Origin of the sequence: Janthinobacterium sp. (genome assembly GCF_031995485.1) — a bacterium.
GTDB lineage: Bacteria > Pseudomonadota > Gammaproteobacteria > Burkholderiales > Burkholderiaceae_D > Janthinobacterium.
On sequence record NZ_DAMAGB010000043.1, the window covers coordinates 1 to 57,671 of the forward strand.

The window sequence follows — 57,671 nt, forward strand, 5'->3', positions numbered from 1 at the left end:
TGATGGCGGCGTTGGCGGCGGCGGCATCGTCGGCCAGCGCGCTGTTCAGGGCGGCGATGGCGTTGTTGGCGATGGTGGCGGCGCTGGCGGCGGCCGTGTCGGCGGCGCGCGCCGCATTGGCGGCAGCCAGCGAGGCCGCTGCCGTGGTGGCGGCCACGGCGGCGGCGACATCGTCGGCCACGGCGGCGGCCGTGGCGGCATTGGCCAGCACGGCGTTGGCGGCGGTCGATGCGGCAGCGGCATCGGCCGCCAGTGCGGCGTTCAGTGCGGACAGCGCATTGGCGGCGGTGGCGGCCGTCGCTGTCGCGGCGGCGTCTGCCGCCTGCGCCGCCTGGGTGGCGGCCAGCGAGGTGGCCGCCACGGTGGCGGCAGCGGCGGCGGCCGCATCGTCGGCCAGCGCGTTTTGCGCCGCCAGTTGCGAGATGGCGGCCTGGGCGGCGGCAGCGGTGGCGGCGTTATCGGCCGCAATCGCCTGGTTCAGCAGGGCCAGCGAGGCATTTGACCTGGCGACAGCGGCAGCGGCATCGTTGTCGGCGGCAATCGCGCCATCGGCGGCGGCGCGCGACAGCGTGGCGGCAGTGGCGGTGGTGGTGGCGGCCAGCGCCGCGACCAGGTCGAGCGGATGCGCGGCCGCGTAGGCGGCAGCGGCGGCGGCGTCGCTGTTGGCGGTGACGGTCAGCGCGGCGGCGTCGGTCAATGCCGCCACGGTGGTGGCCAGCAGCGCGCCGGTGGCGTCGAGCGTATGCGCCAGCCCCAGCACCACCGCGTCAAGCACCGAAGCCAGCACATTGGTGGTGGTGACGGCGGCGGCATCGGCGGTGGCCGCCAGTTGCAGCGCCACGGCATCGGTCAGGTTGGCCGTGTTTTGCAGGGTGGCGGCGGTGGCGGCGTCGACCGTCGATACCAGGCCCAGTGCCACGGCGTCGGTCAGGCTGGCGGTGGCCGCCGCCGCATTGGCAGCCTGCGTGGCGGCGGTCGAGACCGTGCCCAGCGCCACGGCGTCGGTCAGGTTGGCCGTGGCCTGGGCGGCGGCGGCGGCCGTGTTGGCGGCGGTCGATACCAGTTGCAGCGCCACGGCGTCGGTCAGGTTGGCGGTGGCCTGGGCGGTGGCGGCCAGCGCCGCATCGGCATTGGCGACCAGTCCCAGCGCGGTGGCGTCGGTCAGGTTGGCGGTGGCCTGCGCGGCGTTGGCGGCGGCCGTGGCGGCAGTCGACGCCGTGCCCAGCACCACGGCGTCGGTCAGGTTGGCCAGGTTGGCGGCGGTGGTGGCGGCGGTCGCGGCGGCGGTGGAGATGGCGCCCAGCGCCACGGCGTCGGTCAGGTTGGCAGTCGCCTGCAGGGCGCTGGCAGCCGTGGCGTCGGCGGTCGAGATCAGGCCCAGCGCGGTGGCGTCGGTCAGGCTGGCGATGGTCGCCAGCGCGCCGGCGGTGGCGGCATTGGCGGTCGATACCAGGCCCAGCGCAACAGCGTCGGTGGCGTCGGCGGTGGCTTGGGCGGCAGTGGCGGCGGCTGCCGCTGCGGTATAAGCCGTGCCCAGCGCCACAGCATCGGTCAGGTCGGCAGTGGCTTGCGCGGCGGTCGCGGCGGCGTTGGCGGCGCTCGACAGCACGCCCAGTGGCGTGGCATCGGTTTGCGACGCCAGCAGCTGGGCGGCAGCGGCAGCGACGGCGTCGGCGGTGGAGATAACGCCGAGGGCATCGGCATCGGTCAGGGCGGCGGTGGCGGCGGCGGCGGCCGATGCGGCGGCGGCAGTGGCGGCGGCGGTCACGGCGCTCACGTCCACGCCACCGAGCAGGGCGGCACTTTCGGCAGCGCTGACCGCAGCGGCAGCGGTGGCGGCCAGGCCGGCGGCGTCGGTCAGGTCCGCCGTTGCCTGCAGCGCTTGCGCGGCAATGGCGTCGGCCGTCGAGACCAGGCCCAGCGCGTCGGCGTCGGTGGCGGCGGCCAGCAGGTCGGCCGCATCGCTGGCCACCTGCAGGTTGTTGACGATGGCGGTCAGGTCGAGCACGTTGGCCTGGTTGGCCGTCAGGTTGGCGGCCACGGCCAGCAGGGAGCTGGCGTCGGCCGCGCTGATCAGCGCATTGAGGTTGATGCCGGCGGCATTCGCATTGGCGGTGGCGGCGTTGGCGGCCGCCGTATCGTAGGCCGCTTGCAGCGCGGCCACATCGGTCAGGTCGGCCACCGTCTGCGCATTGGCGGCAACCGAAGCGGCCGTGTTCGACGCGCCGCGCAGTGCGTTGGCGTCGGTGGCGTCGGCCAGCGTTTGCGCCGCCAGTGCGGCGGCGGCGTCGCCGTTCGAGATCACCGCCAGCGCGGCGGCATCGGTCAGCGCGGCCTGCGCGGCCGCGCCTTGCGCCACGGTTTGCGCGGCGTCGGAGGTGATTTGCAGGGCCGCCGCATCGGTGGCGTCGGCCAGCGTCTGTGCGGCGATGGCTGCGTTGTCGGCGGTCGCGGCGGCTGCGCCCAGCACTGCGGCATCGGTGGCGTCGGCCACGGTCTGGGCGGCAGCGGCAGCCGTGGCGGCGGCGTCCGAGACCAGCGCCAGCGCGGCCGCGTCGGTCAGTCCGGCCTGGGTGTTGGCGGCATCGGCCGCCGCCTGGGCCGCGTCGGCGGCCAGGCCGAGTGCGGTGGCGTCGGTGGCGCCGGCCAGCGTGGCGGCATTGGCGGCCGTTTGCGCGGCAGCGGCAGCAGCCGTGGCCAGCAGGCCGGCATCGGTGGCGTTGGCCAGCGTGACGGCGCCGGCGGCCAGCGCATTGGCGGCGTCGGCTGCCTGCGACAGGGCGGTGGCGTCGGTGTTGTTGGCCTGGGTGGCGGCCGCGGCCGCTGCGGCTTGCGCCGTGTCGGAGACGAACTGCAGCGCTGCCGCGTCGGTGGCATTGGCCAGCGTGACGGCGTCGGCCGCCAGCTGGGCATCGGCGTTTGCAATGCCGGTCAGCACGGCGGCATCGGTGGCGTTGGCCAGCGTGGCGGCGGCCAGCGCGGCAGCGGCGGCGGCGTCCGAGGCCTGGCCCAGCGCGGTGGCGTCGCTGGCGGCAGCTTGCGCAGCGGCGGCGGCAGCGCCAGCTTGCGCCGCGTCGGAGGCGATCTGCAGGACTGCGGCATCGGTCTGGCTGGCGATGGCGGCGGCGTCATTGGCTGCCTGGGTGGCGGCGGCGGATGCGGCGCCCAGCACGGCGGCATCGGTCTGGTTGGCCAGCGTGGCGGCGGCCAGCGCTGCAGCGGCGGCCGCATCGGCGGCCTGGGCCAGGGCGGTGGCGTCGGTGGCGGCTGCTTGCGCGGCGGCTGTTGCTGCGGCAGCTTGCGCCGCATCGGCGGCGATTTGCAGCGCGGCGGCATCGGTCTGGCCGGCCACGGCGGCGGCGTCACTGGCTGCCTGCGCGGCGGCAGCGGAGACGGCGCCCAGCGCGGCGGCGTCGGTCTGGCTGGCCAGCGTGGCGGCGGCATCGGCAGCGGCCTGGGCAGCGACAGCTGCCTGCGCCAATGCGGTCGCATCGCTGGCGTCAGCCTGGGCGGCAGCGGCGTCGGACGCGGCCTGGGCGGCATTGGCAGCCGATTGCAGCGCGGCCGCGTCGGTCTGGCTGGCCAGCGCATTGGCGGCTGCAGCATTGGCGGCAGCGGCGTCGGCGGCGGCGGTCAGTGCGGCGGCGTCGGTTTGCGCGGCCACATTGGCGGCGGCAGTGGCGTTGTTGGCGGCAATATTGGCCGCGATGGTCAGGGCATCGGCATCGCTGGCGTCCGCTTGAGCCTGGGCGGCGGCGGCTTGTGCGGCGGCGGCATCGGAGGCCTGGCCCAAGGCGGCGGCGTCGGTCTGGTCGGCCGTGGCGGTGGCGCTGGCGGCGTTTTGCGCGGCGGCGTTGGCGGCGGCATTCAGTGCCGCGGCGTCAGTCTGGTCGGCCCGGGTGGCGGCGGCCTGGGAAGCGGCCTGGGCATCGCTGGCAGCCTGCGCCAGCGCGCCAGCATCGGTGGCGTCGGCTTGCGCCTGGGCGGCCACTGCTTGCGCACTGGCGCTGTCGGCTGCCGCACCCAGTGCGGCGGCATCGGTCTGGTCGGCAATCGCGGCCGCATTGGTGGCCTGGGCGGCGGCTGCGGCGGCTGCGGTTGCCAGTGCATTGGCGTCGGTGGCATCGGCCAGGGCAGCGGCATTGGCGGCATTGGTGGCGTCAGTGGCGGCGCTGGCGCCCAGCGATGGTGCGTCGCTCAGGTCGGCCTGCTGGTTGGCGGCGGCGGCCACGGCGGCGGCATCGTTGGCCACCACCTGCAGTGCCTGGGCATCGGTCAGCTCGGCCTGTGCGCTGGCGGCGGCCTGGGCCGCGGCCGCATCGAGCACGGCTTGCGGCGCGGCGGCGGCGGCCGCGTCATCGGCCTGGGCGGCGCTGGCGGCGGCGGCGGAGGCGGCGGCCGTGGCGTTGGCGGCGGCGGCGGCATTGTCAGCCGCGACGGCATCTTGTGCCGCCGCCTGCGAAGCGGCAGCCGTGGCGGCGGCCACTGGCGCGGCGGCGTCGGCGGCAGCGGCCGCCGCGGCTGCGGCTTGGGCCTGGGCGGCCACAGCCTGGGCTTGCGCCACCTGCTGGTCGGCCAGGACGGCCGCATCGGCGATTGCCCGCGTGGCGGCGGCATTGCTGGTGGCGGTGGCGGCAGCGGCGTCATCGGCCTGTGCAGCATTGGCGGCCGCTGCGGCGGCAGTGGCGGCCGCGATGGCGGCGCCGGTGATCAGGAAGGTGGAGCTGCCATCGCCCTGGCCACCGGTGTTGCCGCCAGTATTGCCGCCGGTATTTCCTCCAGTGTTGCCACCGGTATTGCCGCCGGTGTTGCCACCCGTTCCGCCGGTACCGCCCGTGCCGCCGACCGGAGCGGCCGCAGCGCTGCTGCCGCCGGTTGCTGCGGCGGCGATCAGGCCGATGCCGCCCAGCGCGCCCAATGCGCTCAGGCCGCTGATGCCGCCAAAGGCGCCCGTGCCGGCACCGGTTGCCGCGCTGCTGCCCGCGACATCGACCACGTTGCCGCTGGGAATAGCTGCGGCGCCACCAGCATTCCCGGTGGCCGAGCCAGTGCCGCCTTGCTCGCCGCCAGCACCCGCGGCGTCACCTGCGGAACCGGCGCTGCCCGCCACGCCGGCCGTGGCCAGAGCCGCCGCCGTGCCTGCCGCTGCGGTACCGCCGACGCCGGTGGCAGCCTGGCCGACCACGTCGACCACGTTTTCAGGCGGCATGGACTGACCCGTCTCCACGCCTTTTTCCAGCTCGTCTTCATCGAGCAGCTTGCGATTATTGTTTTGCGCCCTGGCGGCGGTTTGAGCAGGCGGCACCGTTGCTCGATCGCCTGCTTGAGCCAGGATAATACGGTCTGCGCCGGTAGCGCTGGCAGGAACTTGGGCTGGATACTGGGTGGTGGCCATTTGAAGATCTCCGAATAAGTTATGAGTATTGCTTGCTGCTCAATTCAGTAGTGGATGAGCTTGTTTTCATCCGTGTTTTTCTCCGGCGTGGCTTGGGCCGTGTTATATGGTGCTGCTTCCCTGCTATGGATGGTGCAAGTAAAACATATTTATTTAATGGTTGCTGAGTGTAAAGAACCTGCGGAACACCCTGGTAATGAAGACAAATTCCTTTGTTTGTTCATATGCCGTTCCGGCCCGCGGACTCAGGCATTTTCGAGGGCTGGTCCTGGGTGAGCGGCAGTATTTACATCAATGAAATTGCTGATCTCCCTATGAGCTTAGTTTCAATATCGAAACTTTCAATTTCATTCTATTCACAATCGATGACTATATTCTGGCAAAGTTCTTTTAGGGAAATAATCACCAATACTCACGAAATGGACAGTCAAACAGTAGTTTGGTATCTGATCCGGCTGTTTTTACCGCATGGATCGAAAAAATATCCGACTATCGAAAATGTAGTTGTCGCTTTTCAGTCCTGTTATTGCTTAAATTAATTGCAGTGATTATGCGATAGTAATAATTATTTATATTTTTAACATGCGAATCAGGGTACTGATTCAATAGCCTGTTTTTTTGGCGGGAGGCGAGATAATAACTACCGTTAAAATAGTTATTCGGAGAAGATGTAATGAATGCCAATAAAAACGCCCCGTCAGGCGGGGCGTGGAAGCGATTGCAGGCAAATGGCAGGCAGTACGTCAGCCTTCTTCGCGCCAGCGGCGCACACCGATCGCCACCCGGATCATGGCGGCGCCGGCCACCGCGCCGAGCCAGGCGGCAGGCAGGCGCAGGCTGGACCAGGAGCTGGCCAGCAGGTCGGGCTGAACCAGATGCGACTCGTGGCCTATTGCGCTGACCTGGGGCATGATTCCCGGTTCGAAGATGTACCAGCTGCCTGGCAGCGTGCCGAGCAGGGCGCGCGCGATGACATTGATTTGCAGCCAGTCGAGATTGGCCTGTTCCTGCGTCAGCTTGTCGATCCAGACCACCAAGATGGCCAGCAGCAGCGGCACGCCGACGGCCCAGATAAACACCTTGCCGCGCGCCCAGCTCGATACCATCAGCAGCCATCCCACGGTCGGCAAGGCCCACAGACAATACACGGGCAGCAGGCCGAACAGGCGCAACGGTCCCAGGTACAGGCCCGGCAGGGCGGCCAGCTCGCCCAGTACATGGATGCCGTTTGCCGCCAGTACGCCGGACAGGGCCAGCAGCAGCGCCAGCGCGGTCAGGCTGGCCGTGGCCAGCACGATCAGCGGCGCCACCAGCAGCGCGATGATCACTTTCGACAGCACGGTCTGCGTGTCCGATACGGGCAGCGACTTCCAGAACAGCACGCTGCGGTCGCGGCGGTCATCGTACAGGGCGCCCAGGCAATAGAAAAACACCAGGAAGCCCAGCGCCAGGAACAGCGGCGCGGCCACGTTGGTGTAATGGTTGGCCACCGTTTCCAGGATCTGCTTGCGGTGCGGCGCAAACGACATGGTGTTGAAGATGGCACTCCACGAGACCGGCTCGCCGTTGACGGTCAGCGCCGTTTTCAGCTTGGTATTGGCAACGGTGGCGGCCGTCAGCAGGGTGCCCAGCAGCGTCATCACGATGCCGATCAGCACGGGCGTCCACAGCAGCATGCCCTTGTGTTCCCACAGCTCGCGCCGGACCAGCCAGCTCATCTTGTTGGTAACAGTGGTGCTCATGGGTACGATCCTTTCATGGTGGCGACAAACAGGTCGGCCAGGCTGGGCGCATGCAGTTCTCCCAGCGGCGCCAGTTGCTCGCGCGATACGCCGTCAAACAGCATCACCGATTTGCCGAACACGCTGCGTTCGCCGAGCGGCTGCAAGGCGCGCGCCGCATTGAGCTGCTGCGGGCCGACCATCACCTCGGTGTAGCGCTCGCCCACTTCTTCCATCGAGGCGGCCAGCACGATCCTGCCGTCGCGGATGAACATCAGGTCGCTGAGAATATGCTCGACCTCCTCGATCTGGTGGGTGGTGATGACGATGGTCTTGTTTTCGTCAAAATAGTCTTCCAGCAGGTTCTGGTAAAACTGCTTGCGGTACAGGATATCGAGGCCCAGGGTCGGCTCGTCGAGCACCAGCAGTTTCGCGTCGATCGCCATCACCAGCGCCAGGTGCAGCTGCACCACCATCCCCTTGGACATGGACCTTACCTTCATTTTCGGCGACAGTTTGGTCAGCGCCAGATAGCGTTCGGCCTTGCTGCGGTCAAAGCGCGGATGCACGCCGGCCACGAAATCGACCGCATCGCCCACCTTCAGCCAGCCCGGCAGGATTGCCACATCGGCGATAAAGCACACGTCTTCCATCAGTGCGTCGCGCTGCAGGCGCGGGTCGCGGCCCAGCACCGACAGCTCGCCCTCAAAACCCGTCAGTCCCAGGATGGCCTTCAGGGTGGTGGTCTTGCCCGAGCCGTTCGGGCCGATCAGGCCGACGATGCGCCCGGGCGCGATATCGAAGCTGACGCCATCGAGCGCGGCGTGCTTGCCGTACTGCTTGCGCAGGGCGCGCGCGCTGATCACGCTGTGTTTGTCGAGTTCCGTATTCATGCGCCGCCTCCTTTGCTGGACAGCAGCAGCTGTTCCACATCCAGGCCCAGGCGCGCGATGCGTTCAAGCATCGCCGGCCACTCTTCGCGCATGAAGCGTTCGCGTTCGCTGGCCAGCAGTTTGTCGCGGGCGCCTTCCAGTACATACATGCCAAGTCCTCTGCGTTTTTCCACCAGCGCCTCGTCCACCAGTTCCTGGTAGGCGCGCGACACGGTGATGGGGTTGAGTTGATAGTCGGCCGCCACCTGGCGCACCGAGGGCAGGGCGTCGCCGGACTGCAGCGCGCCGTCCAGCATCATGCCGATCACCTTGGCCTTCAACTGGCGGTAGATCGGGCTATTGTCGTGCCAGGAGGCGCTCATGGGATGCGCTCCGGCAAGGGTAGGGAGGAAAACATCGCGGCTCCTTGAGATGACTTACTGGTTATTTGGTGTTGTAGTTAACTATAACAGTAAAAATATAAGTGTCAATAATAGATGGCTTTTAAGTATTGAGAAAATGTAAAATATTTCTTTTGGAAAATTTATCTCATCTGTCGACACAGAGGACATGCCATGAAAGCTGCGATGTCAAAAAAATTATTCACCGTCAGAACTTCATTTGCCCGCGCGACCTGTGCGTCTGCGCTGGCTATCAGCCTGGCCGCATGCGGCGGCGGTTCCGGCGGCAGCATTGACAATGGCAGTGGCGTAACGCCGCCAGTGCCAACGCCGGTGCCCGAGGCAGCTCGCTACACGCTTGGCGGCACAGTCAGCGGCATGACCTCCGGCGCCACGGTTGTGCTGGCCAACGGCGCGGAGAAGGTAACCCTGGCAGCGAATGGCGCTTTCACATTCCCCGGCAAGCTGTTGGCGGACACTGCTTTCGAGGTCCGGCTGGAGCAAGCGTCCGCAGGACTTGCCTGCAGCGTGTCGAACGGCGCGGCGAAGGTGGGCAGCAGTGATGTCACCGCGGTTGCCGTGCGCTGCTTGCCGGTAGTGCTGGCTGGCGTGCAGGAGCCCATCCAGCAGGTAGCCGGCCTAGTGCGCGATGCAAGCGGCAATATCTATATTGCCGATTCGGCCAATCAGGTCATCCACAAGCTGACGCCGGACGGCGGCATCAGCCGCCTGGCCGGTGTGCCAGGAAAGCGCGGATCCGATGACGGCAATGCGGCCAGCGCCACATTCACCTTTGTCGCGGGTTCGCGCCTGGCGATTGACCGTCAAGGCAATATTTTTGTCAGCGATTTCTGCAGCGCATTGCTACGCAAGGTCTCCCCTGCCGGCGTGGTCAGCACGGTGGCCGGACAGCGCCGTGCCGGCTGCGATCAGTATGGCCTGGAGCTGCAGCGTCCGGTAGTGGATGGCACTGGCACCCAGGCCAGCTTCGGCACGCTGGGTACCATCGCTAGCGATACGAATGGCGATATGCTGGTGGCCGATACCCAGACCAATGCGATACGCCGCGTCAGTGCGGCCGGCGTAGTGAGCACGCTGCAATGGACATTCGCCGCCATGGCCGACATTCCGACCGACTATCGACGCATTGCCCGCATCGCCGTCAGTCCGCAGGGCGATATCTATTTCACCGAAAATAATGGCCGCTATCTGTTCCGTATCCAGAATGGCATTGCTACGGCGATCGCTGGCGATCACCTTGTGCCACAGCGGTTTGATGGCATTGGCAGGCGGGCCACGTTTGTCCGCTTGCGCGGCATCGACTTTGACCAGGCTGGAAATGTGCTGCTTGCCGACGGCAGCACCATTCGCAAAATGCAAGCGGACGGCACGGTCACGACAGTGCTGGTGCAAGGTAGCCAGGAAGCCGATGGCCAGTACGTCAGCGCAAGACAGTTCAATCAACTGATGGTTAATGCAGACGGAGCGGTGATCGCGTATGACGAAGGCAACCATGTCCTCAACAAGCTCGATCAGAATGGGAAATTGTCGGTCTTGCCGCAATTGAGCGGACACATGGGACTGACTGATGGCGCAGGCGCGTCGGCGCGGCTGACGATCGGAGCGGCGCGCGCGATGGTGACGGACGCCGCAGGCAACGTCTACGTGGCTGACGACATCAACAAGATCATTCGCCGCATCGCGCCGGACGGCACCGTCAGCACATATGCCGGCGTAGCCGGCAGCCAGGGCACCTTCGATGGCCCGCGTGCCACCGCCAACCTGCGCGGGCCGGTGGCACTGGCGTTCGACAAGGATGGCGTCCTGTATTTTGCAGACCAGTCCGAGCAGCGCCTCAGTCCGGTTTTGCGCAAGATCGACCAGCAGGGCATCGTTACCACCGTCGGCATCCTGCCAGGGTCGAGCGGCACGCGCTTTGCCCTGGCGATCGACAAGGACAACAACTTCGTCTGGGCCAGCAACGCCAGCGTCGGTATCTATCGGCGCGTCCCCGGAGGCGAGTTCACCCTGTTTGTCGACTTCCAGCAGGTGATGAGTGTGTTGGGCGGAAAATCCGTCGAGGCCGGCGTGGTGCCGACAGCCAAAATGGTCTTCGACCGCCAGGGCGCGCTGTTTTTCGAAGACGTGTATAACCGCGTCATCTACAAGGTCACGCGCGCCGGCGCCGTGTCGCTGTTTGCCGGCATTCCATCGCAAAGCGAGAACAAGGACGGTGCGCCCGGTACCGGCAGCTTGCCTTATTCCGATGTCTTCCCGCTGGCGATCGATGCCGCCGATAATCTGTACCTGGGCGGCCAGGGCAGGGTGCGCAAGATCGATCCGGCCGGCGTGATTTCAACGCCGCAACTGGGCTGGGGGTATCCGGCCGTCAGCGCACTGGCCTTTGCCAATGGCACCTTGTATGGCTACACGGCGCAGGCTATCGTCCAGACGCCGCTGCCTTGAGCCTCGCCCGCAGGTCCAGCGCGTTCGGCAGCGCGGCGCCGGACGCCGTATTGTCGAAGATGCACCAGCTGCCAGCCGCCGCTTGCGTCTGCAGTTCAAGCGCCAGCGCATCGAGAAATTCGGCCGGATAGTCCGAGTAATAGATCTTCGGGCTGCCATGCAGGCGGATATAGGCCACCTCGGTGGTCGGCTCGTGCGGCCCGGGCTGGCCGGCGGGCGGATCGGCGCGCACGCGCGTGATCTGCCGTTCGCGCAGCAGGGCCGTGGCGGCTTCGCCGAACCAGCTGGCGTGGCGCGCCTCGAATGCCAGCATGCCAGTGAAATACCCGCGCAAGTCGCTGAAAAAAGTGCCGGCCACGGCCGCATCGAATCGCAGGCTGGGCGGCAGTTGCACCAGCACGCAGCCCAGCTTGTCTCCGAGGTGCGCCACTTCGCCGGCAAAGCGTTCCAGTTGCGCCGCATAATTTTTCAGACGCAATTCATGCGTGATGGTGCGCGGCAGCTTGACGCTGAAGCGAAAGTGTCCGGGCACGCTGTCGGCCCAGCGCGCATAGGTCGTTGGCTGGTGCGGGCGGTAGAACGAGGTATTGATTTCGGCGCAGTTGAGCACCTGCCCGTAGCGCTGCAGATGGCTGCCGTCGCCGGGGAAACTGTTTGCGGCCGCGCTGGAGATGCCCCAGCCGGCGGTGCCGATATGGTGATTGGACATGCCGCCATTACAGCAGAGCCACCGTGACGCTCGTGTCAGACAGCTTCCCGTGCCGGCGTCGGCGCCAGGCTAGTCGATAATCTCGCCGTCCAGGCCATGGCGTGTAATCTCGCCACGCTGATCGACGGCGATCCAGCCGCCGCGCGTTGGTTCAGCATCGCATTCCCAGTCCGGCAACACATAGCGCAAGGTGCCGTCCACCGCATGCAGGGCCGGGCGGTGCGTATGGCCGTGGATCATCACGGTACTGGCGTGTTCGGCAAAGACCTGGGCCACGGCGCCTGGCGTGACATCCATGATCTCCATCGACTTTTCGCCGTTGTGCTCGCGGCTGTTCTTGCGCATGCCGTCGATAATGGCCTTGCGCTGCGCCAGCGGCATCGATAAGAATTGTTGTTGCCACGCCGGCTGGCGCACCATCGCGCGAAATTCCATGTAGGTCACGTCGTTCGTGCATTCGGCGTCGCCATGCACCAGCACGATGCGCCGGCCGGCGATGGTGGCCACATGCGGCTCGCTGAGCAGGGTGGCGCCGGCGGCGGCGGCAAAGCCGGAGCCGACCAGGAAATCGCGGTTGCCGGCGATCCAGTAGACATGCACGCCAGCATCGCTGACGGCGCGGATCGCTGCCGTCATGCGCGCATTGAAAGGATCTTCCAGGTCATCGTCGCCGGCCCAGTATTCGAACAGGTCGCCCAGCAGATACAGCGCGCGCGCGTATTGCGCATGGTGTTCAAGGAACGACAGAAAGGCGGCGCTGGTGCGCGGATGCGAGCTCTGCAGATGCAGGTCGGAAATGAAGAGTGCGGCAGGCATTGTCATCGTTCAACGCTCCCCTGATCGATAGTTTGCATGGAAGGAAGAACGCGGCAATGCCTGTGATTCATGATGCTGCTTGCTTCAATTATGCTGCTTCGACTTTTTCGATGATGACATCGGTGGTCGGTACATCGGCGAACATGCCGGCGCGCGTGGTTTTCACGGCGCGGATGGCGTCGACCACTTCCTTGCCTTCGGTAACTTTACCGAACACGGCGTAGCCCCAGCCGTCCTGGCCTGGATAGTCGAGGAAGCTGTTGTTCTTGATGTTGATGAAGAACTGGGCCGATGCCGAGTGCGGGTCCGAGGTACGGGCCATGGCCAGCGTGTAGGTATCGTTTTTCAGGCCGTTCTTGGCTTCGTTTTCGACCGTGGTGTCGGCCGGTTTCTGTTTCATGCCTGGCTCGAAGCCGCCGCCCTGGATCATGAAGCCGTCGATCACGCGGTGGAAAATCGTGTTGTTGTAGTGGCCCGCTTCCATGTAGGCCAAGAAGTTGGCAACCGTCTTCGGTGCTTTTTCAGCGTCCAGTTCAGCGGTGATCTTGCCCAGGTTGGTGGTGATGATTACGGAAGTCATGATAGTCCTTTTGTTTGGATGAAATATTTCGTGCCCTGGCAAACCGGAGCAAGCCGGGGCGGCAAAAACGCTATTTTACAGTTTTGCGGGCGCTTGTTTGAGCACGGTCGCCGATTCGATCACCACCGGAGTCACCGGCACGTTCTGGTGCGGACCCTTGTCGGCCACCGGCACGGCCTTGATCTTGTCGACCACGTCCATGCCGCTGACGACCTTGCCGAACACCGTATAGCCGAAACCGTCACGGCCCGGGTAGTCGAGTGCGCCGTTGTCGCCGACGTTGATGAAGAACTGCGAGGTGGCCGAATGCGGGTCGCCGGTGCGCGCCATGGCGATGCTGTAGGTCACGTTCTGCAGGCCGTTTTTCGCTTCATTCCGGATCGCCGGCTTGGTGGTTTTCTGTTTCATGTTCTTGTCGAAGCCGCCGCCCTGTATCATGAAGCCGTCGATCACGCGGTGAAACACGGTGCCCTTGTAGAAACCGCTGTTAACATATTGCAGGAAGTTCGCCACGCTTTTCGGCGCTTTTTCCTGGTTCAGTTCCAGCACGATCTCGCCCATATTGGTTTTCAGGGCCACGTGCGGGGCCGGGTCGAGCGCGCCAGGATTGGCTGCCACCACGGCGCCGCCCAGGGTCAGGCCCGCAAACAGCGTGAAGAAGCGGGCCAGGAAAGGCAGGCGCGGGGATTTGGTTTCTTGCATATCGGTGTCCTTGATCGTTATTTTTCTTTAAACTTGTTCGAATTGTAAAGAAGCGAAAGAAGTGTTGAACTTCGCTTGAACTTCGTAAAAACCTGATTCATATCGGGCCAGTATGGTTTTTATCAATGTTATACTTGCCCGCTAACGCCTAATTCTAACAAACAAGAACAACAATATAGCGGGCAGTAGAGTCTCGGCGCACACGGCGGTTCAGTGGCGCGGCACCACCGGTGTCCGCGCCTGTCTGTCGTTTTGCCCAGGCGCGCTGCCGCTCCACCAGTAAAGTACGATGAGCGATCTGAAGATTTATAACACCCTGGCACGCGAAAAGCAGGTCTTTGTCCCGATGGAAGCGGGCAAGGTACGCATGTATGTGTGCGGCATGACCATCTACGATTACTGCCATATCGGCCACGCGCGCATGATGATGGCGTTTGACGTCATTTACCGCTGGCTGAAAGCGTCAGGCTTCGACGTGACCTACGTGCGCAATATTACGGATATCGACGACAAGATCATCCGCCGCGCGGTGGAAAACGGCGAGACCATCTCGCAGCTGACCACGCGCTTTACCCGCTACATGGACGAAGACACGGCCGCGCTGGGCATCCTGACGCCGGATCACGTGCCGCGCGCCACCGAATACGTGCCGCAGATGCTGAGCCTGATCGAGCGCCTGGAAAGCAATAACCTGGCCTACCAGGGCGAGGATGGCGACGTCAATTACGCCGTGCGCAATTTCCCCGGCTACGGCAAGCTGTCGGGCAAGTCGCTCGACGACCTGCGCGCGGGCGAGCGCGTCGATGTCAATACGGGCAAGCGCGATCCGCTCGACTTCGTGCTGTGGAAGTCTTCCAAAGAGTCGGAACCCGAAGAAGTCAAATGGGACTCGAAATGGGGCAAGGGCCGTCCGGGCTGGCATATCGAATGCTCGGCCATGGCGTGCGCGCTGCTGGGCGAACAGTTCGACATCCACGGTGGCGGCGCCGACCTGCAGTTCCCGCACCATGAAAACGAGATCGCCCAGTCCGAAGGCGCGTTTGGCCACACCAGCGTCAACTACTGGATCCACAACGGCTTCGTGCGCTTGGACAATGAAAAAATGTCCAAGTCCCTGGGCAATTTCTTCACCATCCGCGAAGTGCTGCAGAAGTTCGACGCCGAAGTGATCCGCTTCTTTATCCTGCGCGCGCATTACCGCAGCCCATTGAATTATTCCGACGTGCACCTGGACGACGCGCGCCTGGCCCTGACGCGCCTGTACACGGCGCTGGCCGGGGTAGCGGTGGAAGCGGGCGCAATCGACTGGAGCGAGGCGCACGCCGTGCGTGTGCGCGAAGCGATGGACGACGACTTCAATACGCCGCTGGCGGTGGCCGCTTTGTTTGACCTGGCAACGGAAGTAAACAAGAGCAAGTCGCCGGCGCTGGCGCGTCAACTCAAGGGCCTGGCCGGCGTATTGGGCTTGCTCGAACGCACGCCACAGCAATTCCTGCAGGCGACCGTGGGTTCGGCTGCTGCCGGCAGCGACGAAGCGGCCAGTATCGAGCAGGCGATTGCCGCGCGCAGCGCCGCCAAAAAGGCGCGCGACTTTGCCGAGTCCGACAAGATCCGCGCCGAACTGCTGCAAGCGGGCATCATCCTGGAAGACAAGCCTGACGGCTCGACCAACTGGCGCCGCGCATGATGTCAGACACCAGGGACAACGGGGAAGCCCCCGGCACGGCGGCCGCGGCGCAGGTAATCCAGGTGCCGTCCTACTGGGAACAGGCGAAGATCGAGCTGATGAAGCGCGACCGCATCATGAAAAAGCTGATCCCGCAATTTGGCGACCTGCACCTGGTCGGCCATAGCGACCCGTTTACCACCCTGGCCCGCTCGCTGGTGGGGCAACAGATCACGCCCAAGGCGGCCGACCTGGCCTGGAAAAAGCTGCTGCTGGCCTGCCCGAAATGCACGCCGTCGCAGGTGCTCAAGGCGGGCGCCGAGCAGTTATCGGCCTGCGGCTTGTCCAAGCGCAAGACCGAATATATTCTCGACCTGGCCGACCATTTCAAGGCCAAGCGCGTGCACGCGAACCAGTGGGGCGAGATGGATGACGAAGCCGTGATCGCCGAGCTGGTGCAGATCCGCGGCATCGGCCGCTGGACCGCCGAGATGTTCCTGATTTTTAATCTGTTGCGTCCGAACGTGCTGCCACTCGATGACCCTGGCCTGATCCAGGGCATCAGCGTCAATTATTTTTCGGGCGAACCTGTTTCCCGCAGCGATGCGCGCGAGGTTTCCGCCAATTGGGAACCGTGGCGCACCGTGGCCACCTGGTATTTATGGCGCAGCCTCGATCCTGCTGCAGCCGCTTCCACAAGCGATGCAACCCCCGGCGCATGAGCCGGTACGGTAAAATAACCATCAATAATGCCGCGCGCCCTGGCGCCGTGGCTGGTAAAACCCTGGAGGTACAATGACTAAAACGACTTTCCTCAATTTTGAACAGCCGATCGCCGAACTCGATTCCAAGATCGAAGAGTTGCGCTTCGTGCAAGACGATTCGGCCGTCGATATCTCCGAAGAGATCGACCGCCTGGCCAAGAAGAGCCAGCAGCTGACCAAGGATATCTACGCCAAGCTGACGCCATGGCAAGTGGCGCAGATCGCGCGCCATCCGCAGCGCCCGTACACCATGGACTACGTGAACGAAATCTTTACCGATTTCCACGAACTGCATGGCGACCGCAGCTACGCCGACGACCTGTCCGTGGTCGGTGGCCTGGCCCGCTTCAACGGCCAGCCGTGCATGGTGATCGGCCACCAGAAGGGCCGCGACACGAAAGAGCGCGCCATGCGCAACTTCGGCATGCCGAAACCGGAAGGCTACCGCAAGGCGATGCGCCTGATGAAGGTCGCCGAGAAATTCAACCTGCCGATCTTCACTTTTGTCGACACGCCCGGCGCCTTCCCCGGCATCGACGCGGAAGAGCGCGGCCAGTCCGAAGCCATCGGCCACAACCTGTACGTGATGGCCGAACTGAAAGTGCCGTTGATCGCCACCATCATCGGCGAAGGCGGTTCCGGCGGCGCGCTGGCGATTGCCGTCGGCGACGCGGTGCTGATGCTGCAATACTCGACCTATGCCGTGATCTCGCCGGAAGGCTGCGCCTCGATCCTGTGGAAGAGCGCCGAGCGCGCCGCCGACGCGGCCGAAGCGCTGGGCCTGACCGCGCACCGCCTGAAAGCCATGGGCCTGATCGACAAGATCATCAACGAACCGCTGGGCGGCGCCCACCGCGATCCGAAACAGATGGCGACCCTGTTGAAACGCGCGCTGGCCGACACCCTGCGCCAGTTCCAGGGCATGAAAACCAAGGACCTGCTGCAAGCGCGCCATGAAAAGCTGCTGAGCTATGGCAAGTTCAAAGAGACGACGCCGAGCGAGTAAGTCAGTCGGGTAGGTCGGGTAGGTCGGATTAGCGCAGCGTAATCCGACATGACGTAATCCGACATGGCTGACGTGACATGACAGTAAAAACACCAGGGACAGGCAGGTAGCCGAACATCTTCGACTACCTGCCTGTCCCTCTTTGCATTCCCGGAGCATCCATTGAAAAACCACCAAACCGCCAGCGTCGCCGACATCTTTGCCCGCGCGCTGCACGACTGCGCGCCCCAGCCCGGCCAGACAATAGCCATCGCCCTCAGTGGCGGCCTCGATTCCTCGGCCCTGCTGCACCTGGCGCACGCCTGGTCGCGCGAAGAAGGCGTCAGCCTGCATGCCTTCCATGTGCACCATGGCCTGAGCGCCAACGCCGACGCCTGGCTGGCGCATTGCGAGACACTTTGCGCCAGCATGAATGTGCCATTCGAGGCCGCCCGCGTCAGCATCGAGATCAATCCGAAGACCGGCACCGAGGAAGCGGCCCGCAAGCGCCGCTATGCCGCCCTGGGCGCCCTGTGTGCGCAGCACGGCGTGCGCCTGCTGCTGACCGCGCACCACCAGGACGACCAGGCCGAAACCGTGCTGCTGCAGCTGCTGCGCGGCTCGGGGACGGCCGGTCTGTCGGGCATGGATGGCGCCAACAGCGCACCGGAATTGCTGGCCAATCCCGACCTGGTGATGGCGCGCCCGCTGCTGCCGGTGTCGCGCAAGCAGCTGGAAGCGTATGTGGCAAAACATGGCATCGCGCATATCCACGACGAGTCGAACGACGACGCGCGCTTTGCCCGCAATGCCTTGCGCCACCAGGTGATGCCGGTGCTGGCCAAGGCGTTTCCCGGCTTCCAGGAGCGCTTTGCGCGCAGCGCCCAGCATGCGCAGTCGGCGCAGCGCCTGCTGACGGAGCTGGCCACGCAGGATCTGGCCAACTGCCTCGATGGCGACTGCATCGAGCTTGGCAAACTGCGCGAATTGAGCCTGGACCGCTGCTACAACCTGCTGCGCCACTGGTTCGGCACGCGCGGCCTGCGCATGCCGTCGACCGCGTGGCTGGCCGAGATGCTGGCGCAGCTGCTGGAAGCGCGGCCCGATGCGCAGCTGCTGGTGACGCACCCGGAATGCCACGTGCGGCGCCACCGCGACCGGCTGTACCTGACGCCCAAGCTGGCGGACCTGGCCGGCATGCGCGAGCGTGATGACGCGAATGTCCCGGGCCTGGAAAAGGCGGGCCAGGATTTCCACTGGCAGGGCGAGGCCAGCCTGGCGTTCCCCGCGTATGGCGGCGTGCTGCATTTCGACCAGGTGGAAGAGGGCGGGCAGGGCATCGATATGGCCTGGCTCAAGGCGCAGCGGCTGACGATCGATTTCCGCCAGGGCGGCGAGCGCCTGAAGCTGGCGCACAACCGTCCGACCAAGAGCCTCAAATACCACTACCAGGCGTTCGACGTGCCGGCCTGGGAGCGCGAGCGGCTGCCGCTTGTCTGTGCGGCGCAACAATTGCTGTATGCGGCCGGCATCGGCCTCGATTGCCATTGCCTCGGTTTGCCGGAGCAGCCACGCGTGAACCTGCGCTGGACCGCCGTCTGAGCGGCCTGCCATGCGGTGCGCGCAAGCTTGCACACTGCATGGATCGGTTATTTCCATATGCGCAATCGGTATGAGCTAATGCGCTTAATAGCTTGTTATTTTGCATTGCGGCATGTAGAGTAAAGCCCTCTTTTTTATTCTTCTTGAGCGGAAACTTCACTCTTATGGCTTTAATCGTCCACAAATATGGCGGTACGTCGATGGGCTCGACTGACCGTATCAAGAATGTCGCCAAGCGCGTTGCCAAGTGGCACGACGCCGGGCATCAAATCGTGGTGGTGCCATCCGCCATGTCGGGCGAGACCAACCGCCTGATTGGACTGGCCAGGGAAATCATGGATCAACCCGATCCGCGTGAACTTGACATGATCGCCTCGACAGGCGAACAGGTGTCCGTCGGCCTATTGTCGATGGCACTGCTGGCGATCGGCAAACAAGCCGTATCCTATGCTGGCTGGCAAGTCGCGATCAAAACCGATTCCGCCTTTACCAAGGCCCGCATCCAGTCGATCGATGACGAAAAAGTCAAACGCGATCTCGATGCCGGCAAGATTGTCATCATTACCGGTTTCCAGGGCGTCGACGAGAACGACAATATCGCGACCCTGGGCCGCGGCGGTTCCGACACCTCGGCGGTGGCAATTGCCGCCGCCATGAAGGCGCAGGAATGCCTGATCTTTACCGATGTGGACGGCGTCTACACGACCGATCCGCGCGTGGTCTCCGAGGCGCGCCGCCTGAAGACCATCACCTTTGAAGAAATGCTGGAACTGGCTTCGCTGGGCTCCAAAGTGCTGCAGACCCGTTCGGTGGAATTCGCCGGCAACTACCGCGTCCCGACGCGCGTATTGTCGTCGCTGACCGACCCGATGCTGCCTTTGGAAATAGAAACCAATTCGGGCACCCTGATTTCGTTTGAGGAAGACACCAACATGGAACAAGCAGTTATCTCCGGCATCGCCTTCAACCGCGACGAAGCCAAAATCACCGTGCTCGGCGTGCCTGACCGCCCGGGCGTGGCCTACCACATCCTGGGACCGGTGGCCGACGCCAATATCGAGGTCGACATGATCATACAGAATCAGTCGGTCGACGGCAAAACGGACTTCACCTTCACCGTCTCGCGCGGCGAATATGCGCGCGCGCTGGCCGTGCTGGAAGCGAACCGCGAACAACTGGGCGCGGCCAGCATCACCGGCGACGCCAAGGTGTCGAAACTGTCGGTGGTCGGCGTGGGCATGCGCAGCCATGTCGGCGTGGCCTCGCAGATGTTCCGTACCCTGTCGGAAGAGAGCATCAACATCATGATGATCTCGACCTCGGAAATCAAGATCTCGGTCCTGATCGACGAAAAGTACATGGAGCTGGCCGTGCGCGCCCTGCACAAGGCGTTCGAGCTGGAAAAAGCCTAAAGATGCAAAAATATCGCCGCACGCCCTTGACCAAAGGGGGTGCAGTCGATATTATGACGTTCGTCGCTGCAGCGCAACTTACTGAAGCGACATAGTTGAGTGATCAGCTAGGAGACGTGGCCGAGTGGCCGAAGGCACATCCCTGCTAAGGATGCATACGGCTTATACCTGTATCGTGGGTTCGAATCCCACCGTCTCCGCCAGAATCAAACAAAAAAGCCTCCCCTGCGGGAGGCTTTTTTGTTTGTGGCGGACGCAGACGGCGGGATTCGGAGAGCCTGCGCGCCCTGAAGGGCCGCGCAGGCTCTCCGAATCGCCCATCTGCCGCGCTCCGCGCGGCGCCGTTGGCCGCGCAGCGGCCAATGCCGTCCCTCATCTCGTGCAGTGGCGGCCAGCGCACCCCGCGCCGTCCCGCCAGCTACATCAAGCCTCAGCGCCCGCCACCAGCGCCACTACCTTCACGCTCCAGCGTATCCCTCCCCACAATCTTCACCCTCGCTCCCCCCTTGAACGCCAGCAGTTCTTCCGCATCCCCCACCCGTACCGCGGCCGACACGCCGATCTCGGCGGTAACATCGACGAATTCGTGCCGGAACATCAGCAGCTCGCTGTTCTTGATGATGCTGTGCAGCGCCACCGATTGCCCCGGCGCGATGGTGGTGAAGCTGCGTTTGAGGGCATGGTCGGCCAGTCCCGTTTTCAGGACCTGGCTGCGTTCGCTGGGATTGTCGGTCAGGCGCAGGTTGGGGCCGCGCTGCTGCAGGTAGTCGAGCGGATAGCCGATCGCCTGCGTGCCGGTATTGCGGATGACGACCTCGATGCGCATGTCGCTGCCCGTGAAGATGCAGGCGGGGTTGTCGGGGCAATGGGCGCTGACGGTCAAGACTTCGTTCGGCATGGCGTTTCCTGTGACATGTAAAAAAATTGCAAGCAGCCCGCTCAGGAGCCGTTGAGGATGATATCGCATGTGATTTTCCGTCCGATTTTCGCCCGCAGCAAGGCCTGTACTTCGATCGCGATCTGCCAGGCATGCCGGTGATACAGGATGGTGGAGCCGTAGGCATTCATCATGTTGGCGTCTTTCGGCTCCGGTTCCTTGGCGTCCGCCAGGGCCGGCACCGGCGCATCCCAGCTGCCGTCCGGCTTGACGTACCTGACCGTTTCGTCATCGCCATCGACATACGAGTATTCGTCGGGGATGCCGTAGCAATGGCCGAATTCGTGCGCGTGCGTCTGTGCGTTGGTGGCCATCGAGACGTCGATCACGGTACCGGTCACGCCTTCGCGCTCGTAGCGCTTGTGGATCTGCATCGTGTAGTGCTGGTTGCTTTCCACATACACGACGCGGTAAACGATGGGCAAGGTGCGCGTGCCGCATTCCGGATCGTTGATTTCCATGCAGAAGCGGTTGTTCCAGTGCGATTCCAGCCCCGTGGTGGCGACGCCCTTGACGTACTTGATGACGGCGGCGCGCTGCCTGGCCCTGGTGGCCGCCTGTTCGCTGCCTTTCTCGCGCTGCTCCAGCGCCTGGTCGTCGGCCGACAGCACCGTCACTACCTTGACGCGCAGCTCGGCGATGATGCTGGTATTGGATTTGACGGCAACATAGATCTTGTAGCGCACGGTATCGAAATAGTCGTGTGCGGCGCCGTCGGCACCAAAGGTGTTGTTGTAGCGCGGCACGCTGGACACCGCAATCTCCTTTTCGTAGTCCTCGATCCAGCACGCCGGGCGCTTGATCAGTACCTCCTTGCGTTGCTTGTGGTCGACCGGGCTGGTGCTCGACGTGCCTTTTTCCTTGAATGCCGGTTCCGGCCTGGCCGGTGGCGGGCGCTGCGGCGCCCTGGCGCCTGGCGACGGGGCGGGCGCGCGGCCGGCCGGCGGCGCGGTGGTGGGGGCCGGCGCGGATGCGGGCGGTGGCGCGCCGGCCTCCTGCCGGGGCTGGCCCGGCGACTTGAGCAGTTCGATTACCAGCGCCTCGACGGCGGCGGCCGCCACGATGTGGGTCAGGCCTTTCTCGTCGGTCATGCCGGTTTCGTAGCTGCCGTCGGCGCGCTTGACGCGGTAGGGCTGGCGCGGCATCAGCTCGCCCGTGTCGCGGTCCTTCAGCACGAAGCCTTCGTCGAACAGCTTGAGCCGGCTGTCCGGCAGCGGCGGCAGTGCCGCGGCGGCGCTGGCGCCGCCACTGAAGACATGCTGCCCGCCCCGGGCCGTGAAATTGCCGGGACAGCGGAAGGTAATGTCGCCGCCCTCGAGCGTGATCGACGATTGCCCTGCCTGCAGCACGATCTTCTGGCTGGCCTTGATGTCGATGGCGTCGGCCACCGAGATCACCTTGATGGCCTGGTCGGCCAGGATCTCCAGCTGGTCGGTATGGGCCTGCAGGGAAACCGGGCCGTTGGCGGCGAACGCCTTGATGCCGCCGTCGTGGCTAAACAGGGTGGCGGCATTGGCCGCCACCGAGGCCACGGTCTTGCCGGCTGTGATATGCAGGTCCGTTTGCGCGCTGCAGTGCAGCTGCTCGGCGGCAAACAGCAGCGTCGACGCCGGCGTCGCCCAGTTGATGCTGTTCGGTCCCTCCATCAGCACCAGCGGTTTGGCGAACTGTTCCACCGGCTGGGTGCCATCGACCGCGCGCGCGCCGTTGCCCGCCTTGAACGCTTCCTGGCCGCCGATGCTGGCCGGGTGCTTGCCGTCCTGCTGCGGGTCGATCAGGCGCAGCATGTCGTCCTGAGCCTGGTTCGCGACCTTGCTGAACAGGGCCTTCTGCTGGCCGGCCGCTGTCGCCAGTGTCTTGCCCAGCTCGCCGGCGGCGCGCAGCAGGGTCTGCGCTTCCTTGCTGTCGAACTGGCTCGATGCGACGCCGGCCGCCTGCTGCTGGCGCGCGCTGGTGGTGATCAGCAGGCCTTGCCCGGCGCGCAGCATGCCCCAGCCGTCGGTGCGCAATTCAAAGCCGCTGCCGCGGTACGTGCCGCGCTGGGCCGTGGCTCCCGCCTGTTGCACCAGGTAGCCCAAGCTCAGTTCGGTGGCGGCGCTGCTGGACGCCAGCCTGGTGCGCAGCTGGCCGCGCGTGTCGTCGAGCACCCACTGGTTGTAGCCGGCGCCGTCGAAATTATTGCTGTGCATGCCGGACAGCGTGCCGGCATGGTTGACGCCCGAATCGACGCCGGCCGCATACGGCGGCGCATCGCTGCCCGTGTACAGCTGGGCCACCACCAGCGGGCGGTCGATGTCGCCTTCGATGAAGTCGACCAGCACTTCGGTGCCCAGGCGTGGCGTGAATTGCGAGCCCCAGTTCGGCCCGGCCAGCGCCTCGGCCACGCGCACCCAGGTGCCCGAAGCTTCGTTGCCCGGCGCGTTGCCCTGCTGGTCGGTGTTGTGCGCCAGGCCGCCCGGATTGGGCGCCGCGCCACGCTGCCAGGCAAACTGGATGCGCACCTGGTGGTCGCGGCCGGTGGTCGCCACGCTGTCGGCCAGTCCCACCACCAGCGCCGTCTGCGGTCCCAGCGCCACCGCCGGCGCGCGCGCGGCAGCGGCCGGCGGCACCAGGGCGACGCTGCTGCGCACGCAGGCAAAGCGGTTCTGGTAGGTGCCCGGTTCGATCTGGCCGGCGATCCATCCGGCCACGCCATCGAGGCCGGCAATGCCGGCCAGCCTGGCCAGGCCCGACAGCGCGCCGCCCAGGCCGCCGGCGGGGCCGGTGTTGTTGCGCGCCCGGTGCTCCACCCACAGCAGCGTGAACTGGTTGGCGCCTGGCGCGTAGTGTTCGTGCTGCAGCAGGCGGAAGGCGTGGCCGGCGGCCATGCGGCGCACCGCGCCACTGCCGTCGAACTGCTTGTTCTCCAGTTCCAGCGCCTGCAGCATGCGTTCGCCGTGCGTGCCTGCCGCCGCCCGGTCGCCATGGCGCCGCTCGCCGGCGCCGTCATGCACAGCCAGTTGCGGCAGGCTGCCCGCGTCGAGGGCGGAGGCCTGTTCGGCTGCTGGCGCCGTCACCTGCTGCGGATCCCAGCTGCTGATGCTGACCGCATTCGGCCGCACCTGGCGCCGCGCGCCAAAGCGGTCGATCGCATCGTCGCTGTCGGTGGCGCGCACGCCGTGAAAGCGCAGTTCGGCGCCGCCCGGCGTGTCGGGCGCGCTGGCCTTGCTGTCGAAAATCACCAGTTTGTGGCGCGCCTGGCCGCCTTCGCCCTGCGCCTGTGCGCCGGCCGCCTGGTCATGCTCGAAGCGCCAGTTCAGCCCTTCGGCCGCCAGCAGGCGCATGAAAAAGTCGAAATCGCTTTCGCGGTACTGGGTGCATACGGGGCGCGGCGCCAGCGCCTGGGTAAGCTCGAAGCCGAAGCGCAGTTGCGGATAGTCGGCCAGCAGTTCGCCGACGATGTCGCGCGCGCTCTTGTCCTGGAAGATGTAGCTGTCGCGGCGCAGCCGCAGCAGGGCCAGCGCCGGCTCCAGGCGCAGCCGGTAGCGCGCGGCGCCGCCATCGGACCCGAGCCACGCGCAATCGGTGCAGATGCCGTGCCAGGCGCGCGTGCTGCCGTCCGCCTGCAGCAGCGTGAGCGTCATTTCCTCGCCGATAAAGGCGGCCAGGTCGAGCGATGCGGAGGTGCTGAGCGCGTCGACCTCAAAGCGGAACAGCTCGTTGACCGCTTCGCGGCCGGTGAACTGCTCCGCCATCAGCGTGTCGGCCTGGGCCGACGGCTGGGCCGTGCTCAGCGTGATCAGCCGCGCGTGCTGGCCCAGGCCAGTGCCGAACTGGCCGCTGGAGGCGGTGTCTTGCGCCGGGTCGCTCATCACGGCAAGGTAATGCTGAGGTTGGCCACGCGCGGCGCCAGTTTGACGATATCCTGGTAAGCATGCATCTGCTGTTCGGTATGGTTCGCCAGCGCGGTGCGCAAACCCAGGTAGCCCAGCGCGCAGATCAGCGCAAAGGTCGAGCACAGCACCCACAGCGGCACATTGTTGCGCAGCTTGTGGATGATCTGGTCGGGCCGCTCCGCATGCGGGGCAAAGCCGTTTTTCCTGCCTTTCATCTGCGCCAGTTCATCGCCCAGGCGCGCCGTCAGGTAGTTGAGTTTTTCCGGCCCTTCGAGGATATAGCGGCCCTGGAAGCCCAATAGCAGGCACATGTGGAATACCTCGAGCGCCTGCAGGTGGGCGCTGCCGCGCGCGCGCAAGGCTTCCAGGCGGATAAAGAAATTTTCGCCGGCCAGCTGGTCGCCAAACAGGATCAGCTGCAGCGGGCGCCGCTCCCAGGCGTCGCGGATGGCATAGGGCGAACGCAGGATGATTTCATCGACCGCCGCGCAAAAGGCGTACTTGGCCGCATCGATGTCATCGGCGGAGGCGCCCTGTTTTTTTGCGCCGCGGCTGAATTCATCGAGAAACAGCGTCATCTTGCTGATGAAATCGGCGTTGTCCTGCGGGCCGCTGCCATTTTTCAGCATGAACAGCGCGTAGAAGCCGTCGTACATCAGGTCCATCAGGGTGTGTTCGGTACCGGTACCGGGACCGGGACCGGCAGCGATCCTGGCGGCATGGGCGGCCTGGCCGCCGGACATCAGGGTAGGGGGGGCGGATGGATTCATCGTTTCATCAGGCTCAGGAAGTGACGGCGACCAGTTCGAGTTTCAGCTCGCGCATGCCGGACGGGACATAGATCAGGATGGACTGCGCCTGCAGCATGCGCTCGTACATCTGGCCCTTGGCGTCGATCGTGAAGTAAAACATGTCGGGGCGTACCGGTACCGCGGCGGGCACCTGCGGCGCATGCTGCAGGCGCACGCCCGGCAGGGCCGACAGGACGAATTTCTCGACATCGTCGGGCGCGCCCAGCTTGAAGCGCAGCGGCACCACGTCGACCAGTTCCACGCCCGGCAGGTCGGCCGACACGCCCAGGTAGAAAGCGGTCCTGGCGTCGATCTTTTCCGAATCGAGCTTGCCGTGATGGTAGGACGGCTTGGTTTCCGTCAGGGCAATGGCGAAGTATTTCGACGAGATCACCGTATCGAGCAATTCGCGGATGATGGCGTGCAGCTGCGCGAACGGCGGTCCCGGATCGGCATGCCGGTAGGGCGGCAGGTCGGACAGCGCATGCGTTTTCGAAAACGTCATCAGCGCGCCGGCCAGGCCCAGCAGCTGTTCGTACAGCCGTTCCGGGTGCAGCGCCGGATGATGGAAATAATGGCTCAGCGAGGCGAAGGCCGAACTGGCCGTGTGCAGCAGCCAGAACGAGGACATGTCGCCCGAGCGAAATTCGATCACGCTCTTGCTGGGCTCGCGGTGGTGGCCATACAGCGCATTGACCTTGGCCTGCAGCGCGTCGATCAGGCGGCGCAGCTGCAGGAACAGCAGTGGCGCGCTGCGGATCGACAGGCTGGGCGGCACGAAGGAAGGATCCTGCTCGAAGCCGCCGGTCGACAGCCGGCGCAGGCGCAGCAGCGGAAAGCTGATGTACGAATCGCGCGGATCCGATTCGGCCACCAGGCGCAGCGATTTTTTCAGGTAGGCCAGTTCGGCCTGCGCGGCCTGGGTGTACAGGTCGGGCGTGCTGAGGTTGGCCTGGCCATAGCGCGCTGCGCTGTTGGGCTGGCCGGAGGCGGCGAAGTTGCCGCCGAACTGTTTGAACGCCGGCAGGGCGGCGTAAAACGTGACCGTCTGCTGCGAGGCCTGCAGGTTGCTCAGGTCGACCTCGTCGGGCAGCTGGTCGGCGCCGGCGGCATTGAAAATCTCGCCATCCTGGAACACCAGCGCCAGTTCCAGCAGCCGCAGCGTGTTGTTGCCGAGCGCATCGCGGTCGATCTGCAGCTGGCTCACGCCCCAGGCATACGGATGCAGCGCCTTGACACTCTCGTGCAACCGCTGCTCGTGATACAGGTCCTGCTGCTGAAAATGCTGCGGCCGCAGAAACAGGCCTTCGCCCCATAACAATTTATTTGCAACGCTCATTGATTGCCCTTTTTGCTGACAAGGTAAGGCGCGGAACAGTGTCGTTTCCGGGCCGGCTTATGGCTACTGCGGGTAAGTCTGGAAGACCGTTCTTGCATCGTTCTGCACCATGGCGGCAGGTGCCTTTTTCGCAACTGAAAGCACCTTAACATTATCTCGAGGAATGGCGCGTACGGTACGTTTGCCATTGTGCAATGCCCCGGAAAGGTGCATGAACAGTGACTTTTTGCGTATTTTCTATCGAACGCAGGACATATTGGAATCGTGATACGCTGCGCAAAAATAGATAATTAGCAACTATTAATTACCAGCCAATTTGGTCGTCAACGCGTCTTTTTTTATCAGGAAAGTCTCACATGACACGATCGTTTTCCAGCCAGCTCATCGCCACCCTGTTCTGCACCTGCGCACTGAGCGCCTGCGGCACGACGGCGCCGCCCAAGTCCGCCGCCGTGGCGGCGCCGCCCTCGATGGAGGAATTGATGGGCAGGGCGGCGCAAGCGGCCGGCAGCGGTGGCAGCGAAGCGGCGCTGGGGCTGTGGCGGCAGGCGGCCGCCGCTTACCCGGCCGACAAGCAGCCCTGGCTGCGCATGGCGCAGTCGCGCTACGACGCCGGCCAGTATGGCGAGGCCATTCTCAGCGCACAGGAGGTGCTGGTGCGCGATCCGTCCGACACGCTGGCCAACAGCGTGATCGCGATCAGCGGGCTGCGCCTGTCGACGCGCGCGCTGGCCGACCTGAGCCGGCAGAACAATCTGTCCGGTCCGCTGCGCACGGAGTCGCAGGACCTGGCCAGGCTGCTGCGCGAGAGCCTGGGCGAGACGGTGCTGGTGCCGCCGCCGGAAAAGCCGCCGGCCAAGCCGCCGCGCAAGCAGCAGGGCAAGCGCAGCGCCGACGAGGGCAGCGCCAACCCCTTCAATGCGCTGAAATAGGCCGGACCACACAGATACCGCAGTTCAACAGGCGCATCGCCGATGTCGCCAATTCTTTTCGAGGGGCAGCTCATGTCAAAAAAAGATAGTGTGCAGAAGCGCTTGCAGAAGGTCCGTCCGCCGCGCGTGCAGATGACGTATGACGTCGAAATCGGCGACGCGATTGAAAACAAGGAACTGCCGTTCGTGGTGGGGGTGGTGGGCGATTTCGGCGGCAATTCCGAGCTGGAGCAAAAGCGCCTGAAGGACCGCAAGTTCGTCGATATCGACCGCGACAATTTCGACGAGGTGATCAAGGGCATCGAGCCGCGCGCCAGCTACCGCGTGGCCGATGAGCTGGGTGGCGGCGGGGGGCAGTTCGGCGTCGACCTGACGTTCCGCTCGATGGCCGATTTTCGTCCCGAGGCGGTGGTGGCCCAGGTCGCGCCGCTGCGCAAGCTGCTCGAAGCGCGCACCAAGCTGGCCGACCTGCGCAACAAGCTGGCCGGCAACGACAAGCTGGAAGACATTCTGAACGATGTGCTCAACAGCACGGAAAAGCTGGCCCAGCTGGAACAACATTCCCACGTCAGGAAAGATTGATATGTCCGCACAAATGACTGCTACACCCGCCACCGAGGCGGCCGCCGGAATCGACCTGCTCGACCAGATCGTCGAGCAGAGCAAGGTGGCCAAGTCCAGCGTCGAACACGCGCGCGCCAAGGACCTCATTTCCGAGCTGGTGACCCAGGTGATGGACGGCACGGTGGTTGTCTCGGACAATCTGGCGGCCACCATCGACGCGCGCGTCGCCGAGCTGGACCATCTTATTTCGCGCCAGCTCAGCGCCATCATGCATGCGCCGGAATTCCAGAAGCTCGAGAGCAGCTGGACCGGCCTGCATTACCTGGTCAAGAACACCGCGACCGGCACCAACCTCAAGATCAAGATGATGAACGCGACCAAGCGCGAGCTGGTGAAGGACTTCCAGAGCGCGCTGGAGTTCGACCAGTCGACCATGTTCAAGAAAGTCTATGAAGAGGAGTTCGGCACCTTCGGCGGCGCCCCGTTCGGCACGCTGCTGGGCGACTTCGAGTTCAGCCGGCAACCGGAAGACATGTATTTCATCGAGCAGATGTCGCACGTGGCCGCCGCGGCCCATGCGCCATTCATCTCGGCCGCTTCGCCGGAACTGTTCGGCCTGGAAAGCTACAGCGACCTGGGCAAGCCGCGCGACCTGGCCAAGGTATTCGACACGGTCGAATACGCGAAATGGAAATCGCTGCGCGAATCGGAGGACGCGCGCTATGTGGGCCTGACGCTGCCGCGCTTCCTGGGGCGGCTGCCGTTCAATCCGGCCGACGGCGCCACCGTCGAGGGCTTCAATTTTGTCGAGGATGTCGACGGCACCGATCACCAGAAGTATTTGTGGTGCAACGCCGCGTATGCGTTCGGTACCAAGCTGACGGCCGCCTTCGAGGACTACGGCTGGTGCGCGGCGATCCGCGGGGTGGAAGGCGGCGGCCTGGTGGAAGACCTGCCGACCCATACCTTCAAGACGGACGAGGGCGAAGTGGCGCTGAAGTGTCCGGCCGAGATCGCGATCACCGACCGGCGCGAAAAAGAACTGAGCGACCTGGGCTTCATTTCGCTGGTGCATTGCAAGAATACCGATTACGCGGCCTTCTTCGGCGCCCAGTCGGCCCAGAAGGCAAAAAAATACAACAGCGATTCGGCCAATGCGAATGCGGTGCTGTCGGCGCAGCTGCAATACATCTTCGCCGTGTCGCGCATCGCCCACTACATGAAGGCGATGATGCGCGACAAGATCGGCAGCTTTGCCGCCGCCGCCAATGTCGAGGATTTCCTGAACCGCTGGCTGACCCAGTATGTGCTGCTCGACGATAACGCCAGCCAGGAGCAGAAAGCCCAGTTCCCGCTGCGCGAGGCGTCGGTGCAGGTGTCCGAAGTGCCGGGCCGTCCCGGCGTGTACCGCGCCGTGTCGTTCCTGCGGCCGCATTTCCAGCTCGATGAATTATCCGTTTCACTCCGCCTGGTCGCGGAGCTTCCGCAGTCGACCAAATCGTAATGCTCTTTTTCATACAAACTTGAAAGGTATAACATGGCAATCGACGTTTACTTGCAAATTGACGGCATCAAAGGTGAATCCACGGACAACAGCCACAAGGATTGGATCGAATGCAAGTCGGTCCAGTGGGAAGTGTTGCAACCGAAATCGGCCACCGCCTCGACCGGCGGCGGCCACACTGCCGAACGTACCGAGCACAAGGATATCGTGATTGCCAAGATGGCCGACCTGGCGAGCCCGCTGTTGCTGCAGACGTGCTCGTCCGGGAAAACCATTCCAAAAGCCAAGCTCGAATTCCTGCGCGCCGATGGCCAGGGCGAGCGCATCAAGTATTTTGAAATCGAGCTGGAAAACGTCCTGATCAGCAGCGTGGCGCCGTCGGTCACGGCCGGCGACATCCTGGGGGAAAACCTGTCGCTCAAGTATTCCAAGGTGAAGTGGAAATATACGCAGCAAAAAGTCGGCGGCGGCTCCGGCGGCAATACGTCGGGCGGCTGGGACCTGTCGGCCAACAAGACCATCTGACGCAGCCCGTTTTGCCTGCCGGTGCGCGCGTGCGCCGTGCACGGAGCCGTTTTCCGTGCCGCGCCGCGCGCCTGCCGATCACTACACGCTGGGGATGCCGATGAAAGGTTTTACGCCGGGCCTGTTCGACCGTCTGATGGACAGTCCCCTGCACGGGGCCTGCAGCGCGACCGTGTCGCGGCTGTCGCTGGAAGACCTGAAAGATACCGTGGCGCGCGACCTCGAGGCGCTGCTCAACACGCGCAGCGTGCTGCCGGAAGCGCTGCTGAAAAAATTTCCGGAATGCGGCAAGTCCATCATCACCTACGGCCTGAGCGATTTCGCTGGCCTGAGCCTGTCGAGCACCGATGACCGCGCCCATGTCTGCCAGTGCCTGGAACAGGCGATCGCGCGGCACGAACCGCGCCTGCGCAACGTGCGCGCCTCGCTGGAAATCCAGGAGGGCTCGATCAACCGCCTCAACTTCGCCATCAGCGCGCTGCTGGTGGTGCATGCAGCGCACGAACCGGTCAGCTTCGACGCCATCCTGCAGCCATCGAGCCTGCACTACACCATCAGCAAGGGGCGCCGCATGGCGCCGACAGGAGCCTGACCTTGGAAGAGCTGCTACCGTATTACGAGCGCGAACTGGGATTCCTGCGACGCTATTCGCGCGAATTCTCCGAACGCTATCCGAAGATCGCCGGCCGCCTGCTGATGGGCGGCGAAGTGTGCGAGGATCCGCATATCGAACGCATGATCCAGTCGTTTGCGCTGCTCAATTCGCGCATCGCCAAGCGCCTCGACGACGATTATCCCGAATTCACCGAAGCCCTGTTCGAGGTACTGTATCCGCACTACCTGCGGCCGTTCCCCTCGTGCTCGATCGCGCGCATGGACTACAGCGGCGCGGCGGCGCAACTGACCGCCGCCACCGAGATCGCCCGCGGCACCGAGCTGACCACCCGTCCCGTGAAGGGCGTGGCCTGCACCTTCCGCACCGCCTACGCGGTGACCGTGGCGCCGCTGGCGCTGACGCAGGCGTCGTTCTCCGCCATTATCGATGCGCCCGAACACGTGCAGCTGCCGCCGAGCGCCAGTTCCAGCGTCAGCATCACCATCGAATCGGGCGCCCAGCAGGTCGCGCTGGCCCAGCTGGGGCTGGCGTCGCTGCGCGTGTTCATCGACGGCCAGCCCTCGTTTTGCGCCGCGCTGCGCGACGCGCTGTTCATGCGCACGGTGCAGGCGTATGCCGAAGCGGACGGCGCCGGTCGCTGGGTCGCGCTGGCCGCCAATCCGCTTGCCAGCGCCGGCTTTGCCGAAGACGATGCGCTGATCCCGTTCGCGGCCAGTTCGCACAGCGCCTACCGCCTGCTGACCGAATACTTCTGCTTTCCCGAGAAATTCAATTTTTTCGATATCGATCTGGGCGCGCTGTGCGCCGCGCTGCCGCCAGGCTGCCGCCGCATCACGCTGCACCTGGCGCTGAGCGGCCTGCGCACCGATTCGAATACGGCACGGCTGCTGGGCACCATGGCGACGCACAACCTGCTGCTTGGCTGCACGCCGGTGGTCAACCTGTTTCGCCAGCGCGGCGAGCCGATCCGCATTACGCATGCCGCCGCCAGCTATCCGGTGCTGGCCGACGCACGCCGCGCCTACGCCTTCGACGTGCAGGCGATCGAGTCGGTCAGGCTGGTGCGCCAGACGCCGCAGGGCGAGTCGGTGATCCAGTTCCGGCCCTTCTATTCGCTGCGCCACGGCGAAACGCCGGCCAAGGATGGCCATTACTGGATCATGCGGCGCGACGAGGCCATTGCCCACAAGAGCCCCGGCCACGAAACGGAGATCTCGATCGTCGATATCGATTTCGATCCGGCCGCGATCGAGACCGACACGCTGAGCCTGGAGCTGAGCTGCACCAACCGCGACCTGCCGGCGCAACTTACCTATGGCCTGCACGGCGGCGACCTGTTCCTCGAAGGCGGCTCCAGCGTGCGCAGCATCAGCCTGCTGCGCAAGCCGACCGAGTCGCACCGCTTCGAGCGCGGGCGCGGCGCCCACTGGCGCCTGATTTCCCACCTGTCGCTCAACCATCTGTCGCTGTCGGGCAGCGGCCTCGATGCCTTCCAGGAGATGCTGACGCTGTACGACCTGCCGCGCTCGGCCACCACGCAGCGGCAGATCCGCGGCATCAGCGCGATTGCCCACAAGGCCGTCAATGCCTGGCTGCCCGGCAATCCGTTCGCCTGCCTGGTGCGTGGCATCGAGGTGCGCCTGACGATCGACGAAGAGGCCTTTGTCGGCAGCGGCATCCACGCGTTCGCGCAGGTGATCGACTGTTTCCTGGGGCTGTATGTGCATGCGAACAGCTTTACGCAACTGGTGCTGGTGGCCAGGAAATCGGGAGAGGAGCTGTGGCGATGCAAACCGCGAAGCGGCGATTCGAGCCTGCTGTAATCGAGCGCCTGTTCGCGCAGCCTTACCGCTTCCAGTTTTTCCAGGCGGTGCGGCTGCTCGAACTGTGGCTCAAGCGCAATGGCATGCCGCACGAGGGCGCGGTGGCCGACTTCCTGCGCTTCCAGAATTCCATCGCGCTCGATTTTGCGCCCAGCCAGATCGAGTCGCTGCTGCCCGAACCGCGCGTGCCGGAGGGCGGCGCCGGCGCGCTGGGTGCAGCGCTGCGCAGCGGCACGCTCAGATACGTGCGCATCACGCCGGCCTTCATGGGTTTTCTTGGCGTCGCCGGCGCGCTGCCATCGCACTATACCGAAAGCATTGCCGGCCACCAGCTGCAGCAGAAGGACGAAGGGCCGCGCGCCTTTTTGGACACGTTTTCCAACCGTGCGCTGGCGCTGTTCTACGAGGCGTGGCGCAAATACCGGCTGGAACTGAAATACCAGTTGCAGGGCAAGGACCAGTTCCTGCCGCTGTTGCTGTCGCTCGCCGGCCTGGGCAACGCGTCGCTGCGCGAGCGCCTGGCGGACCGGGGCGCGGGCGTGCTGGACGAGTCGATCGGGTTTTTCGCCGCCGCCATGCGCCAGCGGCCGCCCTCGGCGACCATGGTGGCGCGCGTGCTGTCCGATTATTTTGGCCAGTCCGTCACGCTGACCCAGTTCATCGGCTGCTGGTACGACGTGCCGCGCGAGCAGCAAAGCACGCTGGGCGCGAATAACGCCGTGCTGGGCGCGACGGCGCTGGTCGGCGCGCGCGTCTGGCAGCGCGACCTGCGCCTGCGCCTGACCATCGGCCCGCTCGCGCGCGAGCATTTCAACGCCTTCCTGCCTGGCGGCGCCAGTGCGCGGGCGCTGGAAAAAATGCTCGCCATGTTCACCGGCCTGTGCCTGGAATACGAAGTGCAGCTGGTGCTGCGCGCGGCCGACGTGCAGGGCATCCGCCTGGACGCGGCACCGGCCGGCGGCCGGCTGGGCTGGGACACGTTTCTGATCACGCAGGAGGCGGCGCAGGACCGCGCCGACGTCCGCTACGAACTGCACGCGCTGCCCTGAGCGACAGGCCACGCCACCCGATTTATCCACCACCAGACAAGGATCGCCGCCTCATGAGCATCAACCTGAAAACACTAATCGGCAAGCTCAATGACAGCTGCCGCAGCGCCACCACGCGCGCGGCCAATATCTGCATCGGCCTGGGGCAGTACGAGGTCGACCTCGAACATGTCTTCCTGGCCCTGCTGGAGCAGCCCGACAGCGACTTCGCGCTGATGGCGCGCCGCAGCGGCATCAGCGCGGAGAAGCTCGAAGCGGACCTGCAGGCCGAGGTAGCGCGCCTGCAGACCGGCAATGCGCGCACGCCCGTGTTTTCACCGCGCCTGCCCAAACTGTTCGAACATGCCTGGCTGATCGCCTCGCTGGACCTGCGCGCCGGCCAGCAGGCGCGCATCCGCAGCGCGCACCTGCTGCAGGCGCTGCTGACCGAACCGGAACTGGCGCAGCTGGCCGCGCGCAGCTCGCCGCTGTTCCAGCAGTTCAAGCTCGACGACATCAAGCACAAGCTCGGCAAGCTGACCGACGGCTCGCGCGAGACGCCGCTGGCCGGCGGCGGCGAAGCCGGCCAGGAGGGCGAGACAGGAGAGGGCGGCGAGGGCGGCGACCCGGTCGGCGAACTGGCGCGCGCGGCGGCATCGTCCACGCCGGCGCTGGATCAGTTCACGGTCAACCTGACGGCGCGCGCGCGCGAGGGCAAGGTCGATCCGGTGATCGGGCGCGACCTGGAAATTCGCCAGGCGATCGACATCCTGATGCGGCGCCGGCAGAACAATCCCATCCTGACCGGCGAGGCCGGCGTCGGCAAGACCGCCGTGGTCGAAGGCCTGGCGCTGCGCATCGTCTCGGGCGACGTGCCGCAGATGCTCAAGGGGGTGGAAATCCATACGCTGGACATGGGCCTGCTGCAGGCCGGCGCCAGCGTCAAGGGAGAGTTCGAGAACCGGCTGAAAAACGTGATCGGCGAGGTGGCGAAAAGCCCGCATCCGGTGATCCTGTTCATCGACGAAGCGCATACCATGATCGGCGCCGGCGGCAGCGCCGGGCAGAACGATGCGGCCAACCTGCTCAAGCCGGCCCTGGCGCGCGGCCAGCTGCGCACCATCGCCGCCACCACCTGGGGCGAATACAAGAAGTACTTTGAAAAGGACGCCGCGCTGGCGCGCCGTTTCCAGGTGGTCAAGATCGAGGAACCCAGCGAGGAACTGGCCTGCGCGATGTTGCGCGGCATGGCGCCGCTGATGGAGCAGCATTTCCAGGTGCGCATCCTCGATGAAGCGATCAGCGAGGCGGTGCGCCTGTCGCACCGCTATATCGCCGGGCGGCAGCTGCCCGACAAGGCGATCAGCGTGCTCGATACGGCCTGCGCCAGGGTGGCGCTGGGGCAAAGCGCCACGCCGGCGCTGCTCGACAGCCTGGCGCGCGCGCTTGAACGCAATGCGGCCGAAATGGCGGCGCTGGAACGCGAGGAGCGCGCCGGCGCCAGCCATGCGGCGCGCCTGGCCACGCTGCGCGCCGCGCACCGGGACGGCGCCGCCGAACACCAGGCGCTGGCCGCGCGCTGGGAGCGCGAACAGGCGCTGGCGGCCAGGATCGGCCAGGCGCGCGCGGCACTCGAAGACGCCGGCGCCACGGCCGGCACGGGCAAGCCCGACGCCAGCCAGGCCCGCGACCTGCAGGCGCTGCTGCAGGAACTGCGCGCACTGCAGGGCGAGGCGCCGCTGGTGCCGGTACAGGTGGACGGCCACGTGGTGGCGGAAATCGTCGCCGGCTGGACCGGCATCCCGCTCGGCAAGATGGCCGCCGACGAGTTGCGCGCGGTGCTGCGGCTCAAAGAGTCGCTGGAGGAGCGGGTGCTGGGCCAGCCGCATGCGATCGAGGCGGTGGCGCAGCGGGTGCGCACGGCGCGCGCCAATCTGGGCGACCCGGACAAGCCGAAGGGCGTGTTCCTGTTCGTCGGTCCGTCCGGCATCGGCAAGACCGAAACGGCGCTGGCGCTGGCCGACGCCCTGTACGGCGGCGAGCACAAGCTCATTACCATCAACATGAGCGAATACCAGGAAGCGCACAGCGTGTCGGGCCTGAAAGGTTCGCCGCCAGGCTATGTCGGCTACGGCGAAGGCGGCGTGCTGACCGAGGCGGTACGCCGCCACCCGTACAGCGTGCTGTTGCTCGACGAAGTGGAAAAGGCCCATCCCGATGTGATGGAGCTGTTCTTCCAGGTATTCGACAAGGGCGTGATGGACGACGCCGAAGGGCGCCAGGTCGATTTCAAGAATACCATCATCATCCTGACCTCGAACGTGGCGTCGGGCGCCATGATGCAGGCCTGCCTGAACCTGGCGCCGGCCGACCTGCCGGCCCCCGAGCAGCTCGAACTGGTGATCCGGCCGCACCTGATGAAGGTGTTCAAGCCGGCCTTCCTGGGACGCCTGAAGGTGGTGCCGTTCTATCCGATCAGCGACGAGGTGCTGGCCAGGATCATCGAACTGAAGCTGCGCCGCATCGGCGCGCGCATCGCCGCCAACCACCACGCCGAATTCGTCTACGACGAGGCGCTGGTGGAGGCGGTGCTGGCGCGCTGCACCGAGGTCGATTCGGGCGCGCGCAATGTCGACCATATCCTGAACGGCAGCGTGCTGCCGGAAATCGCCGAATCGGTGCTGGCCCGGATGGCGCAGGGGCAGGCGATCAGCCGGATCAAGGTCAGCGCGAACCGGCAGGGGCAGTTCAAATATACGGTCAGGTAGGGTCGCCCGGCGCCACGCCCAGCAATTCCTCGATATGCGCCAGCGAGCCGGCGTCCTTGACCACGCTGCGCAGCCACTGGTGCAGCGACTGTTCGCCGGCGTCGGCGGCCTTGTCGGCGAAATACGAGACCGGGCTGTGCGGTTCGGTCTGGCGGAAATACTGCGCCACCAGCCGCAGCTGTTCGAGCGCCTGCGCGCGGCTGGCGATGCCGCCGGCCGCTGCCACGTGCAGGGCCGGCGGGGCGGCATCGGCCTGCGCGGCCACGGCCGGCGCCTGCGGCTGAGGTTGGAGCTGAGGTTGAGGCTGAGGCTGAGGCAAGGCGCGCTGGATCAGTTGCAGCGCGTCGCGCGCCGCCGAAAAGCCCGGGCTGTCCCGGCCCAGGCGCGCGTCGGCCACTTCTTCAAGCTCGGCCAGCGCATCGAGGCAGAACTGGGCGTCGGCCGCGAAGGTGGCGCGAAACTGCGCCGAACTGTTGCGCCGCGCCGCTTCCATCTCGGCCAGCTTGACGCCATTGACGCCGTCCTGGTTGCTGGCGGCGCGCCGGCGCGCCGTATCGAAGTCGATCGCCGACCAGCCGCCCGCGTGCGGCTCCGTCAGCGCCATCGCGCGCACCAGCGCCGGCGTGTGCGCCAGGATCCAGCTCAGGTTGCCGATGCGCTGCTCGTGGTCGGCGCCGTCCGGCTGAGGGTGCAGTCCCAGGTCCCAGTACTGGCGGCACAGGCCGGCCATCAGGCGGTAGCCTTCGCCCAGGCCGCGCAGATGCGCCTGCCTGGCGTTCGCTTCGGTCAGCCATGCCGCCAGGCGCAGGTCCTTGCTGCGCTCGGCCAGCAGCGCGGCGCAGCGCTGCAGCACGAAACTCCAGTCGGCTTCCTTCAGTTCGGTTACCCATTCACCCTGGTCCAGCGAGGGATCGTCGAACTTGCGCGCCTGGCTGATGGCGTCGAGTTCGGGCGAAAAGGACAGGTCGACGCCGCAAGGCTGGTCGGCGCTGATCGGCAGGAGGAGCTGGTCGGCTGAAATCATGATGTTCCCGGAAAGTGGAGGCGGAGGGGGCGCGGCGGCGTGCGGCCGCGCTTACTGGATCATGCGAAACTCGATGCGGCGGTTGCGCGCGCGGCCATCGGGGCTGTCGTTGCTGGCGATCGGCCGGTCCGGGCCCTGTCCCGAGGCGGCCAGCAGGTCGCCGTCGATGCCCTTGCCGGCCAGGTAGGCCTTGACCGCCTCGGCGCGCGCCTGGCTCAGGTGCACGTTGCTGGCGCGCAGGCCCTGGTTGTCCGTGTGGCCGATGATGTCGACCTTGCGTCCGGCCAGCTTGTGCAGCGCGGCGCTCATTTCGTCGAGGATGGCGCGGCCGGACGGCGTCAGCGTGGCCTTGCCGCTTTCAAATTCGATGGTGCGGTTGGCCAGCGTGCTGTCGAGCACGTTCTGCTCGCTGGCCGACACGCGCAAGCCGTTGTTGACGGTGTAGGTGGGATTGAGGCTGGTGGCAATGTCGCTGGCGATCTTCTGCCGCTGCGCCTCGTTGGCCACCTCGCCGCGCACGCTGACCACGCTGCCCTCGATGCTGAGCTGGCCGCGCCGGATCTGCTTGAGATCCTGTGTCAGCAGCTTCTGCACATGGGCGTTCCAGTTGGCCGGCTGCGCTACCTGGCCGACGGCGATCTGGTCGACCACCTTGTCGGCGCCGTACAGTTCGCGCAGGCGCGCCAGCACGGCTGCCTTGCCCGCTTCATCGGGCAGGGTGCCGCTGGCCAGCACCTGGCCCGGTTGCGGCGTGGCGGCCGCCGGCACCGAGGGCAGGGCGGGGTTGGGCTGCGACTGGGCGAGGATGCCGGCGGGGGCGCACAGCAGGCAGGCCAGGAAGAGGGGGCGGAGTTGGCGCATGGTCAGGTCCCGATGAAGGCGGCGCGAAACGAGTCGAGCGCCGATTTGAGTGACAGGTTGGGCTGCGACAGGTAGGTCGAGACTTTCTTGACGGCGTAGTCGGCGCCGACCTGCTCCTCGACCCAGGCCAGCTCGTCGAAGGCGATGTGGTGTTCGCGCGCCGCCTGCGGGTCCATGATGGCGTGCAGCGTCAGCGCCGAGGCGCCGCAAAAGCCCAGTACCAGGACATGGCGCTGGTGCAGCGGCGTGATGAACAGCGCCAGTTCGAAGTCGGCGCGCGCCAAAAACGGTGCGATCAGGTGCATCCAGAAGGCGGCCACCAGGTTGCGGTACAGCGGATCGGCCGGCAGCGGCAATTCCAGGCTCTTTTCAAGCCGGCTGGAACTGCTGGCCATGACCGGCTGCAGCAGCATGCCCAGCGCCAGCAGCACCTGGCGCACCGAGCCGCGAAAACCGGTCGGCGCCAGCAGCGCGTCGAGCGCGCCCACCGTCTGCATGTCGAGGAAGTCGTCGAAGGCGGCGTCGTACGCGCTGCCGCGCAAGTCCAGTTCGATGCTGGCGCCGGTCGCGGCCTGCAGCGCGGCGGCCGCTTCGTCGCCGCGCATGGCGCTGCTGAGCGCATCGAGCCGCTTCCACAGGCGCGACAGCACCAGCGGGCAGGTCGGCACGAAGCTGGCCGGCTGGCTCACGTCCATCGTGCCCATCATCAGGAACGGGAAGCGGCGCGACGAGGCGTCGCTGCTGGCGGCGATATGGCCGGCGATCGCGCGGCCCCGGCGCGGCCCGATGAAGGCGAAATGCAGCGGCGGCAGCGCATCATAGGTGAGCTTCCAGCGGGCGTCGGCGCTCATCAGGTCCATGGCGTTGGCGAGCCAGTCGTCGAGCAGCTTGAGCAGGGCCGGATTGTCGCCGTGCTTGATGAAATCGCCGCGGCCGGGAATTTTGCCGAAGTAGCCGATCTGGGTAGTTGGCAAACGGCTCATGGCGTGTTCCCGGCAATGGCGGTGGCGGTATCGGGCACGCTGCGCACCACGGCCTGCGGCAGCTTCAGGCCGCGAAAGCCCTGGCCAGCGGCCGCGCCTGGCGCTGGCGGCGCGGCTGCGGCGATGATCTTCAGGTTGGCCGAGACGGTCACGCCGCTGTTTTCCCAGCTCAGCTCAAAGACGCCGCCTTCCTTGCGCGTGCGCCTGGCCGAGTCGATCATCTTCTTCAGGCCGAAGTGGCCCGGTTCGTTCAGCAGCACCACCGTGCGTCCTTCCGGCGTGATGGCGGTGATGCGCGAGCCGGGCACGCCTTGCGGATTGGGCCAGACCATGTGCACCCACGGCTGCGGCTGGCCGCGCCAGCGCAGCGCCTGGCCGTCGATTTCGATCGTGTATTCGCTGGCGCCGGGCGCGCCCAGCGCCTGCAGGTCGAAGCGGGTTTGCGCCTCGGCCGCGCCGGCCGTGGTCGCCACGCCATTGGCGCTGAGCGGCGCGATCCAGCCCGGCAGGCTGGCCACCACCGGCGGCGCCAGGCTGATGCCCATGGTGGCCCAGGTGCGCGCGCTGATGGCGTCGCCGCGGCGCACCACCAGCGGCCCGATGGCGCTGCCGAAGAACTTGGCGATGGCGCCTTCCGGACCGAAGACCTGGCCGATCTCGGCGTTGCTCGCTTCGCTGCGCGAATCGGCCGCGAACGGATACTTGGTCGCCAGCGTCTTCTGGAACGGTTCGAGCACCTGCGCCAGCCAGATCTTGTTGATCTCGGTCTCGGTGGGCTCGATGATGACGGCGAAAGTCTGCATCAGCGGGCGCACCAGCAGCGGCCGGATCGTCTGCTTCTGCGCGTCGCTCATGCCGGTCAGCATCTGCTCGTCGACATACTTGAGCGCGTCGGCCAGTTCCGAGCCGCTGCCGTCGAGCGTCTGCTGCATCAGCTGCTTGGCGCCGGGGCCGGTGTCGCCCTGGTTCTTGATCTGGTTGAAGCGCACGCGCAGCTTGGACAGCGCCGCCAGGTAGCCGCGCATCGGCGAAGCGTCCTTGTCGCGCGCCACCACCAGGCGCGCCACGCCGGAAAACTCGCGCCCGACCGGGCCCATCGGCACTGCGGCCCCGGCCGGCGCCTGCGCCGACGCCGGTTTCTGGCGCAGCACGGTTTCCCTGAACCAGTCCATCGCGCCGCGCTGGGCCCGCTGCAGCCCCTGTCCCAGCAGCGAAGGATTGTCCCACGACGTTTCCTGGTACACGGTGTTGATCAATTTGTCGAGCGGCGACGATTGCGGGTCGCCCAGCCGGTTCATGGCCTGCGCGGCGCTGTCGAACCCCTGCAGTTCGCGGATGCTCACGCCCTGCAGGAATTTCTGCCACTCCTTCGCGTAGTCGTTCTTGTACAGCTCGACCAGCGCTTTCTGGATCTGCTCCGGGCTGCCTTCGAGCGTCAGGTCGTCCTTCGACGCCGTCTTCAGCACCCAGTCGGCGCTTTGCAGTTCGCGGTTGGCCGCTTCCTGGAACGCCTGCTGGATGTACTTTTCCCAGGCGTCGCGCGTAAAGGTGCCGGCAATCGCGTAGCTGCCCAGCACCAGTTCCTTGTCCTGCTCGCCGACGATGCGCGCCACCGTCACCGACGGGAAGCGGGTCGCGGCGCGCGCCTTGACGTCGGCATACACGCGTTCGCGCGCCGGCATGCCGCGCACCACGCGCCGCAGGCTGTCGCGCGTCTGGTCGACCAGCGTCAGCTTGCTGTCGATGCGGGGCCAGGACGGATCGTCGATCTGCGTCAGGTAGAACGAAATCATGCGCTCGGCGCTGCGTATCATCTGCTCGCGCGGCATGGCGCCGCGGTTGGCATCGAGCCAGCCGCGCCAGTAGCGCGTCAGCTGGTCGTTCAGGTGGCTGGCCTCGGCGCGCGACTTGTCGCTCAGCATCAGATAGGTTTTCAGGCCGTTATAGGCGTCCTCCACGTTGGCCGGCGCGGCTTCCTTGAACTGCTGCGCCGTCTGGCCGGCCGGCGCTGCCGGCGTTGCCGCTGCCGCCGCAGGCAAAGCCGTGGCCGGCGCGGCGGGGGCAGGCGCCGCGCCGGCCATCGGCTGCAGGCGGTCGGCGCTGGCGTTCACTTCCGCCAAAAACGTTTCCAGCGATAGCCCCACCGGCTTGAGCATCACGTCGCGCAATCCTGAAAAATATTCTTCGCGCAGCTTGCGCTCCAGGAAGTCGCCCTGGTACAGGCCCAGGCTGAGCGCCAGCGGGCGCTTGCTGCGGTACGCTTCGAGCTGCTCGATGCGGTCCTGCAGAATTTCCAGCGCTTCAAAACGCGACTGCAGGTCCAGGCGCTTGTCCTGCACCCGGATCGCCTGGTCCAGGTCGGCCTGGACATTGGCCACCAGCTGGCGGTTGGCCAGGTAGGACCAGCTCCAGCCGCCCAGCGCCAGTCCCGCCAGCGCCACCGCGGCAAAAAAGGTGGCGTAGCGCAGGCGGGTCTTGCGCGGGCTGGCGTACTGGGTCACCAGGTCCTTGTCGGCAAAGATAACCTTGCGAAACAGGTTGAGCAGGAAGTAGCCATGCTGGTCCTGCACCGCGGCATCGGCCCGGGGCTGCAGCTTGAGGTCGAAGCGCTGCGCCACGCGTTCCGACGAGGCCGACACCGACGCGCCTTCCTGCAGTGCACTGGTGAAATAAAAGCCGCGGAACACGGGTTTGAACTGGAATGGATTTTCCTCGAACAGGGTGGCGACAAAGGTGCGCAAGGGGCCCTTTACCGAACTGAATTCCAGCGGAAAGGTGAACACGCCGGGCGGCATCTGCGCGCGTCCCAGCAGGGCCATGCTGGCCAGGCTCAGCTCCTTGAGGCCGTCGTACAGTTCATCGAAGCGCTGGTCGAACTGCTCCAGCACGTCCTGCCGGGAATGGCTGACGCTGTAGGGCAGGGTGGCGCCCCAGACCTTGTCGCGTTCGCTGCGCTCGGCATCGTGGAAGAATTCGCTGAAGCCGGTGATCAGGTCGGCCTTGGTAAACATCACGTAGACCGGGGCGTGGACCTCCAGCTTGTCGGTCAGTTCCTGCACCCGCTGGCGCAGGTTCTTCGCCAGTTCGATGGCAAATTCGGGCCGGCTGCCCGTCAGTTCGGCTATGCTGACGGCAATGATGATGCCGTTGATGGGCGCGCGCTTGCGGTGTTTTTTCAGCAGGCCGAGAAAGCCGAACCATTCGGCGCGGTCTTCGTCGTTGACGCTGTAGCGGCCGGCGGTGTCGAGCACGATGCCGTCGGTGGTGAAAAACCAGTCACAGTTGCGGGTGCCGCCCAGGCCCTGCACGATTTTGCTGTCAATAAATGGAAACTGCAGGCCCGAATTGGCGATCGCCGTGCTCTTGCCGGCTGCCGGATTGCCGATGATCATGTACCACGGCAGTTCGTACAGCGCCGCATCGCCCGACAGCTGGCCCAGCTTCGAGGTCTTGATGGTGCGGATGGCGTCGAGCATGCGCTTGCGGATGGCCTCGGTTTCCTCGCGCTGCACCGCCCCCGCCGCCGGCGCCGCCCCGGCCGCCTGCTGTTCCAGCATGCTGCTGAAGCTGGCGCCGTCGCGCCGGCGCCGGCGGCGGCGCAGCCACCAGAGCGCGGCGCCCAGCAGCGCCAGTGCCGCCAGCACGGGCACGATGCGCAGCAGGGGCCATTGGAAAATCAGGGCGCAGGCCACGAGCAGCAGGACGATCGCGGTGCTGCCGAGAAGGATCAGGCTGAAGCGGCTGGTAAGGAGTTGCCAGAATCGTTGCATCATGGTGTAGTGGGCAAACCGTTAATGTGCATGGGTGGAAGAGCGTCAGCTCGGGAGACTGCCTGCCTCTGTGGCAGGGCCAACGACGAGCGCACTGCGCTGCAGTGGATCGAGGTTGCTGATACATAAAACGTGTGCTGCATGGTCGGATGCTTGCTGCTGCGCCAGCGCCAGCGCCGCCAGCGCCGCCACGGGGCCGCTGTGGCCGCAGGCGGCGCCCACGCACCATACCTGGCTGGACAGATCGAGTTCCGGCAGCACGGTGCCGCCGCCGTTCATCAGTTCGAACATCCGGCTGGCGCGCTGGTCGGTGTCGGCACTGAGCAGCGTAATGGCCGCCGCGTCGATGCCGGCCAGCGCCAGCGCCTGCCGGGCCAGTTCGGCAATCGCGGCCGCATCGCCGCGCGTGCCTGCGGCGGAGCCTGCCGTGCTGCCGGCCACGCCCACGGCCGCATGCTGCAGCAGCACCGGCGCACCGGTGTCGAACGGCGCCGCTTCGGCGGCGCTTGCCAGCAGCAGGCCGGCCGCGCCTTCGCCCGGGATCTGCCCGTCGCCCTGGCTGGTGCCGAACAGGCGGCCGCTGCTGGCCCACTCGTGCACGCTCATCTCGCCGATGTGGGACTGGCAGGCCAGCACGATATGCAGGCCGCATGGCCGCTCCTGCGCCGCCAGCGCGGCGATCTGGTTGAGCAGCGCAAACGGGACTGGCGGCGCGGCGGCAGGCTCGGGCGCCAGCGGCGCCAGCTTTTCTGCCGGCCAGCCTTCATCCTGCGCCAGCTGCCACAGCCAGGCGCCGGCGGCCTGGCGCTGCGCACCGCTCCAGCCGGCCGGCAGCAGCAGCTGTAGTTGCAGCGTTGGCAGCGCCACCGTGCCGCGCGTCGCCGGCATCTGCTGGCGCCACGCAGGCAACAGCGGATGCAGCACGATTGTCTGCATCAGCTCGATCAGTACCTCGCTGCCCAGGCTCAGCGCGCGCAGGTCTTCGGGGTTGTACGGGAACGTTTCGGCGTCGAGCCCGGGCTGCGGATGGGCGCGCAGCCAGCTGGCCAGCAGTTGCTGTTGCAGCTCTTCGTCGACTTCGGCGACCTTGCCGCACAACATGGGATAGCCGTCAGCGTCGCACAGCTGTCCATCCAGCGCAGGATGGGCCTGTTTCGCCTGCAGGGCGGCGGCCAGCGCCTGCGCCGTGGCGCCGCCCGGCATGCGCAGCGCGGCAGCCACCATCTGCAATGGCGCCACGGGCGGCGGCGCCGAGGCAGCCGCCGGTGGCGCCTCGGCGGTGGCAGCGGCCGCTGCCGGCGCCGGAGCGGCACGCGTCAGGCGGACCAGCAGCTTCTTGCCCAGCCAGCCAGCGGCCAGCAGCGCCAGCGGCAGCCACAGCATGGCGTTGGCCAGGTCGGCCGTGCCCGGCACGCGCGTGCCGGCGCGCCAGTACCAGATGGCGCCGCCCCAGCACAGCGCGAAAACGCCCGCGACCAGCAGGCCGCGCCGCAGCCAGGCGCGCATCAGCAGGCTCCCCGCTGCAGAGGGCGGGTGCTCATGCCTGATCCGTTGTGGCTTGCTGGCTGGCGATCAGCGTCGCGCCGCAGGCGGTCAGGTCGCCATGGCGCGCGACGGGCTTGCCGTCGATCACCAGGCCCGGGTCGCCGCTGACGATGGGGCAGACCCCATGGCCTGGCAGCGGACAGGACACCTTGTCGCCCACGCGGGCGATGCCGATGCCGCCGCTGTCGCTGGCGCCCGATGCTTCCAGCACGGTGCCGCCGTGCGAGGTTTTGTCGCCCAATCTGATTACCGGACCGGCCATGTACGCTCCTGTCAGTTCTTCTGCATCACACCGGCCAGACGCAGCTCGGTGTGTCCGAAATCCATCATTTTCCAGCGCCCACCCCAGGTCATGCCGACCGATTCTGCCACTTCGCCATACAGCTGGTAGCCGCGCATGGCCCAGGGGTCTTTTTCTGAAATGATCAGCTTGCCGTTGCGCAGGAACGCGCAGTCGGCGGCCAGGCCGTACTGGTGCCAGCTCTGAAACGCGCGCGCATTGCTGACGCTGGGGCCGAGAGCGGCCAGCATGTTTTGCCGGTCGGGACTGCGGTAGCCTTCCAGCAGCGCCATTTCATAGCCGTGTTTCTCTTTCATGATCTTGAATACCAGCAGCAGGCGTTGCGCGTACTCGGCGTTCAGCAGCGACCAGTTGCGGCTGGCCGACACCAGCATGGGCCGCGCCTGCTGCACTTCTTCGGTGGCAAACACGAGGGGCGGCAGGTCGAGCGGCGGCACCAGCTGCTCGCCCTGCAGCAGGGTGGCAACCTGGGCGTTGATTTCACGCGTCGAGGTATCGTAGCCGCCGAGCAGATGTTTGCCGCCGGCCATCAGGGCCAGCGCCGTGGGCAAGCTGATCACGGCCAGCGCGGCCAGGCAGAGCAGGGAATGCTGGCGCAGCCACGCGGCGGCGCGCAGGCTGGCGGCGATGGCGCGTGCGTACGTGCCGGCCAGCTCCGCCTGCCGGCGGCTGGCCAGGCGGCCGAGACAGGCGGAAAAGCGCTGCTCCGCGCCGGCCAGCGAGTGCATGACAAAATCGCGGCCAGCCGGAAACAGGGCCAGCCAGCTGACCAGGCAGGCAAGAATGAAATAGAGTGCTACCGCAATCAGAAACACACTAACCTCCATCAGGAGTGTTGGGCTGCAAGGAACGGTGCTGTCGATGGCGCTATGTCACAATGGGCCATGGATATTGCTCTGAAGTATATCTTACGAAACTGATAATTAAGCCGCCCTGATTTCAATTGTGCGGGGGGTGCGCACAGTTGATTTTATGGCACGCGTCACGCTTTTGTTGAATAGCGTAAAGTCTCGCCAATATCACGGGAGATTACTTTGCGACCTGATGAAGACAGCCCCAAACCGCCGCCCAGACCGAGTCTGCTGACGGCTGCGCAGCAAGCCGAAGCAGATCGGCACCGCATCCTGACCAGGCTGGAAGGAGGGCGCACGGCGCACCCGGCGCTCGCCGCGCGCGGCCGCGGGCGTGCCGTGCGCTACGGCGCCATGGCGGCGACAGCCCTGCTGTTGCTGGCGGCCGGCGGCTGGCTGGGACAGCGCACGACAGACGAGCAGGTCGGCTCCGTGGCAACGCCGGATCTGCCCGGGGGGGCCGCGCCGCCGGTTGCCGCCCGGACTGCGCCGGCGCCAGTGCCAGCCTCGGCGCCAGCGCCAGCGCTGATCCGGGACGAAGCGCCGGCCGCTGATCCGGCGCCCCGGCAAAGCCTGAGCGAGATGCTCGTTGCCGGCGCCGCGCCACCGCCTGGCGCGGACAGGCCGGCGGCCGGCGTGCTGAGCAAGGCACTGGAACAGCCATCGCCACCGGCAAAAACGTCACCGGCAAAAACGCCGCCCAGGCAGCTTGCCCGCGCGGCGCCGGCGCCGGCAAAAAAATCCGCAGCCAAGCCTGCCGCGCCAGCGGCGAACCGTACCGAAGACCGCGACCTGGCCTTGCTGACCGCCTTGCTGGCGCATGCCCAGGCCGCGCCTGCCAAGCCGCAGAAAGCTGCCGGCGCGCTGCAAGCGCAGCTGGACCAATGCGCCAAGCTGGCGCCGGATGCCGCCGCCGCATGCCGCACGCGCACCTGCAAGGGGCGCGGCGCGGCCAACCCGGCATGCCAGCCTGCGCGGCTGGCGGCAAAGGAGACGCCTTGAGCGCCGCCGACCAGGTGCATGCCTCGCTGGCCGGCTTCAGCAGCGTCACGCGGCTGTACGAGCTGACGCTGGCCGACGGCGGCGCGGACCTGCTGCTGGTCGAGGCGTTCGCGGCCGACGAGCAGGTGCAGGCGGTCGGCGCGCGCGACATCATCGTGCTGTCCACCAACGCCAATCTGGCGCTGGCGCCCCTGCTTGGCATGCAGGCGACGCTGCACGCCAGCCTGGCTGACGGCCGCCGCGCCGTCTTCAGCGGCCATATCAGCGAAGCGGCCATGCTCGGCAGCGACGGCGGCCTGGCGCGTTTCCGCCTGCGCCTGACGCCGTGGCTGTGGCTGTTGAGCCAGGTGCGCAACAGCCGCGTGTGGCAGGACAAGCGCGTGGCCGATCTGGTCGACAGCGTGTTCCAGGGCTATGGCGCGCACGCCAGCTGGCGCTGGAGCGATGATTGCCGGTCATTCCTGGCGCAGCTGGCGCCGCGCAGCTATTGCTGCCAGTACCGCGAAACGGATCTGGCGTTCATCACGCGGCTGCTGGGCGAAGAAGGGCTGGCCTGGCGTTTTGAAGAGCAGGACGGCGGCCATTGCCTGGTGCTGTTTGCCGACAGCACGGCCCTGAGCGCGGTGCCGGAAGACCCCAGCAGCGCAGCCGGCGGCGGCATCCGCTTCCACGGCGCGCGCGCCATGGAACAGTCCGATACGGTGCAGGCGCTCAGCCGTGGACGCTCGCTCGGCACCGCCATCGCAACTGTGCTCAGCTACGACTACAAGGCAAAAAAATCGGTCACGGCCAGCGTGCCGACGCGGCTGGCGCCGGGTGGCCCGCATGCCGCCGTGCTGGAGAGCTATGACACGCCCGGCCAGTATTTCTACGCCGATGCGGCCCAGGCCGAGCACTATGCCTTGCTGCAGATGCAGGCGATCGAGGCGCGCAGCGAACGCTGGCAGGCCCGTTCGACTGTGCGCACCCTGCGCGCCGGCACCCGTTTCACGCTGACCCAGGGCCCGCTGCAGCAGGATGGCGGCGCGCCGCCGGCGCTGGCCGTGCTGCGCGTGTGCAGCGTGGGCGTCAACAACCTGCCCGCACCGGCGCGGCAGGGCCTGGCCGAACTGTTCGGCCCGCTGCCCGAATTGCTGCAGGAAACCCTGGCCAGCACGGTGCTGGCGCCGCAGGAGATTGCCCATTTTGAAGAACTGATCGCGCAGGCCAGTGCCAGCGGCTACGCCAACCATATCGAGGCGATCGCGGCCGATATTCCGTGGCGCCCGGCGCGCGGCAAGGACGAGGTGCGCCATCATCCGGCGCCAACCGCCTTCGGCAGCCAGAGCGCGATCGTGGTGGGTGCCGACGGCTCGGAGGTGGCCAGCGGCGACGGCGAGATCCATTGCGACAGGCTGGGCCGGGTACGCATCCGCTTCCACTGGCAGCAGGACCGCAGCGCGACCTGCTGGGTGCGGGTGGCGCAGCGCTCGGCCGGCGGCGGCATGGGTAGCCAGTTCCTGCCGCGCATCGGCCAGGAGGTGCTGGTGCAATTCCTGGAGAACGATATCGACCGTCCGGTCATTGTCGGCGCGCTGTACAACGGACAAGGCGAGGGCGGCGTCGCGCCAACGCCGGGCGGCGCCACGGCGCAGGGCGCGGCCGGTGCATCCGGCGGCGCCGGCGTGTTCGAGCCGGCGCACGATCATGCGCCGTCGGCGCAGGGCAACCTGGCCGGCGGCAACAGTCCGGTATGGCATGGCGCCGCTGCCGGCAGCGCCGGGCACCGCAACGGCGCGGCCATGTGGGGCGTGCGCAGCAAGGAATTCGGCGCCAGTGGCTACAACCAGCTGTTGTTCGACGACACCGATCAGCAGGGCCGCATCCAGCTCAAGAGCAGCCATGGCGCAAGCGAACTCAATCTTGGCCACCTGATCCATGCGGCAGACAATTATCGCGGCAGCCTGCGCGGCATCGGCGCCGAACTGCGCACCGATCATTACGGCGCCGTGCGCGCCGGCGCCGGCCTGCTGCTGTCAAGCTACCTGGCCAGCCACGACGCCAGTGCGCGCGATCCGGCCGGCGACAACGCGCCGGGCATGGTGTTGCTGAAACAGGCGGCCAAGCTGGGCGAGACCTTCAGCGCCGCCGCCACCACCCACCAGGCCGTAGCCTACGCCGCGCATCTGGGCGTGGACCGGGCCGATTCCAGCGTGCTGGACGAAAAGGCCGCGCCGCTGCAAGCGTTTTTGACGACGGCGTCCGGCATGCTCAGCGAGCAAAACACGGCGGCGGCCAGAAGCGACGCGGCCAGCAAACCCACCAGCCCGGACGCCGGCAAGCTGCCGCACAGCAGCGACGCCATCATCGCCATCTCGGCCAGGGCGGGGCTTGGCGTGCTGGCCGGCAAGGATATCCAGCTGGCGAACGGCGAAACGATATCGCTGATGAGCGGGCTCGACAGCCAGTTTGTCGCTGGCGGCCAGCTGCGCGTGCACAGCGGCCAGGCGATCGGCGCGCTGGGCGGCGTGGTCAAGGCGGGCGACAACAATCTCGGACTGGAAATCATCGCCGCCAAACAGGCGATCGAATTCGAGGCGCAGGCCGACGTGCTCAACGTGCAGGCGCGCGACGAGGTCAAGCTCGTCAGCGCTGCGGCGCACATCGACTGGGCGGCCGCGAAAAGCATCCGCCTGTCGACGGCCGGCGGCGCCAACATTACCATCGACGGCGGCAACATCACCGTCCAGTGTCCCGGCAAGATCACGATCCATGCCGGCAAGAAAAGTTTTATCGGTCCGGACAGCATGGCTTACGCGATGCCTGGTCTGCCCAGCAGTATTTGCGTGGACTGCCTGAAAAAAGCCTTGCTGGCCGGTTCCGCCTTCACCATGGCAGGATAAACGATGCTCACTGCACTCTATGCCGATGATTGGCTGGTCCAACTGGCTACCCTGGAACGCGCGGCGCGGCAGGCGCAGGCGCAGCTCTACCTGCTGCTCGACAGCGCGTTCCTGCCGGGACTGCACCGCAAGCTGGCCGCGCTGTCGCCATCGCTGCTGTTCGAATCGCTGCCCGGCTGCGATGAGGCCACGCGCGACGTCTCGCCCTTGCTGCTGGCCTGTCCCGCCGCCGATGCCCTCGCGGCGCCGTGGCTGGCGCGTTGCAGCGGCTGGCCCATGCTGAGCGCGATCGCCACGCGCGAGAGCCAGGCGGAACTGGCCGCGCGCCTGGCCGCATGGTGCATCGTCGAGGGCGAGGGCCAGCGCTTCAATTTCCGGTTTCCCGATACGCGCCGGCTGCCGGCGATCTTTTCCGCGCTGACCCCGGTTCAGCAGGCGCAACTGGCCGGGCCCGCGCTCGGCTGGTCGCTGATGGGGCGCGACGGCCACTGGCAGGCACTGCCCGTGCCCGGCGCCGGCAGCGGGCCTGCCGAGCGGCCGGTGGCGCTGAGCGACAGCCAGTTTGCCACCCTGGTGGGCGACAGCGAAACCGATGAAATGCTCGAGCGGCTGCAGGGCCAGGGCCACCAGTGCCGCCAGGATCCGCAGCGCGCCTACCGCATCGTGGCCGAGGCGCTGGCCGCGGTGGCGGGGGAGCAGCTTGACAGCTACGCCAAGCTGGCGTGGTGCGCGCGCCAGCTTGCCGCGCAGCAGGCCGCAGCGCCGCCCGGCCAGCCAGCGCGCAGCATGGCGGAGCCGCGATGAGCACGCCAGGACGCACATCGCTGGCGCGCGCGCTGACCCTGGGCCTGTTGCCACTGCTGTCGGCGCTGCCCTTGCTGAGCGCCTGCGCCGACAAGGACGTGCCGGTCAGCATACATGGCGTCAACTACAGCGGCGAGATCTTCCGCTATGCGATCGTTGACCCCGGCAACAAGGACAATCACGGCGGCGGCGAACTGATCGACCCTTACGCCGCCGGCGGCACCATGTGCTGCTACGAGTTGCCCAGGCGCTGGCGGCCCGGCATCCGGGTGCGCGTCGACGCCACCTACTGGCTGCCGCGCAAGGCGGACGGCAGCCTGCCTGAAATGCAGCAGACCCAGGTGCTCGACGTACCTGCCTATGCCGACGGCAAGCCGGGCGAGCTGTGGGTGCTGCGTGGCGCCGACGGCACGCTGGCGCTCGTTTCCAGCGACCTGCAGCCCGACCATCCCGGCTGGCCCGGCAAGGTCAAGGGCTGGCCGGTACCCTCGCTGGCAGCGCGGCGCGCGCGCTCGGACGCCCATATCCGGCATGCGGAGGGCGGCGTCCGGTTGTGGGAAAAGCTGATCGCGCAGATGCAGCGCGCGCCGCTCGAGCATGCGACGCAGGTGTGGGATGCCGAACGCAAGACCGACCCGAAGGCGTTCAGCGATTATGCGGGACCGGATGACGCGCGCTTCCAGGCGTATCTGCGCACGGACTACGCGCGCCTGCTGGCGGAGAGCAAGAACAAAGTGGACCAGTTAAAAAAGGAACGCCCATGAGTTTCCGATTGATCGAGCCCGTCCCGGCGACGTTTGCCAGCGCTGTCGACTTCGATACCGTGTTTTCCGACGTCGAGGCGGCAAAAATACGCAGGGCGGAGCAAGCGCTTGAAAAGTCGGCCGCCAGCCCGCCCTGCGCCACTTGCAAGACCAACCTCTTTTTCGGCTTTTTCTTTGACGGCACCAAGAATAATTACATCCAGGCCGAGGCCGGCAAGAATCACTCGAATGTGGCCCGGCTGTATGACTGCTTCCCCGGTATCGCTCCGGATGGCGTGTTGCCCGATGGGACCAAATGGACCCATGAAAAAGAGTCCTTTTCGCATTTCTTCCGGGTCTATATTCCCGGCGTGGCGTCGCCATTTCCGTTGATCGGCGATACCGGCCTGGGCTTGCAGCAGACCCGGGGCGCCGCTGCCGGCTGGGGCGGCGAGGGCCGTATCCTGTGGGCATTGCTACAGGCAATCAACAACATCCACCGCTATTTTCTGCAAAAGCCCATGCTGTCGACCGACGAAACCAGCAGGATACTGAACCGTATCGTGCTCGACAGGTCGCGGCGGCGCCTGATGAAGCCGCGTGGCCGCTTCGAGCGGGAAATGCCGAACGAAGAGCAGAATCAAAAGACGCGCCTGGAATTTGAAAAGCTCATCAAGCGCCTGCATGACGCCATTGCCGTGCACATGCCCGACAAGGCAGGCAATGTCCGGCAAAAAAATCCCGCCACGGTGATGAAGATCCATGTCTCCATCTTCGGCTTTTCGCGCGGCGCGACCCAGGCGCGCGCGTTTGCCAACTGGCTCATGTCGCTGTGCGCGCTCGACGCCCGGCTGTGCAAGAAGGAAGGCGCGATGACGCTCGGCGGTTTCGAGGTGGCGTTCAATTTTCTCGGCCTGTTCGACACGGTGGCCTCTGTCGGGCTGGGCAACACCCTGGGCAACAGCCTGCTCGGCAAGCTGTTCGACGGCCATGGCAGCTGGGCCGATGCCGAGGACAGCCTGCGCATCCCGCCAGGGCTGCCCTGCCTGCACCTGGTGGCCGCGCATGAGCTGCGGCGCAGCTTTCCGCTCGACTCGATCTCGGTCAGGCAGGTATTGCCCGCCAATTGCGACGAGGTGGTGATTCCCGGCGTGCACTCCGACCTCGGCTGCGGCTATATGCCAGGCGAGCAGGGCCGTGGCTTCGACAAGCTGGGGGCCGACATGCTCACGCGCATACCGCTGATTTACATGTATCGAGCGGCCAGGCTGGCAGGCGTGCCACTGAAGCTCGAGTTTGCCAACGAGGTTGCCAGGGAGCGCTTCAAGGTGGCGCCGGAGACGATCCGGGCGCTGAACGCCTATCTGGCCACCTGCAAGGTCAGGACCGGCAACCTGACCGGCATCATGCGCGAGCAGGGCAAGAACCACATTTTGTGGCACCGGGCGCGGCGCCCGACCGGCAAGGCGCCGCTGGAAGCGACGGCCAGCTTCGGCCGCGCCTCGAACTTCGACAAGAACGACCTGCACAGCGCCAACCTGGAATTTGAACTGGAAATCCGCGCGTTCGAGAAATGGCTGGCAGAAAAAGGCAAGGGTTTCCAGGCCAAGGCGCAGGAACCCGGTTTTGACAACGACCACGACAATGAATGGGAAGAGATCGCGACCTGGTGGAACAGCACGCCGCAGCCCGGCGCCGAGGTGCTCGATTTCTTTGACAACTACGTGCACGATTCGCGGGCCTGGTTCAAGCTGATACCGGGCAATCCCGACAACGAGACGGACCTGATCGAGAAATTGAAAGCCATGAATGCAAAGCGCAAGCGGGTGCAGCAGTACAATATCCGCGAAGCGAAGGCCCATGAGGAACGGCAACAGATGATGGCGCGCACCTATGGCATGAAGTCGACCACCGGCCTGCAGCCGTACACGCCGGTCAAGGATGGCCTGAACGACGCCGAGCGCAAGGCCGCCGAAGAGTTCGAGCGCACGGGCGCGATCCCGCGCATGGCGACGGAAGGGCGCGAACCGTTCGATTCCAGCTGGGCCAGCTATGGCTTGTCCGGCAAGGCGGGCTACCTGCGCTACCGCAAGGTCTACAGCGGCTATGACAGCGTGCTGATATCGAGAAATAACAGCCAGCCGAGCGAGGAGGCGGTCGCCTGACGCGGGACCGTTGCGGCCCCCTGCCATCTGCGCTCAGATCGCCGCGCTGGCATGGCGGCGCTGTTGCCGACGTTTTTCGTGACATGGCAACGATTGCATATGGCTGTGTCACTGTCATATGTGGAAAAACGCCGAGCGTGGCGTTGAGCAAGCGTTCCGGCGACATGATGCGGCGCGGGTCGAGTATCCAGCGCCAGCCCAGGTCGTTGGGCAGGTGGCGCGTCGCTACTCCTGCTCCGCACTCCAATGCCAGATCGTTTCGCCATAGGCCGAATCGTCGAATACCGGCATCCTGTCGCCTTGCGCAAAATAACTGCGGCTGGATAATTTTGCCGGCGTTTCCCAGTAGCCCGTCTGCGGGCACCGCTGGCCGCCTTCAATGCGTGCCACTTCGGCAGCAGGAGCGGTATCGAGACTGGTATGACGATTTTCCCGGCGCAGCTTGCGGCCGTAATCGACCAGATCTGCCGGGTAAACCAGGTGGTCTATATTGCTGTCATCCAGGCCAAGCAAAAACACTGCCGCGCCCGCTTCAAAAGCCCAATACCCGTAATAAGGTGCATACCCTTCCTCCTTGATGCGCAGGTGGCCGTCGTACCAGCGGGGGTGATCCTTCATTGCTGGATACCAATTTTTAAGGTATTTCTTCAGCAGGGTAAGCGACGTGGTATTATTTTTTTCGTAAAATAATGCCAGCAGGGTGTCGTAAGGTTCTCCCAAGACACAAGTGTCCAGGGCGATTTCATCGTCGACATAGCCCCCTATCAACTGCTCAAAAAGTCCATCCTGGCCGCGATGAGCCCGAAAGATATGGATCATGCGCATGATTGAGCGCCGATCGCGAAGCATGATCGCAATGCTCAACAGCTGCAGGGTATTTTCATATTCAAACAGGTTGGAGAAACTCGGTGCCGCCATGTATTCATATGGACCGTACTCCGGGAATTCCAGCGCTGTTTCCTGCTGAAACAGCTGGTCTACCTCATTCCATTTTTCGAATGCATCGACAATTTCCGCTAGGCGCGGCGCCAGTTCGTCCAGCGAGACGCCGGCAGTGTAATCGAGCATCCAGATCCAGAACAGTTCAAGATACAGAAATTGATGAATCGAGCTCTGGCTTTGAGTCGAGGTCGCCACGTTTTTATTTTCATGGCCTCCCTCAATCAGAAGAAACTGGTTGTTTCTGGTTTTAACATACAGATCTTCGTATAAGAACTGCTGGCGACGTCGCTCGTGAAATGGTGGATTTTTCATCGTCAGGTATCCTTTTTGTTGGAAGGGGGTTTTGGCGGTTTTTTCCCGGATTGACGATTGGCCTCGGACGTCTTCGATGACGATTTGATTGAAACGGCACGCCCTTGCGCGACTTTGTCAATTTCGACACTGTCGAACGTATCGGTGATGCCATGCGTTGCTTTATGCTTGTCATGCAATTCAATATTATAGTGGTCGCCTGATGCAAGCAATTCCAGGGTGGCCTCGAGATGGTCGATAATGCCGGGCGCTGCAGTCAGAGAGAGTTTTCCTTTCTGGCGCTTGCCTTCCACGAACGGGTTGGAAGCGGCAGGCGTTCCAAGCATCAGGTATACCCAGCGGTTTTTTAAATTCTTGTCCGATAGCATGGCCTTGCTGTCGAGGCTGGCACGTAACCAGTTTTCTCCCATCTGCGTGCCTTTTTTCGGCTCCCCCAGCAGTGTCCATAACATCAGCTGCCTGTCGTTCAGCGAGGCCGGCGCCTTCGGAATGGCGCCGTTTCCCGTATTGCGTTTCAATCGTGCATGCAGGCTGTAGATGCTTTCGCTGAACTTGGCCTCGATGAACTGGTAGGTGGTGGTATCGGTCTGCCAGATGGTATCGACGCCGGACAGGGTCACCTTGGCCAGGTCTTCCGGCACCAGTTCGGTCGGCCGCTTGTGTTTGCTGTCTGGCCCGACAATGCGCGGGAAGGCGGCGCGCCACTTGCCGTTGACGTTGCCGTGCGGCCATACATTGGTTTTCTTGAGGATATGTTCCATATGGTAGTAGTCGGCCATATGTTCGCCGATCAGGCCGCGCGGTCCGAACTTGATTTCCGCCAGCAACTGCCGGATCGGCCGCGAGGTGCTCCTGACCGGTGCGCTGCCGCCATCGCTGGCCTGGCGGTGCGAGTCGGCTACCGGCTTGTGCTCCTTGCCCTTGCCGTGCGATGGCGGCTGGGTGGTCTTTGCCTTGGCGTCCTGCCTGGCCTTGCCGGCGGCGGGCGGCTTGGGCTGCTTGGGCGGTTTCGGTGGTTTGGGCGGCTTGACCTGCGTGCCGGCGCTGTGCGGATGGGTGGCGCCCGGCTTGTGATTGTGGCGGGCGGCCGGATTGGCGCCGGTGCTGGCGACCATGGCAATTTTTTTCGCGGCCCACACGGCATCTTCGCCCAGCAGATCCTGGATCAGGTCCTGCAAGGCCTTGGCGCCCTGGGCAATGCCGGAGCGGAGCGGTCCGCGCACGGCTTCGACCCGCGGCTTCATGTCGCGCGCCAGGTGCTGCAGGTCCGACGGCAGCCACCAGTGGCTGACCGACAGATAGCTGAGCAGTTCAACGCAGTTGTCCAGCGCGCTCATCGCCGTGCCGATCGCCAGCTGGGTGTTTTGCGCCCACTGGAACGTCTTCAGGAACTTGATGGCGGCGCCCTTGCTCTTGCCCAGCATGGCTTCGATCATCACATTGCCGCCGGCCGCCATGGCACCGGCCTCCTTGCGATACTTGCGCAGGGGCTTGATGATGGTCTTGAACAGGCTGCCCACCTCGGGTATGCAGCCGAACGCGGCCAGCGCCATGTCGACCCAGTCGTCGCGGGTGGCGCGCGACACGCCTTTGCGGCCGACCCGGTAGATCATGCCCGACACGTCGCGCACGTCCATGATCTGGTCGACCACCGGAATCAGCGAGATGGCGCCGCCCACGATCATGGCGGCCTTGCCCTGGTCCTCCTCGAAGTCGCCCAGGATCAGGTCCTTGAAAAATTCCACAATCTCGTCAACGAAGCTCTGGCTCATGGAAGGGGGTCCGTTTTACTGTTTTTCCTGGCCGCGTCCAGCAATGCGGAGGCCTGCTGCAACTGTTGCCGCGCCTGCAGCAGCCGTGGCTCCGGCTCCAGCGGCGGCGCCACCCAGTCGCGCTCGTCCTCGCCATATTCGACGTGGTAGTCGCCAGGCGGAATGTTTTCAAGGCGGGCGTGTCCCTTGCCGTCGAGGATGCCGCTCAGCGAGGTGCCATTGGCAAACGTGATCTTGTACGGCGAGTGCCTGACCGGCTCCAGGTCGCCGTAGTGCAAATTGAGTTCGACCGCGCGCTCGATGTCGGCCGCCTTGGGCAGCGCCGGCAAGGTGGGCTGGCTGCTGGCCGGCCCCGTCAATTCCTTCATGCTGGCGTTGAAGGCCACCTTGCCCGGACAGTGCAGCATGATGTTGCCGTCTTCCAGGCGCAGGTAGGCGCCTTGCGCCGTCATCAGCACATGCTGGCGCGCTGCCACCGTGACGCCACTGGCGGTGCTGGTGACAGTGATGGCCTTGTCTGCCGTCAGGCGCGTTTCGTCGGCCTGGCTTTGCATGCTGACCTTGCCGCTGGCCGCATGCAGGCGGATGCCGGTTTCCTGGTTCGGCCTGGCCGCATCGCCGGCCTTGCCCTGGGTGAACAGACTGATGCCCTTGCCCAGCGCATGCATGCTGTTGCCCTGGGCGCCAAAATTGATGTCGGCGCCGGCTGTCAGGCTGGCGCTGCCGCCTGCCGCCAGCACTGCGCTGGCCGGCGTGGTGGCGGCGATGCCAGATGGGCTCGACAGTTGCAGGTGCGGTTCGCCATACGCGCTGGCCTGGCCCTGGCCGCCGGCCGCCGTCTGGCCTTGCGTCTGCGCTGCCTGGCTGCCGGCGGTGGCGGCCAGCATGGCGGCGCTGTGCTCCATCAGCGCGATGGCCGGC

At 65.6% G+C, this 57,671-nt stretch carries 40 protein-coding genes, 1 tRNA gene and 2 pseudogenes (1 of these 43 running past the window's edge); 20 read left to right on the top strand and 23 right to left on the bottom strand.

Features of this window, described 5'->3' with window-relative positions:
• The 4 genes and pseudogenes from RTQ46_RS20655 to RTQ46_RS20670 form a co-directional block, all read right to left on the bottom strand.
• Positions 1 to 5,305: pseudogene (locus RTQ46_RS20655) on the bottom strand (hypothetical protein); the annotation flags it as partial.
• An 833-nt stretch (positions 5,306 to 6,138) separates the two neighbouring features.
• The gene (locus RTQ46_RS20660) at positions 6,139 to 7,137 is read right to left on the bottom strand and encodes a hypothetical protein (RefSeq protein ID WP_312439467.1); all 999 of its coding nucleotides are present in this window, start codon (positions 7,135 to 7,137) and stop codon (positions 6,139 to 6,141) included.
• A complete protein-coding gene (locus RTQ46_RS20665) occupies positions 7,134 to 8,009 on the bottom strand; it encodes an ABC transporter ATP-binding protein (RefSeq protein WP_312439468.1) in 876 nt (291 codons plus the stop codon). Before RTQ46_RS20665 ends, RTQ46_RS20660 begins: the two co-directional genes overlap by 4 nt.
• Positions 8,006 to 8,371 carry a GntR family transcriptional regulator gene (locus RTQ46_RS20670; protein WP_312439469.1) on the bottom strand — a complete coding sequence of 122 codons (366 nt, stop codon included), beginning with the start codon at positions 8,369 to 8,371 and terminating at the stop codon, positions 8,006 to 8,008. Before RTQ46_RS20670 ends, RTQ46_RS20665 begins: the two co-directional genes overlap by 4 nt.
• Before the next feature lie 351 nt (positions 8,372 to 8,722).
• Between RTQ46_RS20670 and RTQ46_RS20675 the strand changes: the two genes are divergently transcribed.
• On the top strand, positions 8,723 to 10,855 hold the full coding sequence (locus RTQ46_RS20675) for a hypothetical protein (RefSeq protein WP_312439470.1): 2,133 nt from the start codon (positions 8,723 to 8,725) through the stop codon (positions 10,853 to 10,855).
• On the opposite strand, the gene RTQ46_RS20680 is transcribed toward RTQ46_RS20675, so the two are convergent.
• The 4 genes from RTQ46_RS20680 to RTQ46_RS20695 all read right to left on the bottom strand — a co-directional run bounded on the left by RTQ46_RS20680 (position 10,830) and on the right by RTQ46_RS20695 (position 13,662).
• Positions 10,830 to 11,564 (bottom strand): DUF72 domain-containing protein, encoded by a 735-nt coding sequence (locus RTQ46_RS20680; protein WP_312439471.1) that lies wholly within the window; start codon positions 11,562 to 11,564, stop codon positions 10,830 to 10,832. The two genes, RTQ46_RS20675 and RTQ46_RS20680, sit on opposite strands and share 26 nt — an antisense overlap.
• Before the next feature lie 69 nt (positions 11,565 to 11,633).
• Complete coding sequence (locus RTQ46_RS20685; protein WP_312439472.1) at positions 11,634 to 12,380, bottom strand: UDP-2,3-diacylglucosamine diphosphatase; 747 nt, start codon at positions 12,378 to 12,380, stop codon at positions 11,634 to 11,636.
• Between the two features lie 88 nt (positions 12,381 to 12,468).
• Entirely contained in the window at positions 12,469 to 12,960 is a 492-nt protein-coding gene (locus RTQ46_RS20690; protein ID WP_308922045.1) for a peptidylprolyl isomerase, read from the bottom strand.
• Positions 12,961 to 13,035: 75 nt separating this feature from the next.
• A complete protein-coding gene (locus tag RTQ46_RS20695; RefSeq protein WP_312439473.1) occupies positions 13,036 to 13,662 on the bottom strand; it encodes a peptidylprolyl isomerase in 627 nt (208 codons plus the stop codon).
• 289 nt (positions 13,663 to 13,951) lie between these two features.
• On the opposite strand from RTQ46_RS20695, the gene cysS reads away from it, so the two are divergent.
• The 6 genes from cysS to RTQ46_RS20725 all read left to right on the top strand — a co-directional run bounded on the left by cysS (position 13,952) and on the right by RTQ46_RS20725 (position 20,294).
• Positions 13,952 to 15,349 (top strand): cysteine--tRNA ligase, encoded by a 1,398-nt coding sequence (cysS, locus tag RTQ46_RS20700; protein ID WP_312439474.1) that lies wholly within the window; start codon positions 13,952 to 13,954, stop codon positions 15,347 to 15,349.
• Positions 15,349 to 16,050: a DNA-3-methyladenine glycosylase 2 family protein gene (locus RTQ46_RS20705; protein ID WP_312439505.1), complete on the top strand. Its 702-nt coding sequence runs from the start codon at positions 15,349 to 15,351 to the stop codon at positions 16,048 to 16,050. The genes cysS and RTQ46_RS20705 overlap by 1 nt, the downstream gene beginning before the upstream one ends.
• Before the next feature lie 73 nt (positions 16,051 to 16,123).
• A complete protein-coding gene (locus tag RTQ46_RS20710; protein WP_312439475.1) occupies positions 16,124 to 17,098 on the top strand; it encodes an acetyl-CoA carboxylase carboxyltransferase subunit alpha in 975 nt (324 codons plus the stop codon).
• A gap of 162 nt (positions 17,099 to 17,260) precedes the next feature.
• On the top strand, positions 17,261 to 18,679 hold the full coding sequence (gene tilS / locus RTQ46_RS20715) for a tRNA lysidine(34) synthetase TilS (protein WP_312439476.1): 1,419 nt from the start codon (positions 17,261 to 17,263) through the stop codon (positions 18,677 to 18,679).
• A 164-nt stretch (positions 18,680 to 18,843) separates the two neighbouring features.
• Complete coding sequence (locus RTQ46_RS20720; protein ID WP_312439477.1) at positions 18,844 to 20,091, top strand: aspartate kinase; 1,248 nt, start codon at positions 18,844 to 18,846, stop codon at positions 20,089 to 20,091.
• A gap of 110 nt (positions 20,092 to 20,201) precedes the next feature.
• Positions 20,202 to 20,294, top strand: a tRNA-Ser gene (locus RTQ46_RS20725).
• Between the two features lie 227 nt (positions 20,295 to 20,521).
• Here the strand turns inward: RTQ46_RS20725 and RTQ46_RS20730 are convergent.
• From RTQ46_RS20730 to tssK, 4 genes are read right to left on the bottom strand one after another with little or no spacing between them, the layout of a single operon-like run.
• Positions 20,522 to 20,989, bottom strand: coding sequence for a hypothetical protein (locus RTQ46_RS20730; RefSeq protein ID WP_312439478.1), 468 nt, complete (start codon positions 20,987 to 20,989; stop codon positions 20,522 to 20,524).
• 41 nt (positions 20,990 to 21,030) lie between these two features.
• The gene (gene tssI, locus RTQ46_RS20735; protein WP_312439506.1) at positions 21,031 to 24,879 is read right to left on the bottom strand and encodes a type VI secretion system tip protein TssI/VgrG; all 3,849 of its coding nucleotides are present in this window, start codon (positions 24,877 to 24,879) and stop codon (positions 21,031 to 21,033) included.
• Positions 24,879 to 25,673 (bottom strand): type IVB secretion system protein IcmH/DotU, encoded by a 795-nt coding sequence (icmH, locus tag RTQ46_RS20740; protein ID WP_312439479.1) that lies wholly within the window; start codon positions 25,671 to 25,673, stop codon positions 24,879 to 24,881. Before icmH ends, tssI begins: the two co-directional genes overlap by 1 nt.
• Positions 25,674 to 25,686: 13 nt before the next feature.
• A complete protein-coding gene (gene tssK, locus RTQ46_RS20745; protein WP_312439480.1) occupies positions 25,687 to 27,033 on the bottom strand; it encodes a type VI secretion system baseplate subunit TssK in 1,347 nt (448 codons plus the stop codon).
• A gap of 356 nt (positions 27,034 to 27,389) precedes the next feature.
• On the opposite strand from tssK, the gene RTQ46_RS20750 reads away from it, so the two are divergent.
• The 8 genes from RTQ46_RS20750 (at position 27,390) to tssH (ending at position 36,793) form a co-directional block, all read left to right on the top strand.
• Entirely contained in the window at positions 27,390 to 27,965 is a 576-nt protein-coding gene (locus RTQ46_RS20750; protein ID WP_312439481.1) for a hypothetical protein, read from the top strand.
• A 72-nt stretch (positions 27,966 to 28,037) separates the two neighbouring features.
• Entirely contained in the window at positions 28,038 to 28,547 is a 510-nt protein-coding gene (gene tssB, locus RTQ46_RS20755) for a type VI secretion system contractile sheath small subunit (RefSeq protein WP_312439482.1), read from the top strand.
• Between the two features lies 1 nt (position 28,548).
• Positions 28,549 to 30,033 (top strand): type VI secretion system contractile sheath large subunit, encoded by a 1,485-nt coding sequence (gene tssC, locus RTQ46_RS20760; RefSeq protein ID WP_312439483.1) that lies wholly within the window; start codon positions 28,549 to 28,551, stop codon positions 30,031 to 30,033.
• Positions 30,034 to 30,066: 33 nt separating this feature from the next.
• Positions 30,067 to 30,558 carry a type VI secretion system tube protein Hcp gene (locus RTQ46_RS20765; protein WP_312439484.1) on the top strand — a complete coding sequence of 164 codons (492 nt, stop codon included), beginning with the start codon at positions 30,067 to 30,069 and terminating at the stop codon, positions 30,556 to 30,558.
• A gap of 100 nt (positions 30,559 to 30,658) precedes the next feature.
• Positions 30,659 to 31,150, top strand: coding sequence for a type VI secretion system baseplate subunit TssE (tssE, locus tag RTQ46_RS20770; RefSeq protein ID WP_312439507.1), 492 nt, complete (start codon positions 30,659 to 30,661; stop codon positions 31,148 to 31,150).
• Between the two features lie 2 nt (positions 31,151 to 31,152).
• Complete coding sequence (tssF, locus tag RTQ46_RS20775) at positions 31,153 to 32,997, top strand: type VI secretion system baseplate subunit TssF (protein WP_312439485.1); 1,845 nt, start codon at positions 31,153 to 31,155, stop codon at positions 32,995 to 32,997.
• Complete coding sequence (gene tssG, locus RTQ46_RS20780) at positions 32,961 to 34,046, top strand: type VI secretion system baseplate subunit TssG (RefSeq protein ID WP_312439486.1); 1,086 nt, start codon at positions 32,961 to 32,963, stop codon at positions 34,044 to 34,046. Before tssF ends, tssG begins: the two co-directional genes overlap by 37 nt.
• A 53-nt stretch (positions 34,047 to 34,099) precedes the next feature.
• A complete protein-coding gene (gene tssH / locus RTQ46_RS20785; protein WP_312439487.1) occupies positions 34,100 to 36,793 on the top strand; it encodes a type VI secretion system ATPase TssH in 2,694 nt (897 codons plus the stop codon).
• Here the strand turns inward: tssH and tssA are convergent.
• From tssA to RTQ46_RS20820, 7 genes are read right to left on the bottom strand one after another with little or no spacing between them, the layout of a single operon-like run.
• A complete protein-coding gene (gene tssA / locus RTQ46_RS20790) occupies positions 36,786 to 37,817 on the bottom strand; it encodes a type VI secretion system protein TssA (protein ID WP_312439488.1) in 1,032 nt (343 codons plus the stop codon). The genes tssH and tssA overlap by 8 nt on opposite strands.
• A 51-nt stretch (positions 37,818 to 37,868) precedes the next feature.
• Positions 37,869 to 38,678 (bottom strand): OmpA family protein, encoded by an 810-nt coding sequence (locus RTQ46_RS20795; RefSeq protein ID WP_312439489.1) that lies wholly within the window; start codon positions 38,676 to 38,678, stop codon positions 37,869 to 37,871.
• 2 nt (positions 38,679 to 38,680) lie between these two features.
• Positions 38,681 to 39,661 carry a type VI secretion system-associated protein TagF gene (tagF, locus tag RTQ46_RS20800; RefSeq protein WP_312439490.1) on the bottom strand — a complete coding sequence of 327 codons (981 nt, stop codon included), beginning with the start codon at positions 39,659 to 39,661 and terminating at the stop codon, positions 38,681 to 38,683.
• Positions 39,658 to 43,431 carry a type VI secretion system membrane subunit TssM gene (tssM, locus tag RTQ46_RS20805; protein WP_312439508.1) on the bottom strand — a complete coding sequence of 1,258 codons (3,774 nt, stop codon included), beginning with the start codon at positions 43,429 to 43,431 and terminating at the stop codon, positions 39,658 to 39,660. Before tssM ends, tagF begins: the two co-directional genes overlap by 4 nt.
• A gap of 45 nt (positions 43,432 to 43,476) precedes the next feature.
• Positions 43,477 to 44,937: a hypothetical protein gene (locus RTQ46_RS20810; protein WP_312439491.1), complete on the bottom strand. Its 1,461-nt coding sequence runs from the start codon at positions 44,935 to 44,937 to the stop codon at positions 43,477 to 43,479.
• Between the two features lie 31 nt (positions 44,938 to 44,968).
• Positions 44,969 to 45,238, bottom strand: a complete 270-nt coding sequence (locus RTQ46_RS20815) for a PAAR domain-containing protein (protein ID WP_312439492.1) — start codon at positions 45,236 to 45,238, stop codon at positions 44,969 to 44,971.
• An 11-nt stretch (positions 45,239 to 45,249) separates the two neighbouring features.
• On the bottom strand, positions 45,250 to 46,092 hold the full coding sequence (locus RTQ46_RS20820; protein ID WP_312439493.1) for a M15 family metallopeptidase: 843 nt from the start codon (positions 46,090 to 46,092) through the stop codon (positions 45,250 to 45,252).
• Between the two features lie 219 nt (positions 46,093 to 46,311).
• On the opposite strand from RTQ46_RS20820, the gene RTQ46_RS20825 reads away from it, so the two are divergent.
• From RTQ46_RS20825 to RTQ46_RS20845, 5 genes are read left to right on the top strand one after another with little or no spacing between them, the layout of a single operon-like run.
• On the top strand, positions 46,312 to 47,130 hold the full coding sequence (locus RTQ46_RS20825; RefSeq protein WP_312439494.1) for a hypothetical protein: 819 nt from the start codon (positions 46,312 to 46,314) through the stop codon (positions 47,128 to 47,130).
• Positions 47,091 to 50,012, top strand: a complete 2,922-nt coding sequence (locus tag RTQ46_RS20830) for a type VI secretion system Vgr family protein (RefSeq protein ID WP_312439495.1) — start codon at positions 47,091 to 47,093, stop codon at positions 50,010 to 50,012. Before RTQ46_RS20825 ends, RTQ46_RS20830 begins: the two co-directional genes overlap by 40 nt.
• Positions 50,013 to 50,015: 3 nt before the next feature.
• Entirely contained in the window at positions 50,016 to 50,816 is an 801-nt protein-coding gene (locus tag RTQ46_RS20835) for a DUF4123 domain-containing protein (RefSeq protein WP_312439496.1), read from the top strand.
• The gene (locus RTQ46_RS20840; protein ID WP_312439497.1) at positions 50,813 to 51,580 is read left to right on the top strand and encodes a DUF3304 domain-containing protein; all 768 of its coding nucleotides are present in this window, start codon (positions 50,813 to 50,815) and stop codon (positions 51,578 to 51,580) included. The genes RTQ46_RS20835 and RTQ46_RS20840 overlap by 4 nt, the downstream gene beginning before the upstream one ends.
• Positions 51,577 to 53,724: a DUF2235 domain-containing protein gene (locus RTQ46_RS20845; protein ID WP_312439498.1), complete on the top strand. Its 2,148-nt coding sequence runs from the start codon at positions 51,577 to 51,579 to the stop codon at positions 53,722 to 53,724. Before RTQ46_RS20840 ends, RTQ46_RS20845 begins: the two co-directional genes overlap by 4 nt.
• Positions 53,725 to 53,830: 106 nt before the next feature.
• Here the strand turns inward: RTQ46_RS20845 and RTQ46_RS20850 are convergent.
• From RTQ46_RS20850 to RTQ46_RS20865, 4 genes and pseudogenes are all read right to left on the bottom strand, one after another.
• A pseudogene (locus RTQ46_RS20850) lies at positions 53,831 to 53,956 on the bottom strand (IS1595 family transposase); the annotation flags it as partial.
• Positions 53,950 to 54,978, bottom strand: a complete 1,029-nt coding sequence (locus tag RTQ46_RS20855; RefSeq protein WP_312439499.1) for a PoNe immunity protein domain-containing protein — start codon at positions 54,976 to 54,978, stop codon at positions 53,950 to 53,952. The pseudogene RTQ46_RS20850 and the gene RTQ46_RS20855, both read right to left, overlap by 7 nt.
• A gap of 2 nt (positions 54,979 to 54,980) precedes the next feature.
• Positions 54,981 to 56,750, bottom strand: a complete 1,770-nt coding sequence (locus RTQ46_RS20860; RefSeq protein WP_312439500.1) for a hypothetical protein — start codon at positions 56,748 to 56,750, stop codon at positions 54,981 to 54,983.
• Positions 56,747 to 57,671: the end of a type VI secretion system Vgr family protein gene (locus tag RTQ46_RS20865; protein ID WP_312439501.1), read on the bottom strand. 2,252 nt of this gene lie beyond the right edge of the window; only the last 925 of its 3,177 coding nucleotides appear in the window; its start codon lies off the right edge, out of view; it ends in the stop codon at positions 56,747 to 56,749. Before RTQ46_RS20865 ends, RTQ46_RS20860 begins: the two co-directional genes overlap by 4 nt.

What these genes read in the sequence shown, in the direction of transcription:
- RTQ46_RS20660 (WP_312439467.1), bottom strand. Translation starts at nt 7,137, where the DNA reads ATGAGCACCACTGTTACCAACAAGATGAGCTGGCTGGTCCGGCGCGAG.
- RTQ46_RS20665 (WP_312439468.1), bottom strand. Translation starts at nt 8,009, where the DNA reads ATGAATACGGAACTCGACAAACACAGCGTGATCAGCGCGCGCGCCCTG.
- RTQ46_RS20670 (WP_312439469.1), bottom strand. Translation starts at nt 8,371, where the DNA reads ATGAGCGCCTCCTGGCACGACAATAGCCCGATCTACCGCCAGTTGAAG.
- RTQ46_RS20680 (WP_312439471.1), bottom strand. Translation starts at nt 11,564, where the DNA reads ATGTCCAATCACCATATCGGCACCGCCGGCTGGGGCATCTCCAGCGCG.
- RTQ46_RS20685 (WP_312439472.1), bottom strand. Translation starts at nt 12,380, where the DNA reads ATGCCTGCCGCACTCTTCATTTCCGACCTGCATCTGCAGAGCTCGCAT.
- RTQ46_RS20690 (WP_308922045.1), bottom strand. Translation starts at nt 12,960, where the DNA reads ATGACTTCCGTAATCATCACCACCAACCTGGGCAAGATCACCGCTGAA.
- RTQ46_RS20695 (WP_312439473.1), bottom strand. Translation starts at nt 13,662, where the DNA reads ATGCAAGAAACCAAATCCCCGCGCCTGCCTTTCCTGGCCCGCTTCTTC.
- cysS (WP_312439474.1), top strand. Translation starts at nt 13,952, where the DNA reads ATGAGCGATCTGAAGATTTATAACACCCTGGCACGCGAAAAGCAGGTC.
- RTQ46_RS20705 (WP_312439505.1), top strand. Translation starts at nt 15,349, where the DNA reads ATGTCAGACACCAGGGACAACGGGGAAGCCCCCGGCACGGCGGCCGCG.
- RTQ46_RS20710 (WP_312439475.1), top strand. Translation starts at nt 16,124, where the DNA reads ATGACTAAAACGACTTTCCTCAATTTTGAACAGCCGATCGCCGAACTC.
- RTQ46_RS20720 (WP_312439477.1), top strand. Translation starts at nt 18,844, where the DNA reads ATGGCTTTAATCGTCCACAAATATGGCGGTACGTCGATGGGCTCGACT.
- RTQ46_RS20730 (WP_312439478.1), bottom strand. Translation starts at nt 20,989, where the DNA reads ATGCCGAACGAAGTCTTGACCGTCAGCGCCCATTGCCCCGACAACCCC.
- tssI (WP_312439506.1), bottom strand. Translation starts at nt 24,879, where the DNA reads ATGAGCGACCCGGCGCAAGACACCGCCTCCAGCGGCCAGTTCGGCACT.
- icmH (WP_312439479.1), bottom strand. Translation starts at nt 25,673, where the DNA reads ATGAATCCATCCGCCCCCCCTACCCTGATGTCCGGCGGCCAGGCCGCC.
- tssK (WP_312439480.1), bottom strand. Translation starts at nt 27,033, where the DNA reads ATGAGCGTTGCAAATAAATTGTTATGGGGCGAAGGCCTGTTTCTGCGG.
- RTQ46_RS20750 (WP_312439481.1), top strand. Translation starts at nt 27,390, where the DNA reads ATGACACGATCGTTTTCCAGCCAGCTCATCGCCACCCTGTTCTGCACC.
- tssB (WP_312439482.1), top strand. Translation starts at nt 28,038, where the DNA reads ATGTCAAAAAAAGATAGTGTGCAGAAGCGCTTGCAGAAGGTCCGTCCG.
- tssC (WP_312439483.1), top strand. Translation starts at nt 28,549, where the DNA reads ATGTCCGCACAAATGACTGCTACACCCGCCACCGAGGCGGCCGCCGGA.
- RTQ46_RS20765 (WP_312439484.1), top strand. Translation starts at nt 30,067, where the DNA reads ATGGCAATCGACGTTTACTTGCAAATTGACGGCATCAAAGGTGAATCC.
- tssE (WP_312439507.1), top strand. Translation starts at nt 30,659, where the DNA reads ATGAAAGGTTTTACGCCGGGCCTGTTCGACCGTCTGATGGACAGTCCC.
- tssG (WP_312439486.1), top strand. Translation starts at nt 32,961, where the DNA reads ATGCAAACCGCGAAGCGGCGATTCGAGCCTGCTGTAATCGAGCGCCTG.
- tssH (WP_312439487.1), top strand. Translation starts at nt 34,100, where the DNA reads ATGAGCATCAACCTGAAAACACTAATCGGCAAGCTCAATGACAGCTGC.
- tssA (WP_312439488.1), bottom strand. Translation starts at nt 37,817, where the DNA reads ATGATTTCAGCCGACCAGCTCCTCCTGCCGATCAGCGCCGACCAGCCT.
- RTQ46_RS20795 (WP_312439489.1), bottom strand. Translation starts at nt 38,678, where the DNA reads ATGCGCCAACTCCGCCCCCTCTTCCTGGCCTGCCTGCTGTGCGCCCCC.
- tagF (WP_312439490.1), bottom strand. Translation starts at nt 39,661, where the DNA reads ATGAGCCGTTTGCCAACTACCCAGATCGGCTACTTCGGCAAAATTCCC.
- tssM (WP_312439508.1), bottom strand. Translation starts at nt 43,431, where the DNA reads ATGCAACGATTCTGGCAACTCCTTACCAGCCGCTTCAGCCTGATCCTT.
- RTQ46_RS20810 (WP_312439491.1), bottom strand. Translation starts at nt 44,937, where the DNA reads ATGCGCGCCTGGCTGCGGCGCGGCCTGCTGGTCGCGGGCGTTTTCGCG.
- RTQ46_RS20815 (WP_312439492.1), bottom strand. Translation starts at nt 45,238, where the DNA reads ATGGCCGGTCCGGTAATCAGATTGGGCGACAAAACCTCGCACGGCGGC.
- RTQ46_RS20830 (WP_312439495.1), top strand. Translation starts at nt 47,091, where the DNA reads ATGCCAGCCTGCGCGGCTGGCGGCAAAGGAGACGCCTTGAGCGCCGCC.
- RTQ46_RS20835 (WP_312439496.1), top strand. Translation starts at nt 50,016, where the DNA reads ATGCTCACTGCACTCTATGCCGATGATTGGCTGGTCCAACTGGCTACC.
- RTQ46_RS20840 (WP_312439497.1), top strand. Translation starts at nt 50,813, where the DNA reads ATGAGCACGCCAGGACGCACATCGCTGGCGCGCGCGCTGACCCTGGGC.
- RTQ46_RS20845 (WP_312439498.1), top strand. Translation starts at nt 51,577, where the DNA reads ATGAGTTTCCGATTGATCGAGCCCGTCCCGGCGACGTTTGCCAGCGCT.
- RTQ46_RS20855 (WP_312439499.1), bottom strand. Translation starts at nt 54,978, where the DNA reads ATGAAAAATCCACCATTTCACGAGCGACGTCGCCAGCAGTTCTTATAC.
- RTQ46_RS20860 (WP_312439500.1), bottom strand. Translation starts at nt 56,750, where the DNA reads ATGAGCCAGAGCTTCGTTGACGAGATTGTGGAATTTTTCAAGGACCTG.